This is a genomic window from Gemmobacter serpentinus (assembly GCF_008973825.1).
GTDB classification, from domain to species: Bacteria; Pseudomonadota; Alphaproteobacteria; order Rhodobacterales; family Rhodobacteraceae; genus Gemmobacter; species Gemmobacter serpentinus.
Map to the genome: position 1 here is coordinate 171,037 of NZ_WCHR01000018.1, position 55,701 is coordinate 226,737.

53 protein-coding genes and 1 riboswitch (2 of these 54 cut by a window edge) are annotated in these 55,701 nt (G+C 64.7%); of the genes, 34 read left to right on the top strand and 19 right to left on the bottom strand.

Translation table 11 applies throughout. The features are described 5' to 3' along the window. Together GBJ34_RS11855 and GBJ34_RS11860 are read right to left on the bottom strand one after the other, a co-directional pair. Nucleotides 1-6, bottom strand: partial view of a siderophore-interacting protein gene (locus tag GBJ34_RS11855; protein ID WP_151719488.1) — the 5' portion only. It extends 1,041 nt beyond the left edge of the window; the window shows 6 of its 1,047 coding nt (coding positions 1-6); its start codon is at nt 4-6; its stop codon lies off the left edge, out of view. 192 nt (nt 7-198) lie between these two features. After that, nucleotides 199-951, bottom strand: coding sequence for a LamB/YcsF family protein (locus GBJ34_RS11860; RefSeq protein ID WP_226341147.1), 753 nt, complete (start codon nt 949-951; stop codon nt 199-201). 308 nt (nt 952-1,259) lie between these two features. Between GBJ34_RS11860 and GBJ34_RS11865 the strand changes: the two genes are divergently transcribed. The 8 genes from GBJ34_RS11865 (at nt 1,260) to GBJ34_RS11900 (ending at nt 9,979) form a co-directional block, all read left to right on the top strand. Continuing rightward, nucleotides 1,260-2,138: a UDP-2,3-diacylglucosamine diphosphatase gene (locus GBJ34_RS11865; RefSeq protein ID WP_226341148.1), complete on the top strand. Its 879-nt coding sequence runs from the start codon at nt 1,260-1,262 to the stop codon at nt 2,136-2,138. Nucleotides 2,139-2,140: 2 nt separating this feature from the next. Then, nucleotides 2,141-3,274 (top strand): ceramide glucosyltransferase, encoded by a 1,134-nt coding sequence (locus tag GBJ34_RS11870; RefSeq protein WP_151719489.1) that lies wholly within the window; start codon nt 2,141-2,143, stop codon nt 3,272-3,274. Then, nucleotides 3,271-3,837 carry a DedA family protein gene (locus GBJ34_RS11875; RefSeq protein WP_192931202.1) on the top strand — a complete coding sequence of 189 codons (567 nt, stop codon included), beginning with the start codon at nt 3,271-3,273 and terminating at the stop codon, nt 3,835-3,837. The genes GBJ34_RS11870 and GBJ34_RS11875 overlap by 4 nt, the downstream gene beginning before the upstream one ends. Continuing rightward, on the top strand, nt 3,834-4,586 hold the full coding sequence (locus GBJ34_RS11880) for a glycosyltransferase family 2 protein (protein WP_151719491.1): 753 nt from the start codon (nt 3,834-3,836) through the stop codon (nt 4,584-4,586). Before GBJ34_RS11875 ends, GBJ34_RS11880 begins: the two co-directional genes overlap by 4 nt. A 298-nt stretch (nt 4,587-4,884) precedes the next feature. After that, nucleotides 4,885-7,047: an esterase-like activity of phytase family protein gene (locus tag GBJ34_RS11885; protein ID WP_151719492.1), complete on the top strand. Its 2,163-nt coding sequence runs from the start codon at nt 4,885-4,887 to the stop codon at nt 7,045-7,047. Between the two features lie 233 nt (nt 7,048-7,280). After that, on the top strand, nt 7,281-8,267 hold the full coding sequence (gene tauA, locus GBJ34_RS11890) for a taurine ABC transporter substrate-binding protein (protein ID WP_151719493.1): 987 nt from the start codon (nt 7,281-7,283) through the stop codon (nt 8,265-8,267). 69 nt (nt 8,268-8,336) lie between these two features. Next, complete coding sequence (locus GBJ34_RS11895; protein WP_151719494.1) at nt 8,337-9,146, top strand: taurine ABC transporter ATP-binding protein; 810 nt, start codon at nt 8,337-8,339, stop codon at nt 9,144-9,146. Further along, entirely contained in the window at nt 9,146-9,979 is an 834-nt protein-coding gene (locus tag GBJ34_RS11900) for an ABC transporter permease subunit (RefSeq protein WP_151719495.1), read from the top strand. The genes GBJ34_RS11895 and GBJ34_RS11900 overlap by 1 nt, the downstream gene beginning before the upstream one ends. A gap of 5 nt (nt 9,980-9,984) precedes the next feature. On the opposite strand, the gene GBJ34_RS11905 is transcribed toward GBJ34_RS11900, so the two are convergent. The 4 genes from GBJ34_RS11905 to GBJ34_RS11920 form a co-directional block, all read right to left on the bottom strand. Continuing rightward, on the bottom strand, nt 9,985-11,055 hold the full coding sequence (locus GBJ34_RS11905; protein WP_151719496.1) for a DmpA family aminopeptidase: 1,071 nt from the start codon (nt 11,053-11,055) through the stop codon (nt 9,985-9,987). A 59-nt stretch (nt 11,056-11,114) separates the two neighbouring features. Next, nucleotides 11,115-12,680, bottom strand: a complete 1,566-nt coding sequence (locus GBJ34_RS11910; RefSeq protein WP_151719497.1) for a D-aminopeptidase — start codon at nt 12,678-12,680, stop codon at nt 11,115-11,117. 178 nt (nt 12,681-12,858) lie between these two features. Next, nucleotides 12,859-13,806 (bottom strand): glutathione S-transferase family protein, encoded by a 948-nt coding sequence (locus GBJ34_RS11915; RefSeq protein WP_151719498.1) that lies wholly within the window; start codon nt 13,804-13,806, stop codon nt 12,859-12,861. Between the two features lie 120 nt (nt 13,807-13,926). Beyond that, nucleotides 13,927-15,606, bottom strand: coding sequence for an FAD-binding protein (locus GBJ34_RS11920; protein ID WP_151719499.1), 1,680 nt, complete (start codon nt 15,604-15,606; stop codon nt 13,927-13,929). A gap of 121 nt (nt 15,607-15,727) precedes the next feature. Between GBJ34_RS11920 and GBJ34_RS11925 the strand changes: the two genes are divergently transcribed. Further along, nucleotides 15,728-16,603, top strand: a complete 876-nt coding sequence (locus GBJ34_RS11925) for an NAD-dependent epimerase/dehydratase family protein (RefSeq protein WP_151719500.1) — start codon at nt 15,728-15,730, stop codon at nt 16,601-16,603. 66 nt (nt 16,604-16,669) lie between these two features. Here the strand turns inward: GBJ34_RS11925 and GBJ34_RS11930 are convergent, their stop codons facing one another. The 4 genes from GBJ34_RS11930 to GBJ34_RS11945 all read right to left on the bottom strand — a co-directional run bounded on the left by GBJ34_RS11930 (nt 16,670) and on the right by GBJ34_RS11945 (nt 21,407). Beyond that, on the bottom strand, nt 16,670-18,556 hold the full coding sequence (locus GBJ34_RS11930) for a bifunctional sugar phosphate isomerase/epimerase/4-hydroxyphenylpyruvate dioxygenase family protein (RefSeq protein WP_151719501.1): 1,887 nt from the start codon (nt 18,554-18,556) through the stop codon (nt 16,670-16,672). A gap of 96 nt (nt 18,557-18,652) precedes the next feature. Beyond that, nucleotides 18,653-19,819 carry a 4-hydroxybenzoate 3-monooxygenase gene (gene pobA, locus GBJ34_RS11935; RefSeq protein ID WP_151719502.1) on the bottom strand — a complete coding sequence of 389 codons (1,167 nt, stop codon included), beginning with the start codon at nt 19,817-19,819 and terminating at the stop codon, nt 18,653-18,655. A gap of 14 nt (nt 19,820-19,833) precedes the next feature. Beyond that, nucleotides 19,834-20,409: an NIPSNAP family protein gene (locus GBJ34_RS11940; RefSeq protein ID WP_192931203.1), complete on the bottom strand. Its 576-nt coding sequence runs from the start codon at nt 20,407-20,409 to the stop codon at nt 19,834-19,836. A gap of 89 nt (nt 20,410-20,498) precedes the next feature. After that, nucleotides 20,499-21,407 carry a helix-turn-helix domain-containing protein gene (locus GBJ34_RS11945; RefSeq protein WP_151719504.1) on the bottom strand — a complete coding sequence of 303 codons (909 nt, stop codon included), beginning with the start codon at nt 21,405-21,407 and terminating at the stop codon, nt 20,499-20,501. A gap of 121 nt (nt 21,408-21,528) precedes the next feature. Between GBJ34_RS11945 and GBJ34_RS11950 the strand changes: the two genes are divergently transcribed. Genes GBJ34_RS11950 through GBJ34_RS11960 form a run of 3 tightly spaced genes read left to right on the top strand, consistent with a single transcriptional unit; the run spans nt 21,529 to nt 24,732 of the window. Further along, nucleotides 21,529-23,211: an FAD-dependent oxidoreductase gene (locus GBJ34_RS11950; protein WP_151719505.1), complete on the top strand. Its 1,683-nt coding sequence runs from the start codon at nt 21,529-21,531 to the stop codon at nt 23,209-23,211. Continuing rightward, entirely contained in the window at nt 23,208-23,981 is a 774-nt protein-coding gene (locus GBJ34_RS11955; RefSeq protein WP_151719506.1) for an SDR family NAD(P)-dependent oxidoreductase, read from the top strand. Before GBJ34_RS11950 ends, GBJ34_RS11955 begins: the two co-directional genes overlap by 4 nt. After that, nucleotides 23,974-24,732 (top strand): SDR family NAD(P)-dependent oxidoreductase, encoded by a 759-nt coding sequence (locus GBJ34_RS11960; RefSeq protein WP_151719507.1) that lies wholly within the window; start codon nt 23,974-23,976, stop codon nt 24,730-24,732. The genes GBJ34_RS11955 and GBJ34_RS11960 overlap by 8 nt, the downstream gene beginning before the upstream one ends. A 73-nt stretch (nt 24,733-24,805) precedes the next feature. Here the strand turns inward: GBJ34_RS11960 and GBJ34_RS11965 are convergent, their stop codons facing one another. From GBJ34_RS11965 to GBJ34_RS11990, 6 genes are all read right to left on the bottom strand, one after another. Beyond that, a complete protein-coding gene (locus tag GBJ34_RS11965) occupies nt 24,806-25,528 on the bottom strand; it encodes an ABC transporter ATP-binding protein (RefSeq protein ID WP_151719508.1) in 723 nt (240 codons plus the stop codon). 1 nt (nt 25,529) lies between these two features. Further along, the gene (locus GBJ34_RS11970; RefSeq protein WP_151719509.1) at nt 25,530-26,276 is read right to left on the bottom strand and encodes an ABC transporter ATP-binding protein; all 747 of its coding nucleotides are present in this window, start codon (nt 26,274-26,276) and stop codon (nt 25,530-25,532) included. Next, on the bottom strand, nt 26,273-27,247 hold the full coding sequence (locus GBJ34_RS11975; RefSeq protein ID WP_151719510.1) for a branched-chain amino acid ABC transporter permease: 975 nt from the start codon (nt 27,245-27,247) through the stop codon (nt 26,273-26,275). The genes GBJ34_RS11970 and GBJ34_RS11975 overlap by 4 nt, the downstream gene beginning before the upstream one ends. After that, nucleotides 27,244-28,122: a branched-chain amino acid ABC transporter permease gene (locus GBJ34_RS11980; RefSeq protein WP_151719511.1), complete on the bottom strand. Its 879-nt coding sequence runs from the start codon at nt 28,120-28,122 to the stop codon at nt 27,244-27,246. The genes GBJ34_RS11975 and GBJ34_RS11980 overlap by 4 nt, the downstream gene beginning before the upstream one ends. A gap of 153 nt (nt 28,123-28,275) precedes the next feature. After that, a complete protein-coding gene (locus GBJ34_RS11985; RefSeq protein ID WP_151719512.1) occupies nt 28,276-29,403 on the bottom strand; it encodes an ABC transporter substrate-binding protein in 1,128 nt (375 codons plus the stop codon). A gap of 154 nt (nt 29,404-29,557) precedes the next feature. Continuing rightward, nucleotides 29,558-30,370, bottom strand: coding sequence for a shikimate dehydrogenase family protein (locus tag GBJ34_RS11990; RefSeq protein ID WP_151719513.1), 813 nt, complete (start codon nt 30,368-30,370; stop codon nt 29,558-29,560). A gap of 362 nt (nt 30,371-30,732) precedes the next feature. Here GBJ34_RS11990 and GBJ34_RS11995 point away from each other — a divergent pair, with 362 nt between their 5' ends. Genes GBJ34_RS11995 through GBJ34_RS12020 form a run of 6 tightly spaced genes read left to right on the top strand, consistent with a single transcriptional unit; the run spans nt 30,733 to nt 36,891 of the window. Continuing rightward, nucleotides 30,733-31,800 carry a Gfo/Idh/MocA family protein gene (locus GBJ34_RS11995; protein ID WP_151719514.1) on the top strand — a complete coding sequence of 356 codons (1,068 nt, stop codon included), beginning with the start codon at nt 30,733-30,735 and terminating at the stop codon, nt 31,798-31,800. A gap of 28 nt (nt 31,801-31,828) precedes the next feature. Next, the gene (locus tag GBJ34_RS12000; protein ID WP_151719515.1) at nt 31,829-32,659 is read left to right on the top strand and encodes an IclR family transcriptional regulator; all 831 of its coding nucleotides are present in this window, start codon (nt 31,829-31,831) and stop codon (nt 32,657-32,659) included. A gap of 44 nt (nt 32,660-32,703) precedes the next feature. After that, on the top strand, nt 32,704-34,449 hold the full coding sequence (locus GBJ34_RS12005; protein WP_151719516.1) for an FAD-dependent oxidoreductase: 1,746 nt from the start codon (nt 32,704-32,706) through the stop codon (nt 34,447-34,449). Continuing rightward, on the top strand, nt 34,446-35,057 hold the full coding sequence (locus tag GBJ34_RS12010; RefSeq protein ID WP_151719517.1) for an NIPSNAP family protein: 612 nt from the start codon (nt 34,446-34,448) through the stop codon (nt 35,055-35,057). The genes GBJ34_RS12005 and GBJ34_RS12010 overlap by 4 nt, the downstream gene beginning before the upstream one ends. A 5-nt stretch (nt 35,058-35,062) precedes the next feature. Beyond that, nucleotides 35,063-35,887 (top strand): sugar phosphate isomerase/epimerase family protein, encoded by an 825-nt coding sequence (locus GBJ34_RS12015; protein ID WP_151719518.1) that lies wholly within the window; start codon nt 35,063-35,065, stop codon nt 35,885-35,887. Then, on the top strand, nt 35,887-36,891 hold the full coding sequence (locus tag GBJ34_RS12020) for a LysR family transcriptional regulator (protein ID WP_226341149.1): 1,005 nt from the start codon (nt 35,887-35,889) through the stop codon (nt 36,889-36,891). The genes GBJ34_RS12015 and GBJ34_RS12020 overlap by 1 nt, the downstream gene beginning before the upstream one ends. On the opposite strand, the gene GBJ34_RS12025 is transcribed toward GBJ34_RS12020, so the two are convergent. Next, nucleotides 36,867-37,796, bottom strand: coding sequence for a LysR substrate-binding domain-containing protein (locus GBJ34_RS12025; protein WP_151719519.1), 930 nt, complete (start codon nt 37,794-37,796; stop codon nt 36,867-36,869). The two genes, GBJ34_RS12020 and GBJ34_RS12025, sit on opposite strands and share 25 nt — an antisense overlap. 63 nt (nt 37,797-37,859) lie before the next feature. On the opposite strand from GBJ34_RS12025, the gene pcaD reads away from it, so the two are divergent. From pcaD to pcaB, 6 genes are all read left to right on the top strand, one after another. After that, entirely contained in the window at nt 37,860-38,639 is a 780-nt protein-coding gene (gene pcaD / locus GBJ34_RS12030) for a 3-oxoadipate enol-lactonase (RefSeq protein ID WP_151719520.1), read from the top strand. Continuing rightward, nucleotides 38,636-39,028: a 4-carboxymuconolactone decarboxylase gene (pcaC, locus tag GBJ34_RS12035; RefSeq protein ID WP_151719521.1), complete on the top strand. Its 393-nt coding sequence runs from the start codon at nt 38,636-38,638 to the stop codon at nt 39,026-39,028. Before pcaD ends, pcaC begins: the two co-directional genes overlap by 4 nt. Further along, entirely contained in the window at nt 39,025-39,762 is a 738-nt protein-coding gene (gene pcaH / locus GBJ34_RS12040; protein ID WP_151719522.1) for a protocatechuate 3,4-dioxygenase subunit beta, read from the top strand. Before pcaC ends, pcaH begins: the two co-directional genes overlap by 4 nt. Further along, nucleotides 39,762-40,376 (top strand): protocatechuate 3,4-dioxygenase subunit alpha, encoded by a 615-nt coding sequence (gene pcaG / locus GBJ34_RS12045; protein ID WP_151719523.1) that lies wholly within the window; start codon nt 39,762-39,764, stop codon nt 40,374-40,376. The genes pcaH and pcaG overlap by 1 nt, the downstream gene beginning before the upstream one ends. A gap of 6 nt (nt 40,377-40,382) precedes the next feature. Further along, complete coding sequence (locus tag GBJ34_RS12050) at nt 40,383-41,219, top strand: BKACE family enzyme (RefSeq protein ID WP_151719524.1); 837 nt, start codon at nt 40,383-40,385, stop codon at nt 41,217-41,219. Between the two features lie 73 nt (nt 41,220-41,292). Beyond that, complete coding sequence (gene pcaB / locus GBJ34_RS12055) at nt 41,293-42,621, top strand: 3-carboxy-cis,cis-muconate cycloisomerase (protein WP_151719525.1); 1,329 nt, start codon at nt 41,293-41,295, stop codon at nt 42,619-42,621. A 71-nt stretch (nt 42,622-42,692) separates the two neighbouring features. Here the strand turns inward: pcaB and GBJ34_RS12060 are convergent, their stop codons facing one another. After that, nucleotides 42,693-43,565, bottom strand: a complete 873-nt coding sequence (locus GBJ34_RS12060; protein ID WP_151719526.1) for a glycosyltransferase family 2 protein — start codon at nt 43,563-43,565, stop codon at nt 42,693-42,695. A gap of 176 nt (nt 43,566-43,741) precedes the next feature. Here GBJ34_RS12060 and miaB point away from each other — a divergent pair, with 176 nt between their 5' ends. The 8 genes from miaB to metK all read left to right on the top strand — a co-directional run bounded on the left by miaB (nt 43,742) and on the right by metK (nt 51,715). Continuing rightward, nucleotides 43,742-45,067, top strand: coding sequence for a tRNA (N6-isopentenyl adenosine(37)-C2)-methylthiotransferase MiaB (gene miaB / locus GBJ34_RS12065; RefSeq protein ID WP_151719527.1), 1,326 nt, complete (start codon nt 43,742-43,744; stop codon nt 45,065-45,067). A 180-nt stretch (nt 45,068-45,247) separates the two neighbouring features. Then, nucleotides 45,248-45,811, top strand: coding sequence for an OmpA family protein (locus GBJ34_RS12070; RefSeq protein ID WP_318843227.1), 564 nt, complete (start codon nt 45,248-45,250; stop codon nt 45,809-45,811). A 5-nt stretch (nt 45,812-45,816) separates the two neighbouring features. Continuing rightward, complete coding sequence (locus GBJ34_RS12075; RefSeq protein ID WP_151719528.1) at nt 45,817-46,176, top strand: hypothetical protein; 360 nt, start codon at nt 45,817-45,819, stop codon at nt 46,174-46,176. Nucleotides 46,177-46,415: 239 nt separating this feature from the next. Continuing rightward, complete coding sequence (locus GBJ34_RS12080) at nt 46,416-47,432, top strand: PhoH family protein (protein WP_192931204.1); 1,017 nt, start codon at nt 46,416-46,418, stop codon at nt 47,430-47,432. A gap of 78 nt (nt 47,433-47,510) precedes the next feature. After that, complete coding sequence (gene ybeY, locus GBJ34_RS12085; protein WP_151719530.1) at nt 47,511-48,041, top strand: rRNA maturation RNase YbeY; 531 nt, start codon at nt 47,511-47,513, stop codon at nt 48,039-48,041. A gap of 21 nt (nt 48,042-48,062) precedes the next feature. Further along, nucleotides 48,063-48,995, top strand: coding sequence for a transporter associated domain-containing protein (locus tag GBJ34_RS12090; protein WP_151719531.1), 933 nt, complete (start codon nt 48,063-48,065; stop codon nt 48,993-48,995). Next, nucleotides 48,995-50,458 (top strand): apolipoprotein N-acyltransferase, encoded by a 1,464-nt coding sequence (lnt, locus tag GBJ34_RS12095; protein ID WP_151719532.1) that lies wholly within the window; start codon nt 48,995-48,997, stop codon nt 50,456-50,458. Before GBJ34_RS12090 ends, lnt begins: the two co-directional genes overlap by 1 nt. A gap of 35 nt (nt 50,459-50,493) precedes the next feature. Next, nucleotides 50,494-50,541: riboswitch (SAM-SAH riboswitch) on the top strand. 7 nt (nt 50,542-50,548) lie between these two features. Then, on the top strand, nt 50,549-51,715 hold the full coding sequence (metK, locus tag GBJ34_RS12100; RefSeq protein WP_151719533.1) for a methionine adenosyltransferase: 1,167 nt from the start codon (nt 50,549-50,551) through the stop codon (nt 51,713-51,715). A 417-nt stretch (nt 51,716-52,132) separates the two neighbouring features. Here metK and betC read toward each other — a convergent pair whose 3' ends face one another. Beyond that, nucleotides 52,133-53,641, bottom strand: a complete 1,509-nt coding sequence (betC, locus tag GBJ34_RS12105) for a choline-sulfatase (RefSeq protein WP_151719534.1) — start codon at nt 53,639-53,641, stop codon at nt 52,133-52,135. Nucleotides 53,642-53,734: 93 nt separating this feature from the next. Here betC and GBJ34_RS12110 point away from each other — a divergent pair, with 93 nt between their 5' ends. Continuing rightward, the gene (locus GBJ34_RS12110; RefSeq protein WP_151719535.1) at nt 53,735-54,604 is read left to right on the top strand and encodes a LysR family transcriptional regulator; all 870 of its coding nucleotides are present in this window, start codon (nt 53,735-53,737) and stop codon (nt 54,602-54,604) included. An 80-nt stretch (nt 54,605-54,684) separates the two neighbouring features. Further along, on the top strand, nt 54,685-55,701 hold the 5' portion of the coding sequence (locus tag GBJ34_RS12115) for a CocE/NonD family hydrolase (protein WP_151719536.1). It continues 957 nt past the right edge of the window; the window shows 1,017 of its 1,974 coding nt (coding positions 1-1,017); the start codon lies at nt 54,685-54,687; its stop codon lies off the right edge, out of view.

The following is a 55,701-nucleotide window of genomic DNA, read 5'->3' on the forward strand; positions in this document are numbered from 1 at the left end:
AGCCATCGGATTTGCCTGTTCAAGATGCGAACATGTCCAATGGCTAACGGATCGGGGCGGGTAGCACGCAAAAGGCCGGTCGCCCCTTTGGCGTTTGGCGTCATGCTTGCGCTGCGGGTCGGCGGCGATCTTAGCCGGAATACCAGGGGATGCCACCGCAAAGCGCAAGGAGGTATGATCACGAGTTGCGGCGCACCTTCAGGCCGGATCAGGGCCAAGCGGCACGCCCTCAGCCTTGAACTGCGCGCGGATGCGGCTGGCTATGGCCACCGCACCGGGGCTGTCACCATGGACACAGATCGATTGCGCCTCAAGCGCGATCAGGCTGCCGTCACGGGCCTCGATCACCCCTTCACGCGCAAGGCGCAGCATACGGGCCGCGATCAGATCGGGGTCATGCAGCACCGCACCGGGCAGGTTGCGCGGCACCAATTGCCCATCAGGCAGATAGGCGCGATCGGCAAAGGCCTCGGCAATCACCGGCAGCCCCGCCACGCGGGCCTGTGCCAGCAGGGGCGATCCCGCCAGCATCATCAGCGGCAGCCGGGGCGTATGTGCCAGCAGGGCCGTGATCACCGCATCGCCTTGCGCGCCGCCCTGTGCCGCCGTGTTGTAAAGCGCGCCATGGGGTTTCACATAGGCGACCCTGCCGCCGGCCAGCCGCGCCAAAGCCTCCAGCGCGCCGATCTGGTAGACCAGCCCGGCGATCAGATCGGGGGAGGCCATATCCATCGCCCTCCGCCCGAATCCGGCCAGATCGGGATAGCCCGGATGCGCCCCAATGCGGATGCCGCGTGCCACCGCCTGCCGCAATGTGGCAAGGATCCCCGCCGGGTCACCGGCATGAAAGCCGCAGGCGATATTGGCCGAGCTGACGATATCCAGCATCGCCGCATCCTCGCCCATGCGCCACGCGCCGAAGCTTTCGCCCATATCGCAGTTCAGATCCAAACCACCCCTCCTGAACAGGTCATGACGTTGAGGTGTCGCGATCGGCCACGCAAAGTAAAGCCCAAGATGGGCGGGCATACCGGGCAATAGCGCGGTCTGCATCCAATCATGCCCGCCTGAGCCATCACGCGAACATGTCTCGCACAGCGGCGCGCAAACATGCCTGCAGGCGGCAGCGCGCAAATATGCCCGCGTGCGGGGGCACGCAAATATGACTGTCACAATTCTCTGGTTTTCTGCGCGCGCAAAGTGGTCGGTTTCGCCAGACTGTGGCGGCCCGGCCCGGATCTTGAGACGGGAAGCGGCAGATGACAGCATTTACGCATCCGGGGCATTTCTCCAGGGCAAGCCATGTCTCGGGCGAGGTGGATCCGCCCATGCCGCGTCAGCACCGGACGCTGTTCCTGTCGGACCTGCATCTGGGTGCCATCGGCGCGCGGGCGGATCTGATCCTCAGTTTCCTGCAGCACAATCAGGCGCAGCACTATGTGCTGGTCGGCGACATTCTTGACCTCTGGCACCCGGTGATCCCGCATTGGGGGCCAGAGACGCAGGCGGTGATCGACCATCTGGAGGCGCGGCGCGCGGCGGGGGCAGAACTGGTCTATCTGCGTGGCAATCATGACCCCGATCCCGCCACCGCCCCGCCGGGGCGGCGCATCCCGGTGCCCGCTCTGGCACATGCCGAACATGTCGGGGCCGATGGCCGCCGCTATCTGGTGATCCATGGGGATTGTCAGGATGTGCGCGTGCTGCGATCCCTGCTGCTGCGCCGCATCGGCAGCCGGATTGACGAACATCTGCGCCGGCTTGATCGCCGCCTGCGGCGGCGTTCCCGCGCGGCCCGCCCAGATCAGGCCAGCTGGGCAGAGCGGTTGATCGCGGGCTTCAATGGCTGGATCTATCGCAGCCGGGGATATGAGCGCCGCCTTGTCGCCCTTGCCCGGGCACGGGGCCTTGATGGTGTGATCTGCGGCCATTTCCACATCCCGGCGCTGCATGGCGATCATGGTCTGGTCTATGCCAATTGCGGCGACTGGGTCGATAGCCGCACGGCCATCACCGAGGATTTCAATGGCAGTCTGAAACTGGTCGCCTGGGCCGAGGCGCAGGCACAGGTCCGCGAAGGCACCGATCTTCGTCCCGGCTTCGCATCCGGGCTTCAGCCGCAAACGGGGGCGATGTGACCATGCTGGATGAGACGCTTGTGGTGATCGCGGGGCTGTTCCTGCTGGCCCATGCGGTGACCGTGGGGCTGTGCCTGCGCCGCATCCGGGTAGCGGCTGAGCCCGCGCCGGTCTCGGTCATCGGCCAGCCGCGTCTGACGCTGCTGCGCCCTGTCTGCGGGCTGGATCCGTATGATCCCGAAACACTGGAATCCTCGTTCCTGCAGGATTACCCGGATTACGAGATCATCTTCTGCGCGCCGTCCGAGGATGATCCGGCCGTCGCGCTGCTGCGGGGTCTGGCCGCGCGCTATCCGCATGTCCCTGCGCGCATCCTGACAGGGCAGGTGCCGCGCACCGGCAACCCCAAGCTCGACAATCTGTGGAAAGGCTGGGCGGCCGCAGATGCCGAATGGGTCTGCATGGCGGATGCCAATTTGCTGCTGCCGCGCGACTATCTGGCACGTGTCGTGGGCAGCTGGCGCGAGGGCACGGGGCTGGTCTCTTCGCCCGCATGGGGATCGGTGCCTGAGGGTTTTGCCGCAAGGTTGGAGGCTGCGTTTATGAACAGCAATCAGGCACGGCTTTTGCTTGCGGGGGATAGTCTGGATATGGGTTTTACCCAGGGCAAGACCATGTTCTGGAACCGGGCCATGCTGAACACGGCAGGCGGCCTTGCCGTGCTGGGCGAGCGTCTGGCCGAGGATGTGACCGCAACACAGGTTGTGCGCCGTCTGGGCCTGAAGGTGCGGCTGACGCCGATGCCCTTCGCCCAGCCTTTGGGGCGGCGTGATCTGCAACAGGTCTGGAACCGGCAATTGCGCTGGAGCCGGGTGCGCCGCGACGGCTTTGCCGGGCTGTTCCTGCTGGAGCCGGCCAATGGCGCGGTGCTGCCCCTGCTGCTTTTGCTGTTGGCCGGGGCCGGGCTGCCGCTGATCCTGACGGCGCTTGCGATCTGGTATGCTGCGGAATGGCTGTTGATGCGGCGCGCGGGCTGGCGCGCGGGCTGGCGCGATCTGGCGGTGCTGCCACTGCGCGATCTGGCGCTGCCGGTGCTATGGGCCGCGACCTTCCTGCGCAAAGGGATCACCTGGCGCGGCAAGGCGATGGAGCCGCCCGCGACCACCACGGCCATCGTGGAAGAAGCGCGCACATGACAGGCGCGGAAATATCGGCCATCGCCGCGCATTGGGGGCTGTGGGCGCTGATCCCGCTTGCGATCCTTGAAGGGCCGGTGATCAGCCTTGTCACCGGATGGCTGGTCAGCCTTGGCCTGGTCGGGCTGATGACGGGATTTACCCTGATCGTCATCGGCGATGTGCTGGGCGATTGCGTGCTGTACCTGATCGGGCGCGGCGGGGCACAGGGCATGGCCCGCTGGTTGCCCGCGCGGCTTTGCCCGCCGCGCAGTCGCGTGGTGCCTCTGATCCGGGGCTTCCGGCGCAACGGGGTGCGGCTGCTGGTCATGGGCAAGCTGACCCATGCCGCAGGCGCGCCGCTGCTGCTGGCGGCGGGCATGGCGCGGATGCCGCTGGGGCCGTTCCTTCTGGCCAATCTGCTGGCGGCGCTGCCCAAGGCCGCGCTGCTGATCGGGCTTGGCTATGCCTTTGGCGAGGCAGCTGAATCGATGCTGGATTGGGTGCTGGCGGGTGGGGCCGTGATCCTTGCACTGGCCGGTCTGGTCTGGCTGACCCGCCGCAGCACCCTGGTGCGGGCATGAGCGCGCCCGGCGTCACATGCCTGATCCCCGCCTGGAATGAGCGCGCGCGGATCGGCAATGTGCTGGCGGCGGTGAAGGATCACCCGCTGATCGCGCGGGTGCTGGTGGTGGATGACGGATCGACCGATGGCACCGCCGATCTGGTGCGCGGGCTGGGCGTCGATCTGCTGCAAAGCCAAAGTGTTCCGGGAAAAGCGGGCAATCTGGGTAAGACCGGCGCGCTGGCGCTTGGGCTGCGGGCGGTCGATACGCCGCTGGTCCTGCTGCTGGATGCCGATCTGATCGGGATCGATGCCGATGCGGTGACGCGGCTGATTGCGCCGGTGCAGACGGGCGCGGCCTCTGCCACCATCTCGCTGCGCGGCAACAGCCCGCTTCTCTGGCGGCTGATCGGGCTTGATTACATCTCGGGCGAGCGGGTCTTGCCGATGGCGCTGCTGCAACCCCGGCTGGAGGCTTTGACCCGCCTGCCGCGCTTCGGGTTCGAGGTGTTTTTGAACCGGATGCTGATTGCCGAAGGGCTGCGCGTGGCGGTGGTGCGCTGGCCGGATGTGGCCAGCCCCTCCAAGGCGGGCAAGCACGGGCTGTGGCGCGGCATCAAGGGCGATCTGGGCATGATGCGCGATATCTTTCGGACCATCCCGCCGCTGCAATGCCTGATGCAGATCGGACGCCTGCGCAGGTTGGCACGCTTAAGGCCGGAAGGCTGCCATGCTGCGGGTGTTGCGATTGGTCGAGGCCGCCTTTAGTCGGCACATCCTCGCGGCTGGCCAGCAACTGCGCGCGTGTGTCAGGGTGATCCACTCCGCGCAAGGCTGGCCCCATATTGGTGCCGCGCCTTGGGGGTGCATCGTGCCGGGCATCCCATCATGAAGCCGTGCTTGCACCTGTGCAGGCGCAGGTTCGGGCTGCAAACTTGGCGTGTTCCGTCCCCGTCATGGCTCAGGGCAATGTTCTGCCGAAATGACATGAAACCGATACAGCGGCGTTACGGCGCTGTCGCACGCCTTCCCTAAGGAATCGCGCAGACAGATTTCAGGAGATCCCATGACCGCCCGTCTGCTTTCCGCCGCCTCGGTGCTTGCGCTGCTGGCCAGCCCGGCCCTCGCCGACAGCTTCAACCGCATCGCTTCCTTCCCGGTCATCGCCAATATGGCGGCGGGCGAGGATACGGCCCGTGAATCCTCGGCCGAGATCATCTCGGTTTCCCAGGATGGCAATACGCTGATCTATACCGACAGCCCGCTGGGTGTGGTCGGCCTGATCGACATCACCGATGCGAAAGCCCCGAAACCGCTGGGCAATGTGGCGCTGAACGGTGAACCCACCACCGCCCATATCATCGGGGCCAAGGCCTTTGTCGGCGTCAATACCTCGGAAAGCTACACTGCGCCCTCGGGCCGGATTGCCGTGATCGATCTGAAAGAGGCCAGGGAAACCGCGTCTTGCGATCTGGGTGGCCAGCCGGATTCGGTGGCGATTGCCCCCGATGGCAGCTTTCTGGCCGTGGCCATCGAGAATGAGCGTGACGAGGAAGCCGGTGACGGTGGCCTGCCGCAAATGCCTGCGGGCTTTGTCGTGAAGCTGCCGCTGACAGGGGGCGAGGTCGATTGCGCCCAACTGCAAAAGATCGATCTGACCGGGCTTGCCACTGTCGGTGCTGAAGACCCGGAGCCGGAATTCGTTGATATCAACGAGGCTGGCGAGATCGTCGTGACCCTGCAGGAAAACAACCACATCGTCATCATCGGCGCGGATGGTAAGGTTGCCGCGCATTTCGAGGCCGGTTCGGTCGCGCTGGAAGGCGTCGATACCAAGACCGATGGAAAACTGGACTTCACCACCACCACCGATCCGATCGCCCGTGAACCCGATGGCGTGAAATGGATCGATGCCGATCACTTCGCCACCGCCAATGAAGGCGACTGGAAGGGCGGCAGCCGTGGTTTCACCATCTTCAAGAAAGATGGCACCGTGGTCTACGACTCTGGCGCCTCGCTGGAACATGCCATTGCCGAGATCGGCCACTATCCCGAGAAGCGTTCGCGCGCCAAGGGCGTGGAGATCGAAAGCATCGAATTCGCCCGTTTCGGTGAAACCCCGTATCTCTTTGTGGTGTCGGAGCGGTCCTCGGTCGTGGCCGTCTATGACGTGACCGATCTGGCCGCGCCGAAGCTGACCCAGATCCTGCCCTCGGGCATCAGCCCGGAAGGCACTGTGGCCATCCCCGCCCGCAACCTGTTGGTCACCGCCAACGAGGCCGATCTTGGCGAAGATGGTGCCGCACGCGCGCATGTCATGATCTATGAACTGTCTGACGCGGCCCCGGCCTATCCGATGCTGACCTCGGCCGGCAACGACCCGCTGATCGGCTGGGGCGCGCTTGGCGCGCTGGCTTCGGTGGAAGGGGTCGAGGGGCGTCTGTTTGCTGCCTCTGACAGCGTCTATTCGGCGATGCCCTCGATCTATGAGATCGACATCACCGCAAGCCCGGCCAGGATCGTCAAGCAGACCGTGGTCACCCGTGGTGGCAACCCGGCGCAACTGATGGATATCGAAGGGCTGACCTCGGATGGTGCGGGCGGCTTCTGGCTTGCCAATGAGGGCAATGCGGCCAAGCTGGTGCCCCATGCCATCCTCAATGTGAACGACAAGGGCGAGATCAAGAAAGAAATTGCCCTGCCGGAAGAGATCCTGCCGCATCAGACCCGCTTTGGCGCCGAAGGCATCGCCCGTGTCGGCAATGTGCTCTGGGTCGCGATGCAGCGCGAATGGGGCGATGATCCGAAGGGTCAGGTCAAGCTGCTGGCCTATGATCTGGACGCCGAGGAATGGAGCGCGGTGCGCTACCCGCTGGAGCCGAAAGGCGAAGGCTGGATGGGCCTGTCGGAAATCACCGTGCAGGGCGACCACGCCTATATCATCGAGCGGGACAACCTGATCGGCGACAAGGCGGTGGTGAAGAAGATCTTCCGCGTCAAGCTGGCCGATCTGAAGCCCGCCAAGCTGGGTGGCGAGCTGCCGGTCATCGCCAAGGAAGAGGTCCGTGACCTGATCCCGGACCTGAAGGCGCTGACCAATGGCTATGTCGTGGACAAGGTCGAAGGTCTGGCCTTTGACGCCGCTGGCAATGCCTGGGTGGTGACCGACAATGACGGCGTCGATGACAGCTCGGGCGAGACGCTGTTCTGGAACCTGGGCAAGCTCTGATCCAACCTCTTTACAGAATGTGCAGGGCCGCCTTCGGGCGGCCCTGTTCTGTTTGCGGGCCGCTGGAGGCGGGGCAGGGGAAGGAAATTCTCCGGGCATAAGGGCGCGGGAAATGCCGCCATCACCGGCGGCTGATCTACAGAATGGCCGCACAGGCAAATCTCGGTCAGGTTAGTCGTGAATGAGGCGGCAGCTTGCGGCCTTGCCCGATACAGTTTGAGAGAGCCAAAGCCATGACACTTCGCCGCCTTCCCGTCACTCTGACCCTTGCCGCGCTGCTGGCCGGTGTCTCGTTGCCCGCCTTCGCCGAGACGCTGCGCATCGGCTGGCAACAGATTGTTGAGCCCTCGCGCGTGCCGCAGGCCGACAAGACCTATGAGGGTGCGACCGGCGCCGAGGTCGAATGGCACCTGTTCGGCGGCGGTGCTGATGTGATTGCGGCGGTCGCCGCAGGCTCCATCGATATCGGCTATGTCGGTTCTTCGCCGTTGACCGCCGCCGCCTCGCAGGGGCTGCCGGTCGAGGCGATCTATATCGTCGGCAATATCGCCGAGGCCGAGGCGCTGGCGGTGAAGGGGATCGACAAGCCCGAAGACCTGAAGGGCAAGAAGATCGCAACGCCCTTCGTGTCGACCGCGCATTATTCGCTGCTGACGGCGCTGAAGCATTGGGGCGTGGCCCCGTCAGATGTCAGCCTGCTGAACCTGCGTCCGCAAGAAATTGCCGCCGCATGGGAGCGTGGCGATATCGACGGCGCCTATATCTGGGATCCGGTGCTGAACCAGATCAAGACCGCCGGCGGCACGGTTCTGGCCGACAGCTCCGCTGTGGCGGAATGGGGCGGGCCGACCTTTGACGCCTGGATCGTGCGCAAGGATTACGCCGAAAAGCATCCTGATATCGTGACGGCTTTCGTCAAGGTCACGGGCGACGCGACAGATGCCTATCTGGCGAACCCCGCCGCATGGGGCGCGGACAGCGCGCAGGCCGCCAAGATCGCAGAACTGACCGGCGCACCTGCCGCCGACGTGCCCGCGCTGCTGAAGGGCTATGTCTTCGCCGGTCTGAAGGATCAGACCTCTGACAAGTTCCTGGGCGGTGCCACGGCGCAGGCCATCAAGGCCACCGCCGCCTTCCTGCAAGAGCAGGGTGCCGCCACCGCGCTGGAGGATTATGCGGGCAATGTGAACGCCTCCTTCGCCGCAGCGGCACAGAAGTGAGGGGGACCGGGCTGGCATCCCTCCTCATGCCAGCCCGGTCATTTTGATCGCCATGCCATATTGAACGCCATGTCTGTTCTCAGTCTTTCACGGGTGTCGCTGCATTACGGCACCTCTTCCGCCCCGGTCCTGCAGGATCTGTCGCTGGATCTGCGGCGGGGCGAATTTGTCTCGGTGATCGGGCGGTCAGGCTCGGGCAAGACCTCGTTGCTCAATCTGGCGGCGGGGTTCGTGTCGCCCAGCACCGGCACGGTGCGCGTGGATGGCCGGGCGGTGACCGGGCCGGGGCCGGACCGCGCCGTGGTGTTTCAGGATGACGCGCTTTATCCGTGGCGGCGGGTCGAGGACAATGTGGCGCTGCCGCTGAAACTTGCGGGTGTCGGGCGCGATGAACGCCTGGCGCGTGCCCGCGACTGGCTGGCCGCGGTTGGCCTGGAAGGGCAGGGCGCCAAGCATGTCTGGCAGCTTTCCGGTGGTCAGCGCCAGCGGGTGGGCATCGCCCGTGCCCTCGCGTCTGAGCCCGAGTTTCTGCTGATGGACGAGCCGCTGGGCGCGCTGGATGCGATGACCCGCGATTTGATGCACGAGCTGTTGCTGAAACTGTGGCAGCGCAGCCATGCCGGGGCGATGCTGATCACCCATAGCGTCGAAGAGGCGCTGTTCCTTTCGACCTCGGTCCTTGTGCTGGCGCCCGATCCGGGCCGCGTGGTGCTGCAGGAGAGGTTCAGTTTTGGCCGCCGGTTTCTGGCCGGCGAAGACCCGCGCGCCTTGAAATCCGAACCTGCCTTTATCGCCGCGCGCGAGCGGCTTCTGGCGGCAATCTACATGAAGGAGGCCAGCAGGATGAAGAAGCAGGGCCATATGAAGGAGGTTGGCTGATGGTCGATCTTTCCGCCCCCGCCGCGCTGTCGGTCCCCGCCGCTGCATCCCGGCCCGGTCTGCGGCGTCTGCCGCTTGGGCTGGTGCTGGGGCTTGGCACGTTCGTGGCAGTCCTTTGCCTCTGGGTTCTGGCGTCGGCGCAGGGCTGGGCCTCGCCGGTGTTTCTGCCTGCGCCCGCCCGGGTCTGGGCGGCTTTGGTGCGGGTTGCGACCGAAGGCTATGCCAATGCGACGCTTTGGGGCCATATGGGCGCAAGCCTGTGGCGGGTATTTGCGGCACTGGTCTTCACCATGCTGATCGGCGTGCCGGTCGGGCTGATTATCGCCACATCGCGCATCGGGCGCGGCATCCTTGATCCGCTGGTCGAGTTCATCCGCCCCCTGCCGCCGCTGGCCTATCTGCCCCTCATCATCATCTGGTGCGGCATTGGCGAGCCCTCCAAGGTGCTGGTGATCGGCATCGCGATGCTGGCACCCATCGTGATTTCCACGGTCTCCGGTGCAAGGGCGGCATCGGAAAGCCAGATCCGCGCGGCGCAGGCCTTTGGCGCGACAAGGGTGCAACTGGTGCGCGAGGTGATGTTGCCTGCCGCGCTTCCCTCGATCTTCACCGGGATGCGGATCGCGCTTGGCGCGGGCTGGACCACGCTTGTCGCGGCAGAGTTGGTCGCCGCCACGCGGGGCCTGGGCTATATGATCCAGTCGGCGGCGCAGTTTCTGGTCACCGATATGGTGATCGCAGGGATCCTTGTCATTTCGGCGCTTGCCACGCTGTCGGAACTGGCGCTGCGCCTGACCGAACGGCGCTTCCTACCATGGATCGGCAAAAGCTGAGGAGCTCAGCCTTTCTGTGACGGGTTTGCCGCCAGCCAGTCGGCCAGCGCGGGGAAGTGCCTGCGCGGCCGCCCCTCGACCCGACGCCCATCGGTGGCGGGGGCCATGCACAGGGCGTTCAGCACTGCCTCTTGTGTGGTCTCTGCCGCAGCGCGGAAGGGCAGGTCGATCAGGTCATCGGACAGGCGGCGTTGGGTGGAAATGGCCTGTATGGGGGCGTGTTCCAGCGGATCTGCCGTGGTCAGGCACAGCGCGATATCACCCGAGCCATGGCCCCAGAATGCCCCGAGGCGCGCCAGCCCCGCCCCCGCCCGCCGCGCCACGCGCTGCAATTGCCGCGCATCCAGTGGCAGGTCGGTGGCAAGGATCACGATGACCGATCCGCGTTCGGGCAGGGCGGGGCCGCGTGGATCGGGGCGGCGGCCATCGGGCAGGATCAGATCGCCGCGCGCGCCGAAATTGGCCAGAACCAGCGCGCCAAGGGTGAACTCGGTATCGCCAATCGACATCCGGCGTGAGGCGCTGCCGATCCCGGCCTTGAAGCCAAAGGCGGTCATGCCGGTGCCCGCACCGACCGCGCCCTGTTGCACCGGGTCACCTGTCGCGTTGGCGATCGCGGTCATGGCATCTGCGGTGGTCACCGCCAGCGCCTGAATGTCGCTGATCGCCCCGTCGTTGCATTCCATCACCACCGGGTTCACCGTCGATGTTGCACGCCCGATTTCGGGATTGGCCGCAATGGCCCGCCGGATCAGCGCCTCGGAACAGGCCGCGATGCCAAAGGTATTGGTCAGCAGGATCGGAGTTTCCAAGGTGCCAAGCTCGGCCACCTGCATCAGCCCCGCCGATTTGCCAAAGCCATTGATCACCTCCACCCCCGCACGGGGTTTCAGGCGGAACAGATCCTCCGAATGGGGCAGGATCGCGGTCACCCCGGTTGCCAGATCGCCGCGCCGGATCGTGCAATGGCCCACATGCAGGCCCGGCACATCGCAGATGTCATTCTGCGGGCCAGTGATCTGCGGGCCAGTGATTGCGCCCGGCGGCATCAGACCCAGTTCACGGGCAGTCGGCATGGCGGTTCCTTTCCCGGCGCGGGATAACGTGGCGCAAAGGCTCAGAGCATCTCAGTGGCTCAGGGCTGCTTGTCATAGCGGATGCCGCGCGCCAGCCAGCAGCCAAGCGTCGCCCCGCTGACCGCGCCAGTTGCATCGCGATGCAACTGCAAGGTCCAGTCGCCGGGCGCCGGCGCATCCATCGACCGGCGGGTCACGATCAGCCACAGATCGGGCGCGGCGGGGCGCATGAGTTCCACCCGCCCCTCGCCAAGTGCGCCGCGGAACCAGACATAGCCCGCACCATCGCGCGCTTCGATCCGCATCTCAGCCCCGCCAAGCTCATCCGAAGTATAGCATCCGGCCAGCGGTGCCGGATCGGCAAAGGGTTCGGCCGTGACCGGCAGCAGGCGTTCGGTCAGGTTTTCCTGCGGGCGCTGCATGACCAGCGCGTCCCCGTCGCGGGTGATACGGGCAAGTGTGGAGACGAGCGTTGCACCCTCTGCCCGCAGGCCTTCGCTGCCGGTGCCGAAATGCAGCGTCGCGCCTTGTCGGGTCGGCTCGATCCGGGTGAACAGCCCGGTTTCCGCACCGATCCATTGCCCGGCCCAATCATCGGCGATCTGAGTGGCTGTCGGCTCTGTCTCGCCAAGGCCTGCACGCATCAGTCTTAGTGCTGCGCCATGCGCATCCCCATGATGGTTGAACATCACCACGACCGAAAGCCGCGCGTCCCGGCTGTTCATCCGGTGGCAGCGGAAGCCGCGCAGCGCACCACCATGGCTGGTCACCGCAAGGCCCGCGATCGTGCTGTGGCGCAGGCCAAAGCCATATTCGGCGGGCGTGCCATCGCGGAAGGTCTGCGGTGCCGCGATCCGACGATAGAGACTGTCCGCATCCGCGCGGGTCGTATCAATCCAGCCCTCATAGGCCAGCATATCATCCAGCGAGGCCGAGATCCCGGCATCGCCGGTCCAGGTGATGCCGTTCAGGGCGGGGAAATAGCCGCTGGCATCATTGCCCTCATAGCCGGTGACCCCATCTTCGGGGCGGCGGGTATCAGCGGTCAGCGTGGCGGTCTTCATGCCGGCCGGATCAAAGATATGGCGGCGATAGAGCTGGTCCAGCGGGATGCCGGTCGCCTCTTCGATCAGGTCGCTGAGCAGGCGGTAATTGACGTTGCAATAGGAATAGCGGGTGCCGGGGGCGAAATGGCCGCTGCGCATCGGGGCCATGATGCGGGCGGCATCGTCGCGCAGGAAGGCACCTTCTGCCTTGCCGCCATGCAGCACGGTCAGCGCCCAGTAATCGCGCAGGCCAGACTGGTTGTGGCACAGATCGAGGACGCCGGGCAGCTCGCCGGTGAAATTGGGCAGGGCGGCGCGGATGCCGGGTTCCAGAACTGACAGATCGGGACAGGCGGCCAGCATGGCAGCGCAGGTGAATTGCTTGCTGATCGAACAGATCGGCAGCCGGGTTTCTGCCGTCATCGGGTCACGGCTGTCGAGATCGGCATAGCCCCATGCCGCGCGCGCCACGATCCGGCCATCGACCATGACGCCCGCCACGCCCCCCGGGCCGGGGTAATGCTGTGGCAGGCGGGCAAAGACCTGTTCAATGGCGGCAAGATCGACCTTGGGCGTCATGGCTTCCCTCTGTTCGGCGCATGGATCGCCCAAGGCATAATCGTTGCCCGCGCCGGGGGGAAGCATCTGACGCGCCAAAGCCCGCCGCCAGATGCATCACATCATCGGCGGCGAGGGCGCGGGCTAGGTCTGGGGCGTGCATGGACAGGCCCGCCCGTCATACACGCGCTCTGGCCGGTCATGCGACCGGATCGATGCCGGGCAGGTCGGGGCCGACCGGCACGATGCCGGTGGGGTTCAGCTTTTTGATCGAGTAATAGCCGCGCTTGATATGGTCGATGCTGACCGTCTCGCGGATGCCCGGCAGGTTCAGCACCCGCAATTGATAGGCTTGCAAGGCCGGGTAATCCGAGATGCGGCGCAGGTTTGTCTTGAACAGCCCGTGATAGGCGGCATCAAACCGGATCAGCGTGACGAACAGCCGGATATCGGCCTCGGTAAAGGTCTCGCCCATCAGCCATGGCCCGCCCGATGCCAGATGTGCCTCAAGCGTGTCCAGTTCGTCAAAGACGTCGCGGAACGCCTCTTCATCGGCGACCTGGGTGGTGGCAAAGCCCGCGCGGTAAACGCCGTTGTTCAGACGTGGATAGATGCGGTCGTTCAGCGCATCGATCCCGGCCCGCAGCGCCTGCGGGTAAAGGTCGGGGCCGGAGGCCAACGCGCCGAAGCCGCTGTTGAAGATGCGCAGGATATCGGCGGATTCGTTGTTCACGATGGTGCCGGTCTTCTTGTCCCACAGCACCGGCACCGTAGCCCGGCCCGAGACCTGCGGATCGGCCTTGGTATAGATCTGATGCATCCATTCCGCGCCATTTACCGGGTCGGGTGTGGCAAAGCGCCAGCCCTGATCGCCCAGTTCGGGCTCCACGATGGAAAGAGAGATGACATCCTCCAACCCCTTCAGCTTGCGCGCGATCAGCGTGCGCGAGGCCCAGGGGCAGATCAGCGCGACGTAAAGGTGATAGCGCCCGGCCTCGGCCGCAAAGCCCGCAGCCCCTGTCGGACCTGCCGCGCCATCCGGGGTGATCCAGTTGCGGAAACTGGAGGTCTGGCGCACGAAACCGCCCTTGGCATCGGTGGCCTGCACCGGCTGCCAGTCCTCTGTCCATTGACCATTCACAAGCATCGCAACCTCCGGGATGCAGAAAAAGGGGCGTGGTGCAAGACGCACGCCCCTGCCGATATCGGGTAAAGTGGCGCGACAGGTCAATCGCGCGTGGCGCACCGAAGCTGTGCGCGGCAGCCCTCAGGCGGCAAGGTGGCGGGCGATACGCCAGCCCATGACCATTGCCGGGCCGATGGTGGTGCCCGGCCCCGGATAGGTGCCCCGGAACATCGATGTCGCATCATTGCCGCAGGCAAAAAGCCCGGGGATCGGTGCCCCGGCCTGATCCAGCACCGCGCCATCCGGGGTGATCGACAGGCCGCCGCTGCCTGCCAGATCGACCGGCACGACCTTCAGCGCGTAGAACGGGGCCTTGTTCAACGGTCCAAGGCAGGGGTTGCCCTGAATACCGGGATCGCCGTTGAATCGGTTCATCACCGATGTGCCGCGTCCGAAATCGGCATCCACCCCGCTGGCGGCAAAGCGGTTATTGGCCGCCACGCTTTCGGCAAGGCCCGTCGCATCGACGCCGATGCGCTGCGCAAGTTCGGCCAATGTCGCGGCCTTGGTCAGATAGCCCTTGCGCAAAAGCGATCCCAATCCGCGCCCGCCCGGCAGCACCAGCCCCAGCCCATAAGTGCGGATGAAGGGATCATCGACCACCAGCCAGGCTTCGGACAGGCCCGCGCGCAGCATCCCCATACAGAAATCGTGATAGCTGTCGGATTCATTGACAAAGCGCCGCCCATCGGCCCCAACCGCGATCAGCCCGGGCTTGGCCCGATCCAGCAGGATATGCGGCCAGATCCCTGTGCTGCCATCGCTCCGTTTCAGCATGGAACAGGGCATCCACAGGCCGGCACTGTCGCAGCCATTGTCGACCGCAGCCCCCAGCCTGGCCTCGGCCATGCTGACGCCATCGCCGGTATCCCCCGGCGCGGCCTGACTGACCTTGGCGATTTGCGAAGGGAACAGCCGCGCGCGCAGATCCTTGTTCCAGCCGATGCCGCCGGTGGCCAGCACCACGCCCCGGCGGGCCCTCACCCGGCGCGGGCCATTGGCGGTGGTGACGACGGCACCGATCACACCGCCTGTCTCATCGCGGATGAAATCCGACAGCGGGCTGTCAAACCAGATCGGCACGCCGCGCTTGCGCAGGCTATAGAACAGCCGCCCCACAAGCGCATTGCCCATCAGCAGACGCGTTCCGCGCTTGTGTCGTAGCCGGTCGCGGAAATAGGGCAGCACCACGCGCATCGTGGTCTTGAAATTGGCAAGGCTGGCAAAGGGCTTCAGCAAGGCGCCAAGTTCGGCCCGGCCAACCATCATGCCACCCAGCCCCATGAAGACGGCATGGGGCGGGCGGACACGCGCGAAATCATTGCCAAGCAGGCGGCCGTCGAATTCCACCGGCGACAGCGCCCGCCCGCCATAGCCCGAACCGGGTCCATCCAGGTAATCGGGATGGGCGGCGGCGGGGGCAAAGCGCACCTCGGAATGTGCCACCAGATCCGAAATCGCGGCATCGCCCGAGGCCAGGAACGCGGCCCTGACCGTATCGCCACCGCGATTGCCGACGACATGCTGCAGAAAGCGCGCGGCATCCTCGGCACTGTCATCCAGGCCGGCGGCGCGGGCAAGGCTGGTGCCCGGCACCCATGTCGTGCCGCCCGAGGTGGAGGTGGTGCCGCCAACCATATCGGTCTTCTCGCAAAGCAGCACCTTCAGCCCCGCGATCGCGCCGGAGAGTGCCGCGGTCATGCCGCCCGCGCCCGCGCCGAAGACCAGAAGGTCCACCTCTTCGTCGAATGCTGCGCCCATGGCCTGCCCATCCCCTGCTGCCTGTCTGGATTCTGCGCGGAAACTTGCACAGAATGCAGATAAATGGAAGATGTTTTGAAAGTTGAATGATATTCAGCATAATGTGGCAAAGGGGGATGACATGGCGACGATTCTGGTTGTGGGGGGCACGGGATTCATCGGGCGCCGCGTGGTGGTGCAACTGATCGCGGCGGGCGCGGTGCCGCGCGTCTTCGATCTGCCGCAGGCGATTGCGCGCTATCAGGCCCCTGCGGGTTGCGACGTGGTCTTGGGCGACGCGGTGCAGGCTGATGACATTGCCCGGGCCGCAGAAGGCTGCGCCGGGATCGTGCATCTTGCCGGGATCATGACCGTCGATTGCGCCGCCAATCCGGCGCGGGCCATCGATGTGAACCTTGTGACCAGCCTGAACGTCTTGCAGGCGGCGGCAAGGTGGAAGATCCCCGTGGCCTATCTGGGCACTGCCGGTGTCTTTGGTCCTGACAGTGCGACGCATCCCAAACCGATGACGGTCTATGGCGTGACCAAGCTTGCCGTCGAAGGGCTGGCGCGGGTCTTTGCCGCCGATCATGGCGTCAGCAGTCTGGGGTTGCGGCCCTATATCGTCTACGGCCCCGGCATCAGCAGCGGCATTGCCGCTGGGCCGTCGATCGCACTTGCGGCCTCGGTCACGCGTGAAGCGGCGATGATCCGGTTTTCGGGCCGGGTGGGCTTTGTCCACGTTGATGATGTGGCGCGCTTGCTGGTTGCGGGGGCCTTGCATCCAGCCCCCGGCGCGCATGTGCTGACCATGGCGGGCGATACGCAGGAGATGACGGATTTCGTGGCGGAACTTGCCCGTCAAAGCGGCTGGGATGGCATCGGCATCGAGGGGCCGCCGCTGCGCATCCCCGCTGATCTGGCCAGCGACCCGGTGCCCGCAGATTATGGCTCGCAGCCGGTGACCCGGCTGGCAGAGGGGATCGCCGCGACGCTGGCCGAGTTGCGGGCCAAGTAGCCAGGGCGCCCGCAATCATGGGCTTCCAGTCATCGGCCCGGAGATCAAGGGCCAGTCACTGACGCATCAGTAGCTCGGCATTCCGGCAGGGCGGGCATCGCGCTTTTGCGCGGCAATGCGGAAGGGCGCATTGGGGGCACCATAACCCGCATAGCGGCCCTGCCGCTGCACCACCTCCAGAAACAGCCCGCCCGGCTGGGCCTGACAGTAGAATTGCAGAAAGCCGCCAGTCGCATCCTCGTCATACATGATGTTGCGGGCGCGCAGGGCAGCGGTCAGGTCGGGATCAAGGCCAAAGCGCGCCTCCATATCGGCATAGTAATTCGCGCCGATCTGCAACAAGGGGAAGCCGCGCGCCGCCATCGCATCGGCGCTGGCCAGAATATCGCGGCTCGCAAAGGCGATATGCTGGACCGAAGCGCCGAAAGTATCCTCGATGAACCGCCCGGCCAGCGTGCGTCGCGCCTCGGCCCCGTTCAGGGTGACGCGCAACCCGCCGCTTTCCACCGCCTGACTGCGCACCAGCCCGTCGGGGTCGATCACATCGACCATCGGGGTTTTCGCCGCATCGAAGATTGTGGTGTAAAACAGGCTCCAGCTCAGCATTTCGTCATAGGCCATGGTCTGGCCCAGATGGTCGATGCCGGTCAGGCCCGCGCCCTCGGGGGCATCCGTCCCCGGGGCAAGATCAAAGTCAACCTCCCAGATCCGGGCGAGATCGGAGCGGCGATCCAGAAAGCGGATCACACTGCCGCCGACACCGCGAATGCCGGGGATCGACAGTTCCGACGGACCATGAGGGGCCTGATGCGGCTGCGCCCCAAGCGCGAGGGCACGGGCCTGCGCGGCCTGGGCATCCGGCACCAGCAGGCCCACTTCGGATACCCCGGTGCCATGCGTGGCCCATGCCTTATGGGCAAAGCCCTCTTCCTCGGCATTGACCAGCACATTGGCGCCGCCCTGGCGCCAGAGCGTGACACGCTTGCTGCGGTGCTGGCCTGCGCGGGCAAAGCCTGCGGCCCCCAGCAGGGCCTCCAGGGGGGCTGCCTCTTTCGCGCTGGTGGCAAATTCGATGAACTCGACCCGATCCACCTTTTGCGGGGCAGGGAAGGCAGGCAAGGCCGGTTCCAGTGCGGGTTCGGTCCGGCGCACGCGGTCCATCAGGGCGACAAGGCTGCGATGCCCGTCGCGCGCCACCTGCCGGGGCAGACCGGCGCGGAACTGATCGTTGAAAATCTCAAGGCTCAGCGGCCCGCGATAACCGGTGGCCAGCACGGCGCGGGTAAAGGCTGTGACATCCAGATCGCCCTCGCCCGGCATATTGCGGAAGTGCCGCGACCAATAGAGCAAATCCATCTCGATGGCGGGCGCATCGGCCAACTGCACGAAGAATACCTTGTCGCCGGGAATGCGCCGGATCGTTTCGGGGTCGAGCTTGCGGCCAAGCGTGTGGAAACTGTCCAGGATCAGCCCGATATTGGGGTGATCGGCGCGGCGCACCACCTCCCATGCGTCGCGGTGATCGTTCACATGGCGCCCCCAGCACAACGCCTCATAGCCGACACGGATGCCATAGCCTGCGGCGATCTCACCCAGTTCCCGGAAATCGGCGGCGGCGCGGTCGATTCCGCCCATGGCCTGCGGATGTGTGGAGGAGCAGAACAGCACCAGATCGGTGCCAAGTTCCGTCATCAGGTCGAACTTGCGGCGGGCGCGGGCAAAGGCGCGGCTGCGTTGCGGCTCGGGCAGCCCTTCAAAATCGCGGAAGGGCTGGAACAGCGTGATTTCCAACTCGTGATCGCGCACCATGCGCCCGACCTCGCGGGGGGTGAAGTCCGAGGCCAGGAAATCCTGCTCGAAGATCTCGATCCCGTCAAAGCCCGCCTGCTGGATCGCGGCGAGCTTTTCGGTGAATGTGCCGGAAATCGATACGGTGGCAATCGAGGTTTTCATGCGCCCCTCCCATCAAGGATGGGCGCATGATCGTTGATTTCATGAATAACGCCTAATGCCGATACATCGACCATCGGAACATCAGGTTAATCATGGTCAGTAGGGCAGGCCGACATAATTCTCGGCCAAGGCGGTCTGGGCGGCCACCGATCCCGCCAGATATTCGACCTCGGCCCCTTGCATCCGGGCGAGGAATGCGCCCTCTGCCGGGAAGCTGTGCAGCATCCGCGTCATCGACCAGGAAAACCGCGAGGCCTTCCAGACCCGGGCCAGGGCCTGCGCCGAATAGCCCGCAAGCGGCGCTTCATCGCCCTGATATTGTGCGATCAATGCCTGGCTGAGATACCAGACGTCCGATGCCGCGAGGTTCAGCCCCTTGGCGCCGGTGGGGGGCACGATATGGGCGGCGTCACCCGCGAGGAACAGCCGCCCCCAGCTCATCGGTTCGGATATGAAGCTGCGCAGCGGCGCGATGGATTTCTCGATCGACGGGCCGGTCGCAAGTTGCTCCGCCAGCTCGGGGGGCAGGCGACGGCGCAGTTCTTTCCAGAAGGCCTCGTCGCTCCAGTCCTCGACGCGGTCGGTCAGTGGCACTTGCAGGTAATGGCGGCTGAGACCTGCGTTGCGCATGGAACAAAGGGCAAAGCCGCGTTCATGCCCGGCATAGACCAGTTCATGTTGCAGCGGCGCGGTATGGGACAGGATGCCAAGCCAGCCAAAGGGATAGACATGTTCGAACTGGCGGCGCAGGCGTTCGGGGATGGTGCGGCGGCTGACACCGTGAAAGCCGTCGCAGCCTGCGATGTAATCGCAATCAATGCGCTTGTCCTGCCCCTGATGGCGGAAGGTGACGAAGGGCGCATCGCCCTTGGCACCATGGATGGTGACACCCTCGGCCTCGTGCAGAACAGGTGCCCCCATCGCCTCCAGCGCGTCATAAAGATCGCGCGTCACCTCGGTCTGGCCATAGATGGTGACGCTTTTGCCGGTCAGCGCCTTGAAGTCGATATGAACCCGCTGGCCATGCGCCACGATCAGCGTGCCGTCATGGACAAACCCTTCGGCGTCAAGTCGCTGCCCGACGCCCGCGGCGCGCAGGATATCGACCAGCCCCTGTTCCAGCACGCCCGCCCGGATGCGGGCCAGAACGTAGTCGCGGCTGCGCTGTTCCAGCACGACCGCATCAATCCCGGCGCGGCGCAGAAGAAGGCACAGCAACAGCCCCGAAGGGCCGCCGCCGATGATGCAGACTTGATGACGCATGATAGTCTCCGGGATCAAAGCGGTGAGAAGGCAAGCGGACGCAGCAGATTGTGTTGCGCGCCGGATATAGGCGGCAGGGCGGCCAGCGGATCGGCGGCGCGCGGCAGCAAGGCCATGGGGCGCGGATCACCCGAAAGCGGCTGAAACTGCGCCAGGGCCGCATCGGGCAGCGCCCCTTCGTGGCTGGCCAGCACCAGCCCCGCGCAATCGGGTGCCATCAGCGGGCTACCGGGCGCGCGGGCGGGATGCAGGCGGCGGCGCATGGCAAGCGCCGCGTCATATGCGGCTGAGGATCGCGTAAGATGCAGCAGGCGGTTTTCCTGTTCCTGCACCAGCGCAAAGGCCTGCGGGATGAAACCTTTGGTCCAGCCCTCTTCCTGCGCCAGACCGGCCCGTGCGGCCTCGCGCTCGGCCCAATCGGCATAGGCCCACAGGTGATGGATCACGTTCAGCCCGCCGCTTTCGGCCAGCCAGTAGCCCATCAGCGGCAGATGCCGGGTGACCAGCGGCAGGCCCTGATCTGCCAGCAGCGCCAGATAGTCGATCGCCGCACCGGGCTTCAGCCGGTAGCTTCGCCATTCATGGATCATCGCCATCCTCCCTCTGGCCCCTGCATGGCCGAAGGCGGGGCATCCGGGAAATGGACCGGGCGTCGGAAAGATTGGACGATTCCCGGACCTCAGCCCTCTGGCTGGGCTTGCTTGCGGAAATTGCCCGGCGAGAGGCCGACCCGCTGGGTGAAGAAGCGGTTGAAATAGGCGGGATCATCAAAGCCGGTCAGATGCGCCACCTGCGCCACGCTGCTTTCGGTATAGATCAGATAGCGCTTTGCCTCGGTGATGAGGCGGGCATAAAGCAGCTCTGACGCGGTCTTGTCGGCCCGCGCCTTGCAGGCGGCGTTCAGACGGGCCGGAGTTACGGCAAGTTCGCCCGCATAGAAGGACAGCGCGCGCTCTTGGCGGAAATGCTGTTCCAGCAGCGCGCGGTAGCGCATCACAAGATCATGGTCGCGGTCCGGCAGGGCGGTGGCCTGATCCTGTTCGGTGATCGACAGCCGCAGCAGGATCACCAGAACGCGCATGAACTGCGCCATGATCGCGGTGCGCCGCCCCGGCGAGGACCAGATGAATTCCTGATGCAGCCAGTCGAAGGTGTCGATGACGGCATCGAGGTTCAGCCCGGACCCCGCCACCGGATAGACGGCGGGGCGCGCGGCCACCTCGGCCAGACGCGGGTCGGTCGCGGTGGCGGCGCGCAGGCAACCAAGTGCTGCCGTCACCACATAGCCATCGGTGCCGGGCTGAAAATCGATCTGATGCACGATCCCTGCCGGGATACAGAGCAGCACGGGGGCCGTGAAATCCTGCTGGCGTTCCTCCATCCTGATGGTGCCGCCACCGTCGCGCAGCAGCAGGACCTGCATGTGATCGGGATGGGAATGGGGACGAATCCTCCAATCATTCGGGCCGGAGCGGTCGCGGATCGGTTCGATATGCAGCAGGTCCAGTTCGACATCCGCGCCCTGATCGCCATAAAGATAATAGCGCGGGATGGCCCTTGGCCCGGTCGCGCCCCGTGATGCCGCCATGCTGCCCCCCTCTCGCAATACGCCTGACGAATTGTGCAAGAATTGGCGGGCAGCGTCCATTGGTTCCGCCCCATCCACCCGGCTAGTCAGGGTGCAGCGAAACAGGAAGGGGGGCCGCGCCATGGAACGCAGCTATGATGTGCTGGTCGTGGGGTCAGGGGCCGGGGGGCTGGCCACCGCGATCACCGCCAAGAAGCACGGGCTTTCGGTGCTGGTTATCGAGAAAGAGCCGGTCTTTGGCGGAACCACCGCCTTCTCCGGCGGGGTCTTGTGGATCCCCGGCAACCGGCATGGGCGGGTGAATAACCCGGGTGACAGCCGCGCGGCCGCGCGCAGCTATCTTCAGGCCGAGACCGGAAATTTCTACCAGCCCGAGGCGGTGGAGGCCTTTCTGGAGGCGGGCCCCCGGATGCTCGATTGGTTCGAGCGCGAGACGGCGGTGAAATTCGTGCCGACGCTTTATCCCGACTATCACCCGACAGTCACCGGCGGCGTGGATGTCGGGCGGTCGGTGCTGGCCGCGCCCTTTGACAGCAGCAGCCTTGGCCCGAACCTGAAACGGCTGCGTCCGCCGCTTTCGACCATCACCTTCATGGGGATGATGTTCAATTCATCAAATGCTGACATCAAGCATTTCTTCAATGCCACCAAATCGCTGGTCTCGTTTGGCTATGTCGCGAAACGCCTTGCCGCCCATGCGCTGGAGGTGGCACGGCACGGGCGCGGGGTGCAGGTCACATCGGGCAATGCGCTGGCGGCGCGGTTGGCCCAGACCTGTTTTGATCTTGGCATCGAGATCCAGACCGACACGCCCGCGCTGCGGCTGTTGCAGGCCGACGGGCGGGTGACCGGGGTCGAGACGCCCAAGGGCGCGATCACCGCAAGCCGGGGCGTGGTGCTGGCCTGCGGTGGCTATGCGCAGGATCTGGCGCGCCGCGCCGGGGTCTATGCCCATCTGAAGGCGGGCGGCACCCATCACAGCCCGGTGCCTTCCGGCAATACTGGTGACGGGATCCGGCTGGCCGAGGCGGTGGGCGGATCGTTTGACGCCGAATTTGCCGAGCCAGCGGCCTGGATGCCGGTCAGCCTTGTGCCGGGGCAGGGGGTGTTCCCGCATCTGCTGGACCGCTACAAGCCCGGCATGATCGCGGTGGGGGCGGATGGGCACCGCTTCACCAATGAAAGCGAAAGCTATCATGATGTGGGCGCGGCGATGGTGGCGCAGCGACAGGCGGGGGGCGATGCCTCATGCTGGCTGATCTGCGATCATCGCACCATCCGCAAATACGGGCTGGGGCACGCCAAGCCCGCGCCGATGCCGCTCTGGCTCTGGACGCGGAATGGCTATCTGAAAAAGGGCCGGACGCTGGCCGATCTGGCCCGCGTCTGCGGTCTGCCCGCAGCGGGGCTGGTAGCCACGGTGGCCGCCTATAATCGCAATGCGGTGCAGGGGCGTGATCCGGCCTTCCATCGGGGCGAAACCAGCTTCAACCGCTATCTGGCCGATCCCGATCACAAGCCCAACCCTTGTGTGGCACCCCTGGAAAAGGGGCCGTTCTATGCGGTGAAGATGGAAATGGGCGATCTGGGCACCTTTGACGGGTTGAAGACCACGGTGGAGGGCGCGGTGACCGACCGCGCTGGCACGCCGATTGCCGGGCTTTTCGCCGTGGGCAATGACCGCGCCAGCATCATGGGCGGCAATTACCCCGGCGCGGGTATCACGCTTGGCCCGGCCATGACCTTTGGCTGGATCACCGGGCGGCACCTTGCGGGCATCAACGAGATGGGAGAACAGGCATGAGCTGGCTGCAACTGACGGGCAAGACCACGGTTATCACCGGGGCGGGCGGCGGCATCGGACAGGCGCTTGCCCGCGCCTTTGCGGTTGAAGGCGCGCGCGTGGTGCTGCTGGACCGTGATATCGAACGGTCCGGCCCGCTGGCGGCCGAACTGGGCGGGATCGCGCTTTGCTGCGATCTGGCGGATGGCGACAGCGTGGCGGCGGCGGCGGCGGCGGTCGAGGCCGAGGGCGGCGCCGATGTGCTGGTGAATGCGGCGGCAATCCTGCGCCCCGGCGCGCTGGAATCTGTGGCGACCGCCGATTGGGCGGCGATGCTGGCGGTGAACCTGACCGGCTATCTGGCGGCGGCGCAGGCCTTTGGACGCGGGATGCTCGCGCGTGGGCGCGGCAGTCTGGTTCATATTGCCAGCATCGCGGGCAGCCAGCCGCAACCGGCCTCGGGTGCCTATTCGGCCTCAAAAGCCGCGACCCTGATGATGTCGCGCCAGCTTGCTGCCGAATGGGGCCCGCGCGGGGTGCGGTCGAACTGCGTCAGTCCGGGCCTGGTGATGACGCCGATGTCGGCGGCCTTTTATGCCGACCCGGATGTGAAGGCGCGGCGCGAGGCGATGGTGCCGCTGCATCGGATTGCCACACCGCAGGACATGGCGGATGTGGCGCTGTTTCTGGCTTCGGACCGTGCGGGCTATGTCACCGGGCAGGATATTGTCGTAGATGGCGGGTTGTCGCAAACCCTGATGGGCCTTGTCCCCCGGCCCGGCTATGCGTGAGGCCCCCCTTCGCGAGGCTCTGGTCACCGGCGGGGCCGAGGGGATCGGGCTTGCCATCGCAGAGCGGCTGGCGGCACAGGGCTGTCGCGTGACCATCGCCGATCTGGATGGCGACAAGGCCAGGGCCCGCGCGGCAGGGCTTGGCCCCGACCATCGCGGCATTGGCTGTGATATCACCGATGAAGCGCAGGTGCAGGCTTTAGTCCGCACCGCGCCTTTCGACATTCTGGTGAACAATGCCGGGATCGGTGACAGCCATCTGCCGACGCTGGAGCAGGATCTTGCCGCCTTCCGTCAGGTGCTGGAGGTGCATCTGGCGGGCACCTTCCTGATGACGCGCGAGGTGGCGCGCGGCATGATCGCGCGGGGGCGCGGTGCCGTGGTCAACCTGTCCTCCATCGCCGGGCTGACCGGCCTGCCCAAGCGCAATGCCTATGGTGCGGCCAAGGCCGGGATCGTGGCAATGACCCGGGCCATGGCCTGTGAATGGGCGGGGCAGGGGGTGCGGGTCAATGCGGTCGCCCCGGCCTTTGTCGAAACTGCGCTGGTGCGCAAGCTGGCCGATGCCGGGCGTATTGACCTTCCCACCATCGCGCGGCGCACGCCACTCGGGCGACTGATCGCGGCGGAGGAGGTGGCGCAGGCCGTGGGCTTTCTGGCATCCGACGCGGCCAGTGGCATCACCGGCATCGTGCTGCCGGTCGATGGCGGCTGGACCGCCTTTGGTGATTTCGGCGACGCCTCGGGCTGAAGGCCATACAGCAAGGCAAAAGGCCCGGCGGAGCGATCCGCCGGGCCTTTTCTCATGCGGGGTGATGCGGCGCTCAGGCCGCATCCTCGATATGGCCGCCCAGGAACAGCTGGCCCACACGCGGATCGGCCAGCAGCTTGTCGGCGCGGTCGAACATCCGGGTCTGGCCCAGTTCCAGCACCAGCCCGAGATCGGACATGGCAAGTGCTGCCTTGGCATTCTGTTCCACCATCAGGATGGTCACGCCCTGGTCACGCAGCCGGATCAGGGTCTGGAACACCTCTTGCACCAGATTGGGCGACAGTCCGATAGAAGGCTCGTCGATCAGGATCAGCTTGGGGTCGAGAAGCAGCGCGCGTGCGATTTCCAGCTGTTTCTGCTGGCCGCCCGACAGCTCGATCGCCTTCTGGTCCTTGCGCTGGCGCAGCATGGGGAACTGGTCCATGACCTCTTCCATGCGGCGCTTCACCTTGGTCTGATCCTTGGCGGTGATGCCGCCCAGTTCCAGATTGTGCAGCACCGACAGTTGCGGCACCACATTGCGGCCCTGCGGCACATAGGTGACGCCGCGCGCGATCATCTCGGCCGGGCGCTTTTTGGTGACATCCTCGCCATCCAGCAGGATCTGGCCGGAATGGATGTTCAGCAGCCCGAAGATCGCCTTGAAGACGGTGGATTTGCCCGCCCCGTTCGGCCCGATCACCGTGGTGATCGACGCCTTGGGAACCTCGAAACTGGTGCCGTTCAGGATGGTGATCCGGCCATAGCCGCCGGTGACGTTCTTGAGTTCCAGCATGTCAGCCCCCCAGATACGCGTCGATCACCATCTGGTTCGACCGGATTTCATCCGGGGAACCTTCGGCGATGATCTCGCCCTGCGCCAGCACGATGATGCGCGTGCACAGCGACATGACGAATTCCATATTGTGCTCGATCACGACGAAGGTGGTGCCGTGATCGCGATTATAGGTCATCAGGCGGTCCTTCAGATGCGCCAGCATCGTCAGGTTCACGCCGCCTGCGGGTTCGTCCAGCAGGACGATGCCGGGGCCCGCCATGAAGGCCATCGCCGCATCGACCAGCTTTTGCTGGCCATAGGACAGCGAGCCTGCCTCGGTATCGAGATAGGGCGTCAGGCGGAAGAACTCGATCAGCTGCTTGGCCTTGTCGGTCAGGCCGGCATCGGACTTGCCAAAGAGGCGCGACAGCATCGTGCCCTCATGTTCCTGACCGGCGAGAATGACGTTGTCGAGCACCGACATCTTCGGAAAGACCGAAAGCTGCTGGAAGGTGCGGCCCACACCCATCAGCGACAGATCGGCCGGGCGCACGCCATCGGTGGATTTGCCGTTGATCTCGCAATGGCCCTCGGTTGGCTTCAGCTGGCCGAGGATGCAGTTGAACAGGGTCGACTTGCCGGAGCCATTCGGCCCGATCAGCCCAAGGATTTCGCCCTTGCGGACATCGAAGCTGACATTGTTCACGGCGCGGATGCCGCCGAACTGTTTGCTGATGTTGCGGACAGACAGGATGGGGGCGTTCACAGCTGGAACCCTTTCTGCATGTCACGGCGCTCTTCGTGTTTGGGACGGAACTTGGTCCAGATCTTCTGACCGGCACCGATCAGGCCGTTCGGCGAGAAGACCATCAGCACGATGACGAGGGCCGAGTAGATGATGAGGTAATAGCCTTCGGTGAAGCGCAGCACTTCGGGCAGCAGGATGACAACTGCGGCACCCAGCATCGGGCCATAGAAGTAGCCGGAACCACCCACCACGACCATGAGCAGGATCTTCAGCGAATGGACCAGGGCGAAGCTGCCCGGCTCGATGAACTGCACCAGCGGTGCCTGCATCGCGCCTGCCAGACCGCCGAAGGCAGAGCCGATGGCGAAAGCCAGCAGGGTCTGGCGGCGGATCTTCAGGCCAAGGGATTCCGCGCGGATCGGGTTTTCGCGCAGGGCCTTGAACGACCGGCCCCAGGGCGAACGCAGGATCCACCACATGACGGCAACGGCGGTCAGGAAGCAGGCCAGGCTGAAGTAGTAGAAGGCGAGGTTGGAATTGGTCGAGATGCCGAAGAACGAGGGGCGCGGCATCCCGACAAGACCGAAGGAGCCCCCCGTGATCTCTTCCTCATTGCGCAGCACAAGGAAGAGCAGCGTGTTGAAGGCCAATGTCACGAAGGCAAGGAAATGGTGCTGCACGCGCAAGGCGGGATAACCCAGCAGCAGGCCGACCGCGAAACAGGTGCTGATCGAGACCCCGGCCGCGACGATCCAGTGGATGCCTGCCAGCGTCATCAGCGCGGTGATATAGGCACCGATCCCCATGAAGCCCGCCTGCGCCAGCGAGACCTGACCGGCATAGCCCAGCGTGAGGTTCAGCCCCATGGCCGAGATCGAGAACAGCAGCCAGGAGCAGAGCGTATAGATGATGTAATTGCCCTGTCCGATAGGTGCCACGACCAGCGCGCCGATGGCCAGCGAAAGGAGGAGAAGTTTGAGATGTTTCATACCGAACGGCCCTCCTTGGTGCCGAGCAGGCCCTGCGGACGCAGCAGGATGATTGCAATAAGAAGCAACAGCGGCATCGCGGCGCGGTATTCGGCCGAGATATAGACGGCCGACAGGTTGTCGATCACCCCGATCAGCAGGCCGCCGACAAGCGCGCCGCGGATCTGATTGAAGCCGCCGACGATGGCCGCGATGAAGGCGACAAGGCCCAGCGTCTCACCGTTGGAGAATTTCGCGAGATAGATCGGCGAGATCAGCACCGAAGCGATGGTCGCCAGCGCCGCGTTGATCAGGAAGGTGTAGAGCACCATGCGCTTGACGTTGACGCCGAGGATCTCCGCCACGGCGGGGTTCTGTGCCGAAGCCTGCATACAACGCCCGGTGCGGGTGCGGCTGAGGAACAGTTGCAGTCCACCGATGGCCAGCATGGAGACGGCGAGGTTGCAGATATCTTGCAGCGAAACGCTGGCGCCCATCACGTTATAGACGGTCTGCGGGAAGATCGCCGGGAAGGGCTGCGCGGTCGCGCCGTAAAATTCCTTGACGCTTTCCTTCAGCAGAAGGCCAAGCGCGATGGTCGCGATGACCAGCGGCAGGGTGCCATGCGGCAGCATCGGTTCCACGATCAGGCGCTTGAAGGCAACGCCCAGGATCAGCAGCGACAGCAGCAGGCCAAAGAAAATCGCGGGCCAGAGCGGCAGCCCGAGGAAATGCACACCGACCAGCACGAAGAAGGCCGGAAGCATGACGAACTCGCCCTGTGCGAAGTTGATCGTCTGCGAAGCCTGCCACAGCAGGGTAAAGCCGACGGCGGCAAGGGCGTAAATCGAACCGGCGGCAAGGCCGGATACCAGAATCTGAATAAGCTCGGCCACGGGAGTATCCTCACAGCACGTTGGTCGGCCTGACGATGTCAGGATGAAAGGCGGGCGGGCGCGGGAGCGACACCCGCCCGGGAGAGATCGGCGCGCCGGTCAGGCCGGCACCCGTCTGGGTCCGGCCCCTGGGGCCGGACCTTTTGGTTCAGATCAGTTCGGGGGCAGCACGGCCTTGATGGTCTGCTTGCCGTCCTGCACTTCGACGAAGAAGCTCTCGCGCGACATCTCGCCGGTTTCGTCCCAGCTCACATCCATCAGCACACCGGGGCATTCCGCCACGGTCAGTTTCAAGCCATGCATCGCATCGGCGAGCGCCTGGCTGTCGACCTTGCCGTTCTTCTCGGTCACGCATTTGATCGCATAGGCGGCGGTATAGCCTTTGATCGCATTGTGATCGGGGGTGTATTTGAACTGGGCTGTAAAGCGGGCCACCATATCGGTCATTGCCGGGATATCGGCATCGGCAGTCAGGCCGACATGGCCCATCGCGCCATTGGCGGCGTCCCCGGCAAGCTCGATCACCTTGGCACCGATCAGCGTGGTTTCACCGATCATCGGCAGGCCGATGGATTGCTTTTGTGCTTCGCGCAGGAAGCGGGCGCTTTCCTCTTCGGTCAGGTAGACGAAGACCGCATCCGCACCGGAATTCTTGGCCTTCAGCACGTCAGCCGAGAAATCGGTCTGCGCCTGTTCGGTCGGGATGTCGGCGATGATTTCGATGCCGTGATTGCCGACCTCATCGACGAAGGCCGAATGGCCGCCCTTGCCGAATTCGGTGTTGGCCCAGACCACGGCCACCTTCTTGATGCCCATCTCCTCGGCCATGTATTTGGTCATCTTGGGGATGCCCTTCTGCGAGCCAAAGGCCGTGCGGAAGATGTAGGGATTGTTCATCTGGGTGATTTTCGGCGCCTCGGAGCCGGTGAATTGCGGGATACCCGCCTGCTGGGCTACCAGCATGTTCACGATGGTCGAGGACGAGAAGACGGTGCCGGTGATCGCATAGACACCGTCATCGATGGCCTTCTGGACCATGGCGCGGCTGACCTGCGGATCGGTCTGGCTGTCATATTCGGTGATCGAGACCTGCTCGCCCAGGATCCCGCCGGCGGCGTTGATCTCTTCGAAGGCCATATGCACGCCGTCGCGGAAATTGGTGCCCGCCGCCGCGCCTGCGCCCGACAGTTCGACAATGGAGCCGATCTTCACTTCGGCCAGTGCCGAGGTGGCGCTCAGGGCCAGCGCGACAGCAGCGGTGCTGCACAAAGTCTTGAACATTCGTTCCTCCCGTTTCGCCGGATTGTTTCAGTAGACCGCGCAGCTATCCGGCAACCGCATCGACCGTGGCGACGACGGCCTTTCCGTCATCCCCCCTCCTCCTGTTGCGGCGCAATCGCGGGTCTGCCGCCCGCGCCGCGAAACTGATACGCGATCAGGCGTCGATCTTGCGGGAACCCATCAAGAGTTCGGCAAGAAGCACGGCCTGCGCGTTGAACATCCCTGATCCGGGCATGGTTGCACAACCCTTCGCGCGCGCAGCCGCAATCAGCGGCGGCACGGCGGGGCGGGTCACCACATCGGCGACAAACTGGTCCGCGGTCAGAAGATCCGCCTGCACTGGCAACGGATCGCCCTCGCGCATCCCCAGGGGCGTCGCATTGGCCACCAGCGCAAAGCCGCGCGGATCGGTGCTGCCGACCCGGACCCGGCCGGGGAAAGCCGCATCCAGACGCGCCAGCAGGGCGTCGCGCCGGGGGGTATCGATATCGTGCAGCGCCAGTTCGGATGCGCCGCGCGCCAGAATTTCATAGGCGATGGCCGACCCGGCCCCGCCGGTGCCGATCAGCAGCGCGGGCTTGCCCGCCACGTCAAAGCCTTCGGCCGCGATGCCATCCAGATAGCCATGGCCATCGGTTGCATCGCCGATCCAGCTGTCGCCTTCACGGATCATGATGTTCACGGCCCCCGAAGCCTGGGCGCGGGCCGTGACCCGGGTGCAGAAGGCGAGGCACGGCACCTTATGCGGCACCGTCACCACGATGCCGTCGCAATTGCGCAGGCTGGTCGCCTGTTCCAGCCAGGCATTCAGATCTTCGGGCAGGATATGCGCCGGCACGACCATGCCGTTGAAGCCGCGATCCGCCATGATCTGGCTCAGCGAGGTCGGCGATTTCACCTGTCCGATCGGGTGGCCCACGATGGGGAACAGCCGGGTCTCGCCATCGATGCGCAGGGGGGCGTTCATGCCTTGCTCCATGCTGAAAGAGATTCAGCGCAGACGCATTGCCCCGCGATCCACGGTGACCGTTCGGTCAGAGAAATCTGGATGTGATGGGTCATGCTGTCCTCGCTCCGACAATAAGCTGCCACACCCAAATTGATATTGATAATGCAAAGTTCACCGAAAACGATAGCCTGTTGGTTATGGTTTGACCCGAAGATCGTGCCTATCTGCGGTTGATCTGGCGTCGGGCCGTTGGATGATTGCGCAATCATTCGGCTGGCCGTCGCAGGTGGCAAAAATATGGAATAGTATTCAACAATAAAATTGCATTCTTGATATTCAGCCTGTTATGCAGAGGCATCCGCAAGCCATGGGAGGGGTGGATGCCTGTCAGTATCGGAATCGCCGTGATCGGTGCCGGAGCCATCGGGCGCACCCATATCGAGACGCTTGCCCGGATGCAGGGGCTGCATCTTGCGGCCATTGTCGATCCGATGCCGGCGGCGCAGGCGCTGGCCGAATCGCTGAATGTGCCCTGTCTGCCCGATATTGCCAGCCTGATCGATTCGGGTTTGGCCCGCGGGGCGGTGGTTGCCACCCCGAATGAAACGCATGAGCCGGTCAGTTCTGCGCTGCTGCGCGCGGGCCTGCCGGTATTGCTGGAAAAGCCGATCGCTGAAAGCCTTGAGGCGGCGCTGCGCCTGATCGCGGTCGGGGACGAGACCGGGATCCCGCTGCTGATTGGCCATCACCGCCGCCATAACCCGATCATCCGGGCCGCGCATGATGCGATCAAGGCGGGGGCCATCGGCGATCTGGTCATGGCAACCGTGACCTGCAGCCTTGCGAAACCCGATAGCTATTTCGAGGCCGCGTGGCGCCGCACACCCGGTGCGGGCGGCCCGCTTCTGATCAATCTTGTGCATGAGATCGATCTTTTGCGCCATTTCTTCGGCGAGATCGCGGTGGTGCAGGCCATATCCAGCCGCGACCGTCGCAGCTTTGCGGTGGAAGATACCGCCGCCGTCTGCCTGCGCTTTGTCGGGGGCGGTCTTGCCACGCTGTGCATCTCGGATGCGGCGGTCGGGCCATGGGCCTGGGATCTGTCGGCGGGCGAGAACCCCGCACGTTTCCCTGCGCATCTGGTGACGCCGCATCTTTATGCAGGCAGCCGCGCCGGGCTCTCATTGCCCGATCTTGCCTTGTGGCAGCCGCCGGGCAACCCCGACTGGACGGTGGAATTGCAGCCACAGCGTTTGCCCGTCACGCTGGCTGATCCCTATGAGGCGCAGCTTGCGCATTTCGTCGATCTGATCCGCGATGGCGGCACGCCGCGCGTTTCGGCCCGGGATGCGACGGCGAACCTGATCCTGCTGGATGCGATCCGGCTTGCGGCGGAAACCGGGCAACAGGTCGCAGTTGACCTTTCGCCCTTGGGCACCGAAAGCTGAAGCAGGTTCAGCAACGGAAAACAGTGCCATGAGCAGCGTCCTTGAAAAATCCCTCGCCATTGTCGAGCTTCTGGTCGGGCACCCGGCCGGGTTGCCGGTTTCGGCCATCGCGGCGGCAACGGATCAACCGGCCTCCGGGGTGCATCGCACCCTGCAGGAGCTGGCGCGGCTGGGTTATGTGCGACAGCTGCAAAGCCAGGGCGATTACGCGCTGACCATCCGGCTGCCGGCCCTGGGCCTGGGCTTCCTGGGCCGCGCGGGCATCACCGATGTGGCGCAGCCGGTGCTGGATCAACTGGCGCATGACAGTGGCGAGCTGATCCGCATGTCGGTGATCGATGGCGACAACCTGACATGGGTTGCGGTGGCGCAAGGGGCAACGCGCGGCCTGCGCTATGATCCCGGTCAGGAACAGGGCGTGGTGGTTCACCTTGCCAGTTCGGCCGGGGGCAAGGCCTGGCTTGCCTCGATGAGCGATGAAGAGGCGCTGGTGCGCGTCGGTGCGCAGGGTTTGATGCGGCAGGCAGATGGGCAGGGCCAGAACGCGCCGCGCAGCCTTGCGCTGCTGCTGGAGCAACTGGCCGAGGCACGGGCGCGCGGCTATGCGACCGCCGTCGACAGCTATATCGCCGGGATGGCCGCGATGGCGGTGCCGGTGCGGTATCACGGCGATGGGGCGGTGCTGGGGTGCCTCTCCATTGCCGGGCCTGCCGTGCGGATGACGGCAGAGCGGATGTCGGAGCTTGCGCCCCGTCTGCAACAGGCGGCGCAGGAATTGGGGGCCACGGCACCCGGATCGAAATTCTTTCAGGCGAATGTGCGGGCATTGGATGCCCTGCCGGAGCGGAAACGCGCCTGAGGGCGCGGCCGATCCTGCGGGGGCCCGCCCGGAAGTGAGGGCGAATGAAGCGGCAGGACGGCCAAGTCTCGCAAAGTCATGTCACGCAATGTGATGTGCTGGTGATCGGATCGGGGGCGGCGGGGCTGACCGCCGCCGTCACCGCCGCGCATTTCGGCCTGAAGGTGATCGTGGCGGAAAAGGCCGCGGTCTTTGGCGGCACCACCGCCTGGTCGGGCGGCTGGCTCTGGATCCCGCGCAATCCGCTGGCGCGCGCGGCGGGGATTGATGAGCCCGCTGAGGAACCGATGCGCTATCTGCAAGGTGAGTTGGGCAATCGCGCGGGCGATCCGCGCCTGCCGGTCTTTCTGCAAAACGGCCCTGAAATGGTGCAGTTCCTGCAAGACCATGCCGGGATGCGCTGGATCGATGGCAACAAGGTGCCCGATTTCCACGAAACGCCGGGGGCGGGCAAAGGTGGGCGCTCGGTTTCGGCCTTGCCCTATGACGGGCGCGCATTGGGGGCATGGATCCACAAGCTGCGCCCGCCGCTGGATGTGGCAAGCCTCTGGGGTTCTGGCCTTGGTCCGGCGGTCGATATGCGGCATTTCTTCGATGCAACGCGCAAGCCCGCCTCGGCCCTGCATGTGGTGAAGCGGGTGCTTGGCATCTGGCATGACCGGCTGCGCTATGGCCGCCCGATGCGGCTGGCCAATGGCAATGCGCTGGTGGCGCGGCTTATGCGGGCGGCGCTTGATCTTGGCGTGACGCTGATCGACAGCGCGCCAGCAACGGGGCTGATCCGCGAAGGTGGCCGTGTCACCGGCGCACGGCTTTCGACACCTTCAGGCGAGACGGTGATCTATGCCGCGCGCGGCGTGGTGCTGGCCTCGGGCGGGTTTCCCCATGACCCCGACCGGCTGGAGGATTGGGCCGCCAATGCGGGCGGACGGGCGCATCATTCGGCGGCACCCGACACCAATCGTGGCGACGGGCTTCGCATGGCCGAAGCCGCTGGGGCCGCCAGCGATGGCAGCCTTGCCTGGAATGTCGCCATGGCCCCGGTCAGCCGGGTGCCGCGCGGCGATGGAACATTTGCCAATTTCCCGCATCTGATCGAGCGCGCCAAACCCGGCATCATCGCTGTATTGCCCGATGGCAGACGCTTTGTGTCCGAGGCCGACAGCTATCACGGCTTCATGCAGGCGTTGATCGAGGCGACGCCCAAGGGCCAGTATCCGACCTGCTGGCTGATTGCCGATCACAAGGCGCAACGCCGTTGGGGCCTTGGCTGGACCAAGCCCTTTCCCTTCCCGCTGGGGAGGGCGGTGCAGTCGGGCTATCTTAAATGGGGACGGAGCGTGGCCGATCTGGCCCGCGCCTGCGATATCGCGCCCGCAGCCCTTGAGGCGACGATTGCCCGCTTCAACGATGGTGCCGCGCAGGGCCATGACCCCGAGTTTCACCGGGGCGAGAGCGCCTATAACCGCGTGCAGGGCGATTTCGACCATGGGCCGAACCCCTCGCTCGCGCCGCTGAAGCGCGGGCCGTTCTATGCGGTGCAGATCGTGCCCGGCAGCCTTGGCACTTTTGGCGGTTTGAAAACCGACACGGCCGCGCGGGTGCTGGATGTCAGCGGCGCGCCGATCCCCGGTCTGTTCGCGGTGGGGGCCGACATGGCCTCCATCATGGGGGGCAACTATCCCGCCGGGGGCATCACGCTTGGCCCCGGCATGACGTTTGGCCATATCGCCGGTCGCATTCTGGCCGGCCAGCCCGTTTCGGGCGTGACACAGGAGGAAAATCCATGACCTATTACGAGATCGCCACACTGGACACGGTGATCTTCGGCGCGGGCAAGGCCGCGGCGGGGATCGAGGCCTGGGTGGGCGCGGGCAGGGGCCGGCTGCTGGGTGCCTTTGGCACAGATATCGGCACGCTGAACCGCGTCTTCATCCTGCGCGGCTTTGACAGCCTGACGGAGATGTATGAAGAGCGCGAGCGCGCGCTGCGCAGCGACGATCCCTTTGGCTGCACCGAACATCTGGTGAAGCTGAATATGGAAAGCTATCGCGCCTTCGACTTCCTGCCCCCCGTTGAGGTCGGCGTGCAGGGCCCGGTCTATGAGTTCCGCACCTACAAGACCCGCATCAATGGCATCATGCCGACCATGGGCAAATGGGCCGATGCCGTCCCCCCGCGTGAGGCCTATTCGAAACTGACGGTGGCGATGTATGGCCTTGATGGCGAACCGCGCGTGACGCAGATCTGGCCCTATGCCAGCCTTGCCGCCCGGTCCGAGGCGCGGGCGAAATCGGTGGCGGATGGCAAATGGCCGCCGAAGGGCGGGCCGGACTGGCTGTCGCCCGACATGACCAGCCAGATCGCCATGCCGCTTGCCTTCTCGCCGTTGAAGTAAGCGCCATGGCACATCCGCTTTCGCTTGCCTTCCTGACCACCTTTGAGGTCAGCCCTGTCGACGCCGTGAAGATCGCGGCCGAGACCGGCTATCAGATGGTCGGTCTGCGCATCCTGCCCGCCGCTGCCAGTGGCGAGCCGGACTATTCCCTGCTGACCAACGACCGCGAATTGGCCGAGGTGCAGGCCGTGTTGCGCGATACCGGGGTCACAGTGGGGGATGTGGAGATCATCCGCCTGAAGCCAGAGAATGACTGGGATCTGTTCGCCCGCTTCTGCGCCAGATGCGAGGCGCTGTTGGCACGGCATATCCTTGTCGCGGGGGATGATCCCGATCACGCCCGGCTGACCGACAGTTTCGCGCGGTTTTGCGAGATCGCGGCACGCCACCGCCTGACGGCGGATCTGGAGTTCATGCCCTGGACGGCGGTGCCGGATCTGACGGCGGCGCTGCAGATCGTGCAGGCGGCAGGGGCCGGGAATGGCGGCGTGCTGGTCGATGCGCTGCATTACGACCGGTCCACCACCACGCTGGAACAGATCGCGGCCCTGCCCGCAGATCGCGTGAACTATGTGCAGTTCTGTGATGGCACCGTGCCCTATGACCCGAGCGATGAGGGGCTGATCCGCATCGCGCGGGGCGAGCGGCTGTTCCCGGGGCAGGGCGGGATCGATCTGATCGGGTTGGCGCGCGTCATTCCCGAAGGCGTGACCATCAGCGTCGAGGTGCCGCATCGCCCGTTGGCCACCAAGATCGATGCCCGTGCCCGCGCCGAAATGGCGATTGCCGCGACCCGTGGCATCCTGCGGGCTGCCGGACGCACCGCCTGATGCAGAAAACTGCGCGCGCGGGGCTGGCCGTCGCGCGCGCTTTGCGCATAGGGTCGGGCATGACCGAACTGACGCTGCGACAGGTGGAAGTGATCCGCGCCGTGATGCTGGCCGGGACGATTCAGGGGGCGGCCACGCTGCTGAACGTCTCGGCCCCCGGCATTTCGCGGCTGGTGAAACATACCGAAGACCTGCTGGGGATCCGCCTGTTCGAGCGCAAGGCGGGCCTGTTCCTGCCTGCCGCCGAGGCGCACGCGATCTTCGAGATGATCCATCAGGTGCATCATCAGATCGGCAACCTGAACCTTGCGGTCGCGGCGCTGCAAAAGGGCGAAGGGATGCGGCTGTCTTTTGCATCCGCCCCCTCCATCGCACAATTCATCGCGGCCCGTGCCATTCGCGGCATCCGCAAACGCTTTCCCGATCTGTTCATCGATCTGAACATCCTGAAGATCGAGGAGACCACGGATTATCTGCTGCTGGAGCGCGGCGAGTTTGTGGTGATGAGTTCGGCCATCGACAACCCGGGCTTTGACTGTGCGCCGCTGGCGCGCGGGAGGCTGGTGGCGATCTTGCCCGAGGGGCATCGGCTTGCGGCGCAGGCCGATATTTCGGTGCATGATCTGGCACAGGAAGATTTCGTGGGCGTGGATCCCGGCGACCCCTACGGCGAGATTCTGGCGCGCCCCTTTACCGAGGCCGGCATCACCCCGCGCCACGCGCTGCGCGGGCGCTTCGCGCAAACCGTGGTCAGTCTGGTGCGGCACGGTCTGGGCGTTGCGATCATCGACGAATTTTCGGTCGCCGAAGTCTATATGCCCGGCCTTGTGCGCCGCCCGCTGCGCGAGCCGTCGGAGATTTCGGCCTGGGTGGTGACGAAACGCGGGCGCGAACTGTCAAGTTTTGCCGAATTTGCCATTGGCCGCTTTCGGCGCGAGCTGGCGCAGGTGGTTGCGGGATCCGACACGCGGGCAGGCGATCAGGGGCTTGGCGGCGGCATCTGAGCCGCGATCTCGCGCGCGACCTCTTCCAGCGTGGCCAGACCGGGCGCAGAGGCGCTTTGGCGCCGGGTGATACCGACCGCGCCGGACAGGAAGCGCGCGCCGACCGGCAGTTCCTGCATCAGCCCGTGTTCCAGTTCCTCTGCGATCACCCCGCGCGAGATGAACCAGAGCGCATCCGAGGCAAGACAGATGCCGCGCCCGACCGCCAAAGAGACCGTCTCGACCGCCGGGACGACCCCGATCAGGCCAAGCGAGGCAAGGTAATCATCGACAGGGCGGCGGATCAGCGCCGTCCGTGGCGGCAGGATCAGCGGTACATTGGCCAAGGCCTCGGCCACGGGGCGCGCGCCCAGCGGGTGACCGGCGCGCCCGACCAGAACCACGTCTTCTTCATAAAGGTGCTCAAAGCTCAGACCCGGCATTTCCGACACATCCGGCAGGCGGCCAATCATCAGATCAATGCCGCCCTCGCGCAGCTGGCGGATCAGATGGTGATGTGGACCGGTCTCGACCGACAGCAGGATCTCGGGGCGCAATTCGCGAAAGCGCAGCACCACCGCGGGAAAGACCCGCGTCGCGGCGGTCGGCAACACGCCCACCTGCAACGAGCCGCCGCTGCCGGGGCGCAACGCCGCCGCCCCCGCCTCCAGCGATTCTACTGCCAAAGCGGCATGACGGCGGAAGATGCGCCCGCCTTCCGTCAGCACCAGCCGCCGCCCTTGCCGCAGGAACAAGGGTTGACCCAGCAAATCCTCAAGCTCTGCCAGCGTGCGCGACAGCGCGGGCTGGGTGATGCCCTGCGCCCGCGCCACAATCGACAGCCCGCCTTCGGCCGCGATATCCAGAAACGCCCTGATATGGCGCAGCTTCACCCCTGGGTGCATAACTGAACGTTTATCCATCATCGCAAGCTTTGCATTATCCAAACCAAATTTGTCGTGGCAGATTATGGAAGAGTGGAGGATGCCATGCAAGTTCTGAGCCGCCCCTGGGGGGCGATGCACTACCGTTTGGACGGGCCCGAGGGCGGCGTTCCGGTGGTTTTCGCCAATTCTCTGGGCACCGATCTGCGATTGTGGGATGCGGTTCTGCCGCTGCTGCCCGGCATCCGCGCGATCCGTTTCGACAAACGCGGGCACGGGCTGTCGGATCTGTCCGGGCCGCATGAGATCCACGATCTGGCCGAGGATGTGGCGGCGCTGATCGCGGCTGTGGCGGATGGCCCGGTGATCTTCGTGGGCCTTTCTGTCGGGGGTGGGATCGGGCAGGCACTGGCCGCGCGACGCCCGGAATTGCTGCGCGCCATGGTCCTGTCCAATACTGCGGCGAAGATGGGTCATGCCGAGGGGTGGCAGGCGCGGATTGCCGCGATCCGTGCGGGCGGGCTTGCCGCCATTACCGATGCGGTGATGGAACGCTGGTTCGCACCTGCCTTCCGCGCGAGCCCCGCACTTGCCCCTTGGCGCAATATGTTCGAACGCACTGATGCGGCGGGCTATATCGCCACCTGCGAGGTGTTGGCCGCCTGCGATCTGACCGCAAGCGCCGCCGGTTTGAGGTTGCCGGTGCAAGTGATCGCCGGGGGTGCGGATGGTGCCTCGCCGCCCGATCTGGTCGCCGCGACCGCCGCCCTGATCCGGGGTGCCAAATATCATGTGATTCCCGAGGCAGGCCATTTGCCCTGCGTCGAAACCCCCGAAGCCTGGGCGGCCATCGTGTCGCCCTTCCTCCAGGAACATGCCCGATGACCGATACCTATTCTGCCGGAATGGCGACCCGCCGCAAAGTCCTGGGTGCGGCCCATGTCGACCGGGCCGAGGCCGACAAGACCGAATTCGACAGCCCTTATCAGGCGCTGATCACCGAGGCCGCCTGGGGCCATGTGTGGTCGCGCAAGACCATATCGCCGCGTGAACGTTCCATGCTGACCATCGCCCTGCTGGCGGGTCTGGGCAACGATCACGAACTGGCCATGCACATCCGCGCCACCGTGAATACAGGCGCGTCCCCGGATGATATCCTTGAGGTGATGTTGCATGTTGCCATCTATGCTGGCGTCCCCCGCGCGAACCATGCCATCAAGATAGCCAAGGAGACGTTCGCAATGATGAACGCCGAGAAAGAGGGGGGTAAATGACCCTCAGCAATTCCGTCGATCGCGGGCCCTTGTTTTTCCGCGACCGCGACTGGCACCCGGCGGCCTATACGCCGGGCTACAAGACCTCGATGACGCGCGCGCCGCAGCGCGCGTTGGTCGCCCTTGGATCGACCCTGTCGGAAGAGACCGGCCCCGCCTTCGGGCAATCGATGATCGGTGCGCTGGACAACAATCTGGTGATGAACTTCACCGGGCAGCCTGCGGTCGGCGAACGCATCATCATGCATGGTCGGGTTCTCGACGAGCAGGGCCGGGGCGTGCCCAATGTGTTGGTCGAGATGTGGCAGGCCAATGCGGGCGGGCGCTACCGCCACAAGAAGGACGGCTATCTTGCGCCGCTGGACCCCAATTTCGGGGGCTGTGGTCGCACGCTGACCGGGCCGGATGGCAGCTATGAATTTCTGACCATCCGCCCTGGTGCCTATCCTTGGCCGAACCATGTGAACAACTGGCGGCCGATGCATATCCACTGGTCGGTCTTCGGATCCGGCTTCGGCCAGCGGCTGATTACCCAGAACTATTTCCAGGGTGATCCGCTGATCGATCTGTGCCCGATCGTGAACACCATCGGCAAGAAAGAGGCGATCGATATGCTGGTGGCTGCGCTGGACATGAACCGGGCGATCCCGATGGATTGTCTGGCCTACAAGTTCGACATTGTGCTGCGCGGTCGCCGCCAGTCCTTCTTTGAAAACCGCAAGGAGGGGATGTGATGGTGCAGCGTCTGGATTACCTCAAGGAAACCCCGTCGCAGACCGCAGGGCCCTATGTCCATATCGGCCTGACGCCCAATGCGCTTGGCAATCCCGGCATCTACCCCGAGGATCTGGGCCGGTCGCCGATCCGCGACGGTGCCAAGGGCGAGCGGATCGTGATCACCGGCCGCGTCATCGATGGTGCCGGGATGATCCTGCGCGATGCGCTGTTCGAAAGCTGGCAGGCCGATGCCGATGGCATCTATCCCGCCAATGATCCGCGGGGTCAGGCTGACCCTGCGGTCACTGGCTGGGCCCGGGTGGCCGCCGATTTCGACAGCGGCATCTGGCGGCTGGAGACCATCAAGCCGGGCCGCGTGCCCTTTCCCGACGGCCGCCTGATGGCACCCCATATCGCGATCTGGCTGGTGGCGCGTGGCATAAATCTCGGCCTGCAGACCCGGATCTATTTCGAGGATGAGGCCGAGGCCAATGCCGTCTGTCCGGTGCTGAACCGCATCGAACATGTGGAACGCCGTCTGACGCTTCTGGCCCGCAAGACCGCACCGGGCACCTATAGCCTTGATTTCCGGCTGCAGGGCGAGGGCGAGACCGTCTTCTTCGATATGTGAGTGACCATGACCAACCCTTGCATCCTCTGCGTGGCGATCACCGGCTCTCTGCCGACCAAGGCCAACAATCCGGCGGTGCCGATCTCGATCTCGGAACAGATCGAGTCGACGCAGGAGGCTTTCGAGGCCGGGGCCAGCATCGCGCATTGCCATGTGCGCGATGATGCCGGCGCGCCATCCTCGGACCCGGAGCGATTTGCGCGGTTGATGGAAGGGTTGAAAACCCATTGCCCGGGCCTGATCATCCAGCTTTCCACTGGTGGACGGTCCGGCGCGGGCCGCACGAGGGGCGGTATGCTGCCCCTCGCGCCGGACATGGCCTCGCTTTCGGTGGGGTCAAACAATTTCCCGACGCGGGTCTATGAGAACCCGCCCGATCTGGTGGATTGGCTGGCCTCCGAAATGCTGACCTATGCGGTCAAGCCCGAGATCGAGGCCTTCGATCTTTCGCATATCGTGCAGGCCGCCACGATGCAGCGCGACGGGCGGCTGAAGGGGCCGCTTTATGTGCAATTCGTGATGGGCGTGAAGAATGCGATGCCCGCGGATGAGCCGATCCTGGATTTCTATATCGAGACGCTGAAGCGGCTGGCCCCCGATGCCCAATGGTGCGCGGCGGGGATCGGGGCGGCACAGGTGACGGTAAATGAATGGGCGATCCGCAAGGGCGGCCATACCCGCACTGGCATGGAAGACAATGTGCGACTGGATCGCGACCGGCTTGCGCCCTCCAATGCGGCGCTGGTGCGCCGCGCGGCCGACCTCTGCACGCAATATGCGCGCCCGGTTGCCACCTGGCAGCAGGCGCGCCAGATCCTGGGTCTGGCCATGCCTGCGGTCTGACCGCTGGCTTTACCGACCGCCTTGACGCATGGCATATCCTGCCGCGCCCGCCCATTCCAAAAAAGGCCCCGCCATGCCCGCATCCGCCGCCGACAGCGCGCTTTATCGTCGCCTGTTTTCCGATGACGAAACTGCTGCCCTGTTCACCGACAGCGCCGAGATCCGCGCCATGCTGCTGGTTGAAGGTGCCTTGGCGCGCGTGCAGGGGGAGATCGGGCTGATCCCGGCCGAGGCTGCGGCCTTTATCGATCGCTCATCTCGCGAGGTGCAGATCGATCCTTCGGCTCTGGCGCTGGAAACCGCCACCAATGGCGTGCCGGTGCCGGCCCTCGTCACCGCCTTCCGCAAGGCGATGGAAGCCCCGGATCAGGCGCAGTATCTGCATTGGGGGGCCACCTCGCAGGATATCATGGATACCGCGTTGGCGCTGCGGCTGCGCCGGGTGACTGCTTTGTGGGAGGCCCGGCTTGTCGCGCTGCTGCAGGCGCTTGGGCGGTTGGCTGCAGATCACGCAGAGCTGCCGATGGCCGCGCGCACCTATGGCCAGGCCGCGACCCCCACCAGTTTCGGCGCGGTCGTGGCGGGCTGGGGCCAGCCCTTGCTGCGCCACCGTGCGCGGCTGGCAGAACTGGCACCGGGGCTTGCGACCGTCTCGCTGGGGGGGGCGGCGGGGACACTGGCCGCGATGGGACCGGAGGGGCCTGCGGTGCGCGCGGCCTTGGCAAAGGCGCTGGATCTGGCCGATCCCGGCCAGTCCTGGCATAGTGAGCGGGACCGGATCGCGGGCTTTGCCGCATGGATGGCGGGGCTCTGCGGCAGCCTTGGCAAGATCGGCGAGGATCTGATCCTGATGGCGCAATCCGGCATCGGCGAGGTTGCGATTGCCGGGGCAGGGGGGTCATCCACCATGCCGCAGAAACAGAACCCGGTTGGCCCTTCGGTTCTGGTGGCGCTGGCGCATCAGACCGCCGGGCTTTCGGCCATGATGCAGGGCGCGATGCTGCATCGTCAGCAGCGCGACGGGGCGGCCTGGTTCACAGAATGGCTGACCCTGCCGCAGCTGTGCATCTCTACCGGCCGGGCCCTGGCACTGGCGCTGGATCTGGCCGGGCGCATCGCGCCGGTGCCGCAGGCCATGGCGCACGGGCTGAAGGACGGTTATGGCCTGATCCATGCCGAGGCGCTGTCCTTCGCATTGGCCCGCCACCTGCCGCGCCCCGAGGCGCAGGCCCGCATCAAGGCGCTGTGTTCCGAGGCCGCCGCGACCCAAACGCCGCTGCCCGTGCTGTTCGCGCGCGATTTCCCGGATCTGGATGCAAATGGCACCGCGAGCCTTGGCACGGCGCCAGCCGATGCACGGGCCTTTGCGGCATTGGCCCTTGCCATCTCGGCAGGTGCCTAGCCGCGGCGAGGCCATGCCATGAAAGGGGCCTCGCTATGACAGGGGGCCGCTGACAGGGGCCGCGCCGCGCCCTAGAACCACTGGCCGGGCTCCATCAGCCCCAGATCCATCAACTGTTGGCTGTGCCACAGAAATTCCGTGCTGTTATGCCAGCGGAAATTGTGGATGTCATAGCGCGAGCCGGGGTTGGTGGTCAGCGCCTTGGCGACGCGGAAGCTGCAGATGCAGGCTGTCAGGTTGTGGTGCCAGGGGCAGGCATAGGTGTTGTATTCTTCATTGTTGAAGGTGAAATCGGGCCGCAGCAAAAGGCCCGGCGCGCTTCTGAACAGCGAGATGCGGTCGATCTTGCGCTTTGTCCAGGTGACATGCTCCTCGAAGCGCCAGCGCAACCCGCCAAAGAAGTCCAGCTGGCGCTCGCGCGGTTCCCAGTCACGGTCGGGGTCCTTGCGGGTCAGCGCGTAATAGCCGGAACGATCCAGATGCGCATCTTCAAGCGACACGGCATTGCGGTGGCGGCTCAGATCGCCGGCATAGAGGTCGATTACATAGCTCAGCATCGCGTCGCGGCGTTCTTCCGTGTGGAAGGCCAGCAGATCGCGCACCGTCCGTGTCTCGCAGAACGGGAAGAACAGGTATTCGGCATTGTAGCAGTAATACAGCCATGTGCCGGGCGGGGCTGCGGCATTGATCGTATTGACCGCGTTGTTCAGCGCATCGTCCTGATGGGCGTCATGGCGGATGCGGTGCAGCCGCGCCTCCAGTTCGGCCGGGATGACCAGATCGGCATCGGCAAACAGCAGCAGCGTCGGAAAGCCGCTGTCGAGGTGATGGCGGATCGTGGTGTCGACTTCCACATGATCTTCGACGAAGATCATGGCCACCGGCCCCTTGGCCAGCACATCACGCCCCTGCGTGGTGAATTCGGCCAGTCCATCATAGCGCATCGTGATCTTGCCTGCTTTCGTTTGTCCCGCAGCATTGGGCATGGCGGGGCGGTTTGCAAGCCACCCAAACCGCCCCGCCATGCCCAGGCATCTGCAAACCAGCAGTAATGCCTGTCCGGTTGCGGGCAAAGCGGGTTTTCGCTAAAACGCCCGCTTAGCCAAAGGGGCCGCCATCGATGACCGACATCACCCAAACGCCGAAAAAGCTGTTCATCAAGACCTATGGGTGCCAGATGAACGTCTATGACAGCGAGCGCATGGCCGAGGCCCTGGGCACCAAGGGCTATGTCACCACCGAAAATGCCGATGAGGCGGATATGGTGTTGCTGAATACCTGTCATATCCGGGAAAAGGCGGCGGAAAAGGTCTATTCCGATCTGGGGCGGCTGCGGCCGCTGAAACAGGCCAAGCCGGATCTGAAGATCGGGGTGGCGGGCTGTGTGGCGCAGGCCGAAGGGGCCGAGATCCTGCGGCGGATGCCGCTGGTCGATCTGGTCGTCGGGCCGCAAAGCTATCACCGTCTGCCCGAAATGGTCGAAGCCGACGGCAAGGTGATCGACACCGACTTTCCCGAAGAAGACAAGTTTGAACATCTGCCGGCGCGCAAGGCGCTGCGCGGCCCGACCGCCTTTCTGACGGTGCAGGAAGGCTGCGACAAGTTCTGCGCCTTCTGCGTGGTGCCCTATACGCGCGGAGCCGAGGTCAGCCGCCCGGTGAAGCGCCTGCTGACCGAGGCACGCGACCTGGTTTCGCGCGGGGTGCGCGAGATCACGCTGCTGGGTCAGAACGTCAACGGCTATCACGGCGAGGGCGAGGGGGGCGGCTGGACCCTGGGCCGTCTGATCCGGGAAATGGCCGAGATCGACGGGCTGGAGCGGCTGCGCTATACGACCAGTCACCCTAATGACATGGATGACGATCTGATCGCCGCGCATGGCGATGTGCCGCAGTTGATGCCCTATCTGCACCTGCCGGTGCAATCGGGGTCAGACCGCATCCTGAAAGCGATGAACCGCAAGCACACGGCAGAGCAATATCTGCGTCTGATCGAGCGGATCCGTGCCGCGCGGCCCGATATCCTGCTGTCCTCGGATTTCATCGTGGCCTTCCCCGGTGAGACCGATCAGGACTTTGCCGATACCATGGCGCTCATCCGCGAAGTGCATTACGGCGCGGCCTTCAGCTTCAAATATTCCGCCCGCCCCGGCACGCCTGCGGCGGAAAAGCCCGAACTGCCTGGCGAGGTGGGCGATGCCCGCCTGCAGGAATTGCAGGCGCTGATCACCAGCCAGCAGCGCGCATCCCAAGAGGCGATGGTCGGGCGTGAGGTGGGCGTGCTTTATGAAAAGCCCGGTCGCTTGCCCGGTCAGATGGTCGGCAAATCCGACCATCTTCATGCGGTGCATGTGCATGACCCGGCTGGCAAGGCGGGCGATCTGGTGCGTGTCCGCATCACGGCCTCGTCGACGAATTCGCTCGCGGGGGAGAGAATCAGCGGCTGAGCGGCTGTTTCCAATTTTCAACCAAAGGCAGGTTTCTTGCTGACTTTGGCGTCGCCACGCAACAATTGGTGGGTCCAGTCATCCGGGCCCCATATATTTTGCTTTACATCATAATTGAGTGACGTCATTGCTCATTCTAATAATATCAAGTCACTTGGGTGAGATAGAGGGAGCTGCGACGTGGAACGTTTTTCCAAAGCAGTGCGGGTAATGGTCGGGGGGCTTGCAATTGCGGTCGGGCTTGCGGGCGCTGCCAGCGCGCAAAACGCCCCAGAGATTGCCGGTCGCATCGACTGGGGCGTCTGGGTCGATGACGATGGCTGTATGCACTGGTGGGCTGATGGCGGGGTCGAAGGCTATATGCTGGACCGCGTGAACCCGAAGACCGGCAAGCCAGTCTGCCTGAAGCGCAATACCTGCCTTGTGCAAAATACCGATACGCTGTTCGCGACCGACAGCCACAAGCTGACCGCCTCGGGCCGCTCTTACCTGCAGCAGTTCTTCAGCCAGGCGGGGGCCTTCGGATATGCCGTTTACGGCCATACCGACAGCCGTGCCTCGGATGAATACAACATGAAGCTGTCGCAGCGCCGCGCCAAGGCCGTGGCCGATGTGGCCCGTTCGGTCGGTGCCATGGTCGAGCGTGAGATCGGCTTTGGTGAGCGTGAGCCGATCGCGTCGAACAGCACTGCCGCAGGTATGCAGCAGAATCGTCGCGTCGAAGTCGTCTGCTACCGGTGGTGATCAACATGATGAAATTCATTCCGGGCCTTGCCCTTCTGTCCGTCACCGTTCTGGCAGGCTGCGTCGAAGGGGTCACCCCCTATGTGCAAAGCCCTGACACCGTGATCGCCACTGCGCATGACCGCGGCTGGGACAACAAGGCGCTCGCGCCGGGGGGCGGCGGGATTGCCTATGACCCCGATGGCTGCCAGGGCTGGATCATCGATGATGGTGTCGAAGGCTATTCGGGCCGCCGCTTCGATCCGGTCTCGGGTCTGCCGGTCTGCAACAACCATTACCCGCCGGGGACGGTGCTGCGGAACTACCAGACCATGGATGCGGGCATCCGGGACTATGTGCCCCATGCGGGCAAACGCACCCGCTGATCTGGTCAGATCGCGCAAAGTTTACGCAAAGGCCGCGCATCGTCGCGGCCTTTTGCTTTCATGATGTGGTGTGACCTGCCTTCGCGTGATCGATATCTTGTGGGTCGCTGTGACCTATTTGTCCATTCTTTGGGCAATGACGCGAAAATACCTGCCGAGCGTGCAGCTTTGTCTTGTTTCCTTAACCATCCAGGCGCAGATTCAAAGGTAGAAGCCCTCCAGCCGCAAAGGAAATCCCCTTGGGCATCAGTGCGCTGACCCCCCCGACCCGTTCCGAGGATGTCGTTGAAACTCTGCTGGAATTTCCCGACAATCGCCTTCTGATCGATCTGTGTGGCGAATATGACCGCAATCTTGCGCAGATCGAGCATCAGATGGGTGTCCATATCCTGCGGCGTGGCAACCGATTGGCGGTCATTGGCGACAAGGGCACCCGAGAGCAGGCCGCAGCCGTATTGCGCGCGCTTTATGCCCGGCTTGAGGCCGGACGCGCGGTGAATGCAGGCGATATCGAAGGCGCAATCCGCATGGGAACCCCGATGCCGGACCTGTCCCGCGCTGGCGGAGAGCAGATCGAGATGTTCACCCCGGGCAGCGTGGAATTGCGCACCCGCAAGAAGCCGATCGAACCCCGGACCGAGGCGCAGAAGGCCTATGTGGCCAATCTCTTCGCCAATGAGCTGGGTTTTGGCATCGGGCCTGCGGGCACCGGCAAGACCTATCTGGCGGTGGCGGTCGGTGTGACCATGTTCATCGGTGGCATGGTGGAACGCATCATCCTGTCGCGCCCGGCTGTTGAGGCGGGCGAACGTCTGGGCTTCCTGCCCGGCGATATGAAGGAAAAAGTCGATCCCTATATGCAGCCGCTTTATGATGCGCTGAACGACTTCCTGCCGGCGAAACAGGTGCAGAAGCTCATGGAGGAAAAGCGCATCGAGATCGCGCCGCTGGCCTTCATGCGTGGGCGCACGCTGTCCAACGCATTCGTCGTGCTGGACGAGGCGCAGAACGCCACGACCATGCAGATGAAGATGTTCCTGACCCGTCTGGGTGAGGGATCGCGTATGGTCATTACCGGCGACCGCACGCAGGTCGACCTGCCGCGCGGCGTGCCGAGCGGCTTGCAGGATGCCGAACGCATTCTGGCCGGGGTGAAAGGCGTCAGCTTCAACTACTTCACCTCGAAAGATGTGGTGCGCCATCCGCTGGTCGCCCGCGTCATCGAGGCCTATGAGCGCGACGAGGCCAAGGGCTGAACGCGGTGCGGGGGCGGTTTGCACGCCCCCGCATTTTCGTCATTTGCGCGGGGGGCACCTTGGCGCTATGACGCTGGCATGAGCGACATATTGGACATCGTGATCGAAGACGACCGCTGGCAGGCCTTTGGTCTGGAGGCTGTTGCGATGCGCGCCGTATCCGCGACCCTGCCGCATCTTGGGCTGGATCCTGCGCTGTTCCAGATCGTGGTCATGGGCTGTGATGATGCCCGCATCACTGAGCTGAACGGCAATTTTCGCGACAAGGCCAAGCCCACAAATGTTCTCAGCTGGCCATCCGAGGAACGCGGTGCCGAATATGTTGGCGAGGTGCCAGAGCCACCGGAGCCGGGCAGCCCGGACGACCCCGCCCCCTTGGGCGATATCGCCATCGCCTGGGAGACCTGTGCGCGGGAAGCCGCCGAACAGGATAAATCCGTTAACGACCATGTCACACATCTTCTGATACATGCGATTCTGCATCTGCTCGGCTATGACCATATCGAAGACGAGGATGCGGAGCTGATGGAAGCGACCGAGCGACAAATCCTTGCATCGCTTGGCATTGCGGACCCATATGGGGATGATCCCCAGAATGGGATGATTTGAGAGGCTTGGGTAGAAGGACCGATGGGCAGTAGTTTCGAAGGATCGTCAGAGGCGCAACCGGCATCTTCGGGGGCAAATACGGAAGAGGGAGACTCTCCCGAGGCGGAGCAGAAAGGGTTTTTCGGGCGCATCCTTTCCGCCTTTTCCGCCGCAGATCCACCCGCCCCATCGGAGCCGGAGGCGCGCCCCGCTGCCGCTCTGCCGCAGCTTCCGGGCCTTGCCAATCTTCGCAAGCTGCGCGTCGATGACGTTGCCTTGCCCAAGGTCGATATCGCGGCGGTGCCGCTCGATATCGGCAAGGACGAGCTGGTCGAGGTGTTCCGCGCCCAGGGGTTTTCCCGTCTGCCGGTCTACAAGGGCACGCTGGACCATCCGCAGGGCCTTGTGCTGCTGAAGGATCTGGCGCTGCAGCACGGGTTTGGTGCGGGTGGGCGGTTCAGCCTGAAGCGCCTGTTGCGACCCATCCTTTATGTGCCGCCGTCGATGCCGCTGCATGTGCTACTGCAGAAGATGCAGAAGGAGCGTGTGCATATGGCCCTTGTCATTGATGAATATGGCGGCGTTGACGGACTGGTGACCATCGAGGACCTGATCGAGACGGTAATCGGCGAGATCGACGACGAACATGACGACGACACCGACGCGCTGTGGAAGCTGGAGGCACCGGGCGTCTGGCTGATCCAGTCCACCGCGCCGCTGGATGAGGTCGAGGCCGAAATCGGTGTGAAACTGCGCACCGGCGAAGATGACGAGGATATCGACACGCTGGGCGGGCTGGTTTTTCTGCGCACCGGCCGGGTGCCCGGGCGCGGCGAGATCGTGCCGCATGAAAGCGGCGCCGAGTTCGAAATCGTCGATGCCGATCCGCGTCGTATCAAGAAGCTGCGGCTGCGACTGGCCCCGGCGCGCGACACTGTCGCGGAAGAACTGGCTGACGGGGCCGGAACGGAGTGATGCGCCGCCTGATCCGCGATCTTGGCCCCGCCTTCGGGCTGGGCCTGCTCGCGGCGGCGGGGCAGGCCCCGCTCAGCCTGTGGTGGATTGCTTTGCCTGCCTTTGCCGGGATCATCGCGCAGATTGCGGCCGCGGATCGCGCGCGAAAGGCAGGCTGGCGGGCATGGGCGGCGGGCGCCGGCTACTTTGGTGCGAGCCTCAGCTGGATTGTGCAGCCTTTTCTGGTGGAACCCGAGGTCTATGGCTGGATGGTGCCCTTTGCGCTGATCGGCATGGCGGGCGGGCTTGCCCTGTTCTGGGCCTTGGCCGGATGGCTTGCGCAGCGCCTGCATGGCGGGGCCCTGGGCTTTGCTGCCGCCCTCACCGCGTTGGAGGCCCTGCGTGGTGAGGTGCTGACCGGCTTTCCCTGGGCGCAACCCGGCCATATCTGGATCGACAGCCCGGTGGGGCAGGCCGCGGCCTTTGTCGGTGCCAATGGCCTGACCCTGCTGACGCTGTTCGCGGCAGCCCTTCCGGTGGTCTGGCATGGGCGCGGCATCGCCCAGATGGCGCTGCTGATTGCCGCGGTCTATTTGGGCGGTGCGCTGCGGTTGGCGGAGCCGAACCCCGCGCCGACCGGGCTGACCTTCCGGCTGGTGCAGCCCAATGCTGAACAGCATCTGAAATGGGACCCCGATCAGGCCGAACGTCTCTATCAGCTGCTGACACTGCGCACAGCCGAGGCCCCGCGTCCCGATCTGGTGATCTGGCCGGAAACCTCGTTGCCCTATCTCTATGATCCGCAGGGCCAGGCGATTTCGGGCGTCGCCTATGCGGCGGCCGGGGTGCCGGTTGCGATGGGGGTGCAGCGGCTGGAAGGAGAGGCTGCCTTCAACAGCCTTGCGGTGATGGGCGCGGATGGGCGCGAATCTGCGCTTTATGACAAGGCGCATCTGGTGCCCTTTGGCGAATACATGCCCTTCGGCGAGGTTTTGCATGAATGGTTCGGCCTGCGGGCTTTTGCCGCAAGGCAGGGCTTTGGCTATGCCGCAGGGCCCGGGCCGCGTGTGCTCGACCTCGGGCACCTTGGCCGCGTCCTGCCCCTGATCTGCTATGAGGCCGTCTTCCCGCGCGAGGTGAACGCGGTGGCAGAACGCCCCGACTGGCTGCTGCATGTCACCAATGACGCTTGGTTCGGCACGCTGACCGGGCCGTTCCAGCACGCGGCACAGGCCAGGCTTCGGGCCGTGGAACAAGGGCTTCCACTGGTGCGGGTGGCCAATACCGGCGTCACGCAGATGGTGGATGCGCGCGGTCAGATCACCGCTGCCCTGCCCTTTGGCGCTGAGGGCGCGCTGGATGCGGCGCTGCCCGGTGCCCTGCCGCCGACCCCCTATCATCGCTTCGGCGAGACGGCTTTTCTCTTGTTGCTTGCGGGCCTCGTATTGTTGACGATTTGGCAACAAAGATTGCGGCAGGCTTGACGCATCGCCGAACGCGGCGTAACCCCGATTTCATCGAACCGTCACAACGGCTTCCTGGCGTGACGGGGATAAACAACGGAGCACTTCCCAATGAGCAGACTTGATTATGTATTCACCTCGGAATCCGTCTCCGAGGGGCACCCCGACAAGGTGTGCGACCGCATTTCCGATGCCGTTCTTGATGCCTTCCTGACCGTCGAACCCAATGCGCGCGTGGCCTGCGAAACCTTCGCCACCACCAACCGTGTGGTTGTCGGCGGTGAGGTCGGCCTGTCCGACAAGAAGGAACTGCGCGAGATGCTCGGCAGCGTCGAACAGATCGTGCGCGATTGCGTGAAGGATATCGGCTACGAGCAGGACGAGTTCCACTGGAACACGCTGAAGGTGAAGAACCACCTGCACAAGCAATCTGCCCATATCGCGCAGGGCGTGGACCGTGACGGGGCGGGCGACCAGGGCATCATGTTCGGCTATGCTTGCCGCGAGACGCCGGAACTGATGCCGGCACCGATCCAGTATAGCCATGCCATCCTGCGCCGTCTGGCCGAGGTGCGCAAATCCGGCCAGGAGCCGACGCTGCGCCCTGATGCCAAGTCGCAACTGTCGCTGCGCTATGAAGGCGGCAAGCCGGTCGAGGTGACCTCGATCGTGCTCTCGACCCAGCATGAAAGCGAAAGCCAGAGCTCGGACGATATCCGCGCCATCGTGGAACCCTATATCCGCGAAGTGCTGCCCTCGGGCTGGATCACCGATAAGACCGAATGGTGGGTCAACCCGACCGGCACTTTCGTGATCGGCGGCCCCGATGGCGATGCAGGCCTGACCGGCCGCAAGATCATCGTGGACACCTATGGTGGCGCGGCTCCGCATGGCGGGGGTGCCTTCTCGGGCAAGGACCCAACCAAGGTGGACCGATCGGCCGCCTATGCCGCGCGCTATCTGGCTAAGAATGTGGTGGCCGCAGGCCTCGCGGATCGCTGCACGCTGCAGGTCAGCTATGCCATTGGTGTGGCCAAGCCGCTGTCGATCTATGTCGATACCCATGGCACCGGACAGGTGGATGAGGCGACGATTGAACGCGCTGTCGCAGAGGTCATGGACCTGACGCCGCGCGGCATCCGCGAACATCTGCAACTGAACCGCCCGATCTATGCCCGCACCTCGGCCTATGGCCATTTCGGTCGCGCGCCGGAGGCCGACGGCGGCTTCAGCTGGGAAAAGACCGATCTGATCGAGGCGCTGAAAAAAGCGATCTGATCAGGGGGGCCTTTGTCGAGGGCATCGAACCCCCGCCAAAGGCGTTGCCACGGACAGCTGAGGCCCGGTCGCGATGACCGGGCCTTTGCATTTGCGGCGGTGGTAGAATGAGTATTTGGGCAAGCAGCAAAGCGGTAACGGATTGCTAACCCTTCTGTGTCAGGGTTGTCCTGCGGAACAGGGGGGAGCCCCGATGACCGTCAAGCAGCAAAGCCGCCCCGGCGCCGTGTGAAGCGCTCACATGGGTTGAAACAAGACCCCGTGCCGCCGGGGCGCATCCCTGTCTTTGCTGATTGCACAAATACTCCCGCCGGAGGCATCCCGAGACATGGCGCTTTGCGCCATGTCGAGAGGAAAATCTTGCGCCGCAGGCGCACCTTATACCTGGTCCTGCAAGCCGTGGATCTGCTGGCCGCGCTATTCGCCGCGTGGAAAGCGTTTGCTGTCTTCCAGCACGTTCAGGTCCATATGGTTGCGCATATAGCGTTCCGATGCTGCGCGCAGGGGCTGATAGTCCCATGGGAAATAGCTGCCATTGCGCAGCGCCTCGTAGACCACCCAGCGGCGGGCCTGGCTTTCGCGCACCTCGGCATCATAGCGCGCCAGATCCCAGCGGGCATCAGACATGGCGCGGAAGCGGGCAAGCGTTGCGGCATGGGCGGGAGCGGTAGCGAGATTCACCCGCTCTTCCTGGTCGGCCTCAAGATCGAACAGCTGCTCCGGGTCGGCAAGGCAGCGGGTATATTTCCAGCGGCCTTCCCGCAGGCAGACCAGCGGGGTGATGCTGCCCTCAGCCGCATATTCCATCGCGACGGGGCTGGTGCGGTCAAAGCCCTTCGCCAGCGGCACGAGGCTTTCGCCATCGGTCCAGGGCAGCACCTCGGCCATCGAGACCCCCGCCAGATCGCAAAGCGTGGGCGTCACATCAATGGTGCAGACCGGGGTTTCCACCAGCCCGGGTTCCAGCCCCGGCGCCGCGATCATCAGCGGCACGCGAGCCGAACCTTCGAAGAAGTTCATCTTGAACCAGAGGCCGCGTCGCCCCAGCATCTCGCCATGGTCGGAAACGAAGAGGATGATCGCCTCTTGCCGTGTGGCGTCCAGCGTCGCCAGAATCTCGCCGATCTTGTCATCGACATAGGAGATGTTGGCGAAATAGCCCTGCCTTGCGCGGCGGATATGCTCCGGCGTGACCTCCAGCCCGCGCCAGTCGCAGGCATCCATCAGGCGCTTTGAGTGCGGATCCATCGCCTCATAATCCAGCGCCTCGGGGGGCTCCAGATGGGCGCAATCCGCGTAAAGATCCCAATATTTGCGCCGCGCCACGAATGGGTCATGCGGATGGGTGAAGCTGGCGCACAGCGCCCAGGGCCTTGCATCGCCGCCGCGTGACAGATCGTAAAGTTTCTGCACCGTCTGGAAGCAGACATCGTCGTCATATTCCAGTTGATTGGTGATCTCGGCCATGCCCGCGCCGGTGACCGAGCCGAGATTGTGATACCACCAGTCGATCCGCTCTCCCGGTTTGCGGTAATCCGGGGTCCAGCCAAAATCGGCCGGGTAGATATCGGTGGTCAGGCGTTGCTCAAACCCGTGCAACTGGTCGGGTCCGACGAAATGCATCTTGCCTGAAAGGGCCGTCTGATACCCGGCGCGGCGCAGGTGATGGGCAAAGGTCGGGATGTCGGAGGTGAATTCGGCGGCATTGTCATAGACGCGGGTGCGGCGCGGCAACTGCCCGGACATGAAGCTGGCGCGGGCCGGGGCACAAAGTGGCGAGGCGGTATAGGCATTGGCAAAGCGCACCGACCGCGCGGCCAGCCGCTTCAGATTGGGCGCGTGCAGCCAGTCGGCAGGGCCATCCGGGAACAGGGTTCCGGTCAGCTGATCCACCATCAGGATGAGAATATTGGGCCGATCCGTCATCACCTGCCGCCTTTCGCTTCACCCAGTATTGAAAACCGATATGGTGTTCATAGAAAAGACGGGGATTTTCGATGTTTTGCATCAGTTCTGTTTATGCAACTTGATCCGGCGGCCTTGCGGGTGATCGAGGCGGTGGCACGCCATGGCACGCTGACACGGGCTGGCGCGGCGCTTGGCCTCAGCCAGCCTGCGATCAGCTATCAGTTGCGCCGGGCCGAAGATTACCTTGGCGTTGTCCTGTTCACCCGTTCGCGGGCGGGGTGTCAGCCTACGCCTGCGGGCGAAGTGCTGCTGCGCGATCTGCTGCCTGCATTGGCGCAGATCGATGCGGCCTTGGCCGAGGTGCAGGCGATGGCGCGGGCACCTGCGCTGCGCATCCTGACCGATTTCGGCTTTGCCGGGCTGTGGCTGATGCCGCGTCTGGCGCGATTCCGGGCGCTTCACCCGGAAATCGAGGTGCAGATCACGGCCGCCCAGGACAGCCGCAATCCGCGCCCGGGCGAGGTTGCGATCCGCTTTGCCCGAACCGGCGATCTGCAAGGCTGGCTCTGGATGCCGGAACGGGTGGTGCCGGTCTGCGCACCCGACTGTGCGCCGGGCCTTGCGGGGGATCCGCGGCCCGAGGCGCTGGCCCAGGCGGTGCTGTTGCACATCGACGCGCCGCCGGAGGTGCGTTGGCTGACATGGCCGGGGTGGTTTGCCCGCCATGGGTTGTCGCGGCCGCGCCGTGCGGCGGAGCTTGGGTTGAACACCTACGAATTCGTGGTGCAGGCGGTGCTGGCGGGGCAGGGCGTGGCGCTTGGCTGGCGACCGCTGATCGATCCGCATCTGGCCAGCGGCGCGCTGATCGCCCTGGGTGATGAGATCACCACCGAGGGCACCGGCTACTGGATCGAGGCCCCGGGGCCGGAAACCCCGGCCCATCGGATCCTGTTCGACTGGCTGCGCCGCGAACTGGCCTGATCGCGTCACATCCTGTCGCATCACGGCAAGCCGGGCGGGGCGAAGGGCGTAGCCTCTTGGGGTTCAAGCCAGAGGCCGCCATGACCGTAACCCGCACAGATTTCCCCCATAAGTTGATCGAGATCGAGGATCTGCGCATCCCGATGCCGGATGGCGTCACCCTGTCCGCCCGGGTCTGGATGCCCGAGGATGCGAACCGCCATCCGGTGCCCGCGGTGCTGGAATATATCCCTTATCGCAAACGCGATGGCACCACGCCGCGCGATGAGCTGATGCACCCCTATGTGGCGGGCCATGGCTATGCCTGTGTGCGCGTCGATATCCGCGGCAATGGCGATAGCGCGGGCCTGATGCTGGACGAATACAGCCAGCAGGAAATGGACGATGCGCTGGAGGTGATCGGCTTTCTCGCCGCGCAGCCATGGTGCAGCGGCGCGGTGGGGATGATGGGCAAGAGCTGGGGCGGCTTCAACTGCCTGCAAGCGGCCTTCAACGGCCATCCGGCGCTGAAGGCGGTGATCTCGGTCTGCTCGACGTCGGATCGATTTGCCGATGATATCCATTTCAAGGGCGGGTGCCTGCTGGGCGAAAATCTGGGCTGGGGCGCGGTGATGCTGTCGTTTTCGTCGCGCCCTGCCGACCCGCTGCTGCGCCCGGATTGGCGGGCGGATTGGCTGGCCCGGCTGGAGGCGGAGCCATTCCTTGCCCCGGCATGGGCACGCCATCAAAGCCGGGATGCCTATTGGAAACATGGCTCGATCTGCGAGGATTGGGCGCGCATGACCATCCCGGTCCTGAACTTTGGCGGCTGGGCAGACAGTTACCTGAACACGCTGGGTCATGTGATGACCAACCACCCCGGGCTGGGGCAGGGCATCATGGGGCCGTGGGTTCATCAATACCCGCATACGGCGGTGCCGGGGCCGCAGATCGGCTTTCTGCAAGAAGCCGTGCGCTGGTGGGATTGCTGGCTGAAGGGGCACAGCAATGGCGTGGCAGAGGCACCGCGCTACCGCGCCTACATGCTGCATTCGCAGCCGGTTTCGGCGGCTCCAGTTTTCCGCGCCGGTCATTGGGTGGCGGAAGGTGCCTGGCCC

What these genes read in the sequence shown, in the direction of transcription:
- GBJ34_RS12010 (WP_151719517.1), top strand. Translation starts at nt 34,446, where the DNA reads ATGACCTATTACGAGATCGCCACACTGGACACGGTGATCTTCGGCGCG.
- GBJ34_RS11875 (WP_192931202.1), top strand. Translation starts at nt 3,271, where the DNA reads ATGACAGGCGCGGAAATATCGGCCATCGCCGCGCATTGGGGGCTGTGG.
- GBJ34_RS12060 (WP_151719526.1), bottom strand. Translation starts at nt 43,565, where the DNA reads ATGCGCTATGATGGACTGGCCGAATTCACCACGCAGGGGCGTGATGTG.
- pcaC (WP_151719521.1), top strand. Translation starts at nt 38,636, where the DNA reads ATGACCGATACCTATTCTGCCGGAATGGCGACCCGCCGCAAAGTCCTG.
- GBJ34_RS11880 (WP_151719491.1), top strand. Translation starts at nt 3,834, where the DNA reads ATGAGCGCGCCCGGCGTCACATGCCTGATCCCCGCCTGGAATGAGCGC.
- GBJ34_RS11885 (WP_151719492.1), top strand. Translation starts at nt 4,885, where the DNA reads ATGACCGCCCGTCTGCTTTCCGCCGCCTCGGTGCTTGCGCTGCTGGCC.
- pcaB (WP_151719525.1), top strand. Translation starts at nt 41,293, where the DNA reads ATGCCCGCATCCGCCGCCGACAGCGCGCTTTATCGTCGCCTGTTTTCC.
- GBJ34_RS11910 (WP_151719497.1), bottom strand. Translation starts at nt 12,680, where the DNA reads ATGACGCCCAAGGTCGATCTTGCCGCCATTGAACAGGTCTTTGCCCGC.
- GBJ34_RS11995 (WP_151719514.1), top strand. Translation starts at nt 30,733, where the DNA reads ATGCCTGTCAGTATCGGAATCGCCGTGATCGGTGCCGGAGCCATCGGG.
- GBJ34_RS11960 (WP_151719507.1), top strand. Translation starts at nt 23,974, where the DNA reads ATGCGTGAGGCCCCCCTTCGCGAGGCTCTGGTCACCGGCGGGGCCGAG.
- GBJ34_RS11905 (WP_151719496.1), bottom strand. Translation starts at nt 11,055, where the DNA reads ATGCCGACTGCCCGTGAACTGGGTCTGATGCCGCCGGGCGCAATCACT.
- pcaD (WP_151719520.1), top strand. Translation starts at nt 37,860, where the DNA reads ATGCAAGTTCTGAGCCGCCCCTGGGGGGCGATGCACTACCGTTTGGAC.
- GBJ34_RS11955 (WP_151719506.1), top strand. Translation starts at nt 23,208, where the DNA reads ATGAGCTGGCTGCAACTGACGGGCAAGACCACGGTTATCACCGGGGCG.
- GBJ34_RS11985 (WP_151719512.1), bottom strand. Translation starts at nt 29,403, where the DNA reads ATGTTCAAGACTTTGTGCAGCACCGCTGCTGTCGCGCTGGCCCTGAGC.
- GBJ34_RS11915 (WP_151719498.1), bottom strand. Translation starts at nt 13,806, where the DNA reads ATGCTTGTGAATGGTCAATGGACAGAGGACTGGCAGCCGGTGCAGGCC.
- pcaG (WP_151719523.1), top strand. Translation starts at nt 39,762, where the DNA reads ATGGTGCAGCGTCTGGATTACCTCAAGGAAACCCCGTCGCAGACCGCA.
- GBJ34_RS12110 (WP_151719535.1), top strand. Translation starts at nt 53,735, where the DNA reads ATGCAACTTGATCCGGCGGCCTTGCGGGTGATCGAGGCGGTGGCACGC.
- GBJ34_RS11945 (WP_151719504.1), bottom strand. Translation starts at nt 21,407, where the DNA reads ATGGCGGCATCACGGGGCGCGACCGGGCCAAGGGCCATCCCGCGCTAT.
- pobA (WP_151719502.1), bottom strand. Translation starts at nt 19,819, where the DNA reads ATGCGTCATCAAGTCTGCATCATCGGCGGCGGCCCTTCGGGGCTGTTG.
- metK (WP_151719533.1), top strand. Translation starts at nt 50,549, where the DNA reads ATGAGCAGACTTGATTATGTATTCACCTCGGAATCCGTCTCCGAGGGG.
- GBJ34_RS11925 (WP_151719500.1), top strand. Translation starts at nt 15,728, where the DNA reads ATGGCGACGATTCTGGTTGTGGGGGGCACGGGATTCATCGGGCGCCGC.
- GBJ34_RS12050 (WP_151719524.1), top strand. Translation starts at nt 40,383, where the DNA reads ATGACCAACCCTTGCATCCTCTGCGTGGCGATCACCGGCTCTCTGCCG.
- pcaH (WP_151719522.1), top strand. Translation starts at nt 39,025, where the DNA reads ATGACCCTCAGCAATTCCGTCGATCGCGGGCCCTTGTTTTTCCGCGAC.
- lnt (WP_151719532.1), top strand. Translation starts at nt 48,995, where the DNA reads ATGCGCCGCCTGATCCGCGATCTTGGCCCCGCCTTCGGGCTGGGCCTG.
- GBJ34_RS11975 (WP_151719510.1), bottom strand. Translation starts at nt 27,247, where the DNA reads ATGAAACATCTCAAACTTCTCCTCCTTTCGCTGGCCATCGGCGCGCTG.
- tauA (WP_151719493.1), top strand. Translation starts at nt 7,281, where the DNA reads ATGACACTTCGCCGCCTTCCCGTCACTCTGACCCTTGCCGCGCTGCTG.
- GBJ34_RS11940 (WP_192931203.1), bottom strand. Translation starts at nt 20,409, where the DNA reads ATGATCCATGAATGGCGAAGCTACCGGCTGAAGCCCGGTGCGGCGATC.
- GBJ34_RS12000 (WP_151719515.1), top strand. Translation starts at nt 31,829, where the DNA reads ATGAGCAGCGTCCTTGAAAAATCCCTCGCCATTGTCGAGCTTCTGGTC.
- GBJ34_RS11895 (WP_151719494.1), top strand. Translation starts at nt 8,337, where the DNA reads ATGTCTGTTCTCAGTCTTTCACGGGTGTCGCTGCATTACGGCACCTCT.
- GBJ34_RS12020 (WP_226341149.1), top strand. Translation starts at nt 35,887, where the DNA reads ATGCAGAAAACTGCGCGCGCGGGGCTGGCCGTCGCGCGCGCTTTGCGC.
- GBJ34_RS12075 (WP_151719528.1), top strand. Translation starts at nt 45,817, where the DNA reads ATGATGAAATTCATTCCGGGCCTTGCCCTTCTGTCCGTCACCGTTCTG.
- GBJ34_RS12005 (WP_151719516.1), top strand. Translation starts at nt 32,704, where the DNA reads ATGAAGCGGCAGGACGGCCAAGTCTCGCAAAGTCATGTCACGCAATGT.
- GBJ34_RS12015 (WP_151719518.1), top strand. Translation starts at nt 35,063, where the DNA reads ATGGCACATCCGCTTTCGCTTGCCTTCCTGACCACCTTTGAGGTCAGC.
- GBJ34_RS11930 (WP_151719501.1), bottom strand. Translation starts at nt 18,556, where the DNA reads ATGAAAACCTCGATTGCCACCGTATCGATTTCCGGCACATTCACCGAA.
- GBJ34_RS11920 (WP_151719499.1), bottom strand. Translation starts at nt 15,606, where the DNA reads ATGGGCGCAGCATTCGACGAAGAGGTGGACCTTCTGGTCTTCGGCGCG.
- GBJ34_RS12025 (WP_151719519.1), bottom strand. Translation starts at nt 37,796, where the DNA reads ATGATGGATAAACGTTCAGTTATGCACCCAGGGGTGAAGCTGCGCCAT.
- GBJ34_RS12090 (WP_151719531.1), top strand. Translation starts at nt 48,063, where the DNA reads ATGGGCAGTAGTTTCGAAGGATCGTCAGAGGCGCAACCGGCATCTTCG.
- ybeY (WP_151719530.1), top strand. Translation starts at nt 47,511, where the DNA reads ATGAGCGACATATTGGACATCGTGATCGAAGACGACCGCTGGCAGGCC.
- GBJ34_RS11950 (WP_151719505.1), top strand. Translation starts at nt 21,529, where the DNA reads ATGGAACGCAGCTATGATGTGCTGGTCGTGGGGTCAGGGGCCGGGGGG.
- miaB (WP_151719527.1), top strand. Translation starts at nt 43,742, where the DNA reads ATGACCGACATCACCCAAACGCCGAAAAAGCTGTTCATCAAGACCTAT.
- GBJ34_RS11990 (WP_151719513.1), bottom strand. Translation starts at nt 30,370, where the DNA reads ATGAACGCCCCCCTGCGCATCGATGGCGAGACCCGGCTGTTCCCCATC.
- GBJ34_RS11900 (WP_151719495.1), top strand. Translation starts at nt 9,146, where the DNA reads ATGGTCGATCTTTCCGCCCCCGCCGCGCTGTCGGTCCCCGCCGCTGCA.
- GBJ34_RS11965 (WP_151719508.1), bottom strand. Translation starts at nt 25,528, where the DNA reads ATGCTGGAACTCAAGAACGTCACCGGCGGCTATGGCCGGATCACCATC.
- GBJ34_RS11870 (WP_151719489.1), top strand. Translation starts at nt 2,141, where the DNA reads ATGCTGGATGAGACGCTTGTGGTGATCGCGGGGCTGTTCCTGCTGGCC.
- betC (WP_151719534.1), bottom strand. Translation starts at nt 53,641, where the DNA reads ATGACGGATCGGCCCAATATTCTCATCCTGATGGTGGATCAGCTGACC.
- GBJ34_RS11865 (WP_226341148.1), top strand. Translation starts at nt 1,260, where the DNA reads ATGACAGCATTTACGCATCCGGGGCATTTCTCCAGGGCAAGCCATGTC.